The 56,552-nt window shown below is 72.7% G+C and carries 49 protein-coding genes (2 of these 49 only partly in view); 29 read left to right on the top strand and 20 right to left on the bottom strand.

Going from position 1 to position 56,552, the window contains the following annotated elements; genetic code table 11:
• The 6 genes in view from ACZ6C6_RS14535 to ACZ6C6_RS14510 are tightly spaced (at most 40 nt apart) and all read left to right on the top strand, a layout consistent with a single transcriptional unit that may run on beyond the window.
• Nucleotides 1-664 carry the 3' portion of an MFS transporter gene (locus ACZ6C6_RS14535; RefSeq protein ID WP_469202591.1) on the top strand. 599 nt of this gene lie to the left of the window's left edge, so only the last 664 of its 1,263 coding nucleotides appear in the window; its start codon lies off the left edge, out of view; its stop codon occupies nt 662-664.
• Nucleotides 665-674: 10 nt separating this feature from the next.
• Complete coding sequence (locus ACZ6C6_RS14530; RefSeq protein ID WP_469202589.1) at nt 675-1,469, top strand: class I SAM-dependent methyltransferase; 795 nt, start codon at nt 675-677, stop codon at nt 1,467-1,469.
• Between the two features lie 40 nt (nt 1,470-1,509).
• Entirely contained in the window at nt 1,510-3,102 is a 1,593-nt protein-coding gene (locus ACZ6C6_RS14525) for an ABC transporter substrate-binding protein (RefSeq protein ID WP_469202587.1), read from the top strand.
• On the top strand, nt 3,099-4,052 hold the full coding sequence (locus ACZ6C6_RS14520; protein WP_469202585.1) for an ABC transporter permease: 954 nt from the start codon (nt 3,099-3,101) through the stop codon (nt 4,050-4,052). Before ACZ6C6_RS14525 ends, ACZ6C6_RS14520 begins: the two co-directional genes overlap by 4 nt.
• Complete coding sequence (locus ACZ6C6_RS14515; protein WP_469202715.1) at nt 4,052-4,924, top strand: ABC transporter permease subunit; 873 nt, start codon at nt 4,052-4,054, stop codon at nt 4,922-4,924. The genes ACZ6C6_RS14520 and ACZ6C6_RS14515 overlap by 1 nt, the downstream gene beginning before the upstream one ends.
• The gene (locus tag ACZ6C6_RS14510) at nt 4,921-6,465 is read left to right on the top strand and encodes an ABC transporter ATP-binding protein (RefSeq protein ID WP_469202583.1); all 1,545 of its coding nucleotides are present in this window, start codon (nt 4,921-4,923) and stop codon (nt 6,463-6,465) included. The genes ACZ6C6_RS14515 and ACZ6C6_RS14510 overlap by 4 nt, the downstream gene beginning before the upstream one ends.
• Here ACZ6C6_RS14510 and ACZ6C6_RS14505 read toward each other — a convergent pair.
• Both ACZ6C6_RS14505 and ACZ6C6_RS14500 read right to left on the bottom strand, forming a co-directional pair.
• Nucleotides 6,434-8,566: a SpoIIE family protein phosphatase gene (locus tag ACZ6C6_RS14505; protein WP_469202581.1), complete on the bottom strand. Its 2,133-nt coding sequence runs from the start codon at nt 8,564-8,566 to the stop codon at nt 6,434-6,436. The genes ACZ6C6_RS14510 and ACZ6C6_RS14505 overlap by 32 nt on opposite strands.
• Nucleotides 8,567-8,644: 78 nt before the next feature.
• Complete coding sequence (locus ACZ6C6_RS14500) at nt 8,645-9,037, bottom strand: nuclear transport factor 2 family protein (protein ID WP_469202579.1); 393 nt, start codon at nt 9,035-9,037, stop codon at nt 8,645-8,647.
• Nucleotides 9,038-9,107: 70 nt separating this feature from the next.
• On the opposite strand from ACZ6C6_RS14500, the gene ACZ6C6_RS14495 reads away from it, so the two are divergent.
• From ACZ6C6_RS14495 to ACZ6C6_RS14470, 6 genes are all read left to right on the top strand, one after another.
• A complete protein-coding gene (locus ACZ6C6_RS14495) occupies nt 9,108-9,692 on the top strand; it encodes a PadR family transcriptional regulator (RefSeq protein WP_469202577.1) in 585 nt (194 codons plus the stop codon).
• Nucleotides 9,693-9,727: 35 nt separating this feature from the next.
• Nucleotides 9,728-10,426: an alpha/beta fold hydrolase gene (locus ACZ6C6_RS14490; RefSeq protein WP_469202575.1), complete on the top strand. Its 699-nt coding sequence runs from the start codon at nt 9,728-9,730 to the stop codon at nt 10,424-10,426.
• A 76-nt stretch (nt 10,427-10,502) separates the two neighbouring features.
• Complete coding sequence (locus ACZ6C6_RS14485) at nt 10,503-11,180, top strand: ABC transporter permease (RefSeq protein ID WP_469202573.1); 678 nt, start codon at nt 10,503-10,505, stop codon at nt 11,178-11,180.
• Entirely contained in the window at nt 11,177-11,860 is a 684-nt protein-coding gene (locus tag ACZ6C6_RS14480; RefSeq protein WP_469202571.1) for an ABC transporter permease, read from the top strand. Before ACZ6C6_RS14485 ends, ACZ6C6_RS14480 begins: the two co-directional genes overlap by 4 nt.
• Nucleotides 11,857-12,810: an ABC transporter substrate-binding protein gene (locus ACZ6C6_RS14475; protein WP_469202569.1), complete on the top strand. Its 954-nt coding sequence runs from the start codon at nt 11,857-11,859 to the stop codon at nt 12,808-12,810. The genes ACZ6C6_RS14480 and ACZ6C6_RS14475 overlap by 4 nt, the downstream gene beginning before the upstream one ends.
• Before the next feature lie 84 nt (nt 12,811-12,894).
• Nucleotides 12,895-14,043, top strand: a complete 1,149-nt coding sequence (locus ACZ6C6_RS14470) for a serine hydrolase domain-containing protein (protein WP_469202567.1) — start codon at nt 12,895-12,897, stop codon at nt 14,041-14,043.
• A 17-nt stretch (nt 14,044-14,060) separates the two neighbouring features.
• Here the strand turns inward: ACZ6C6_RS14470 and ACZ6C6_RS14465 are convergent, their stop codons facing one another.
• The gene (locus ACZ6C6_RS14465; RefSeq protein WP_469202565.1) at nt 14,061-15,224 is read right to left on the bottom strand and encodes an ABC transporter ATP-binding protein; all 1,164 of its coding nucleotides are present in this window, start codon (nt 15,222-15,224) and stop codon (nt 14,061-14,063) included.
• Nucleotides 15,225-15,329: 105 nt separating this feature from the next.
• Here ACZ6C6_RS14465 and ACZ6C6_RS14460 point away from each other — a divergent pair, with 105 nt between their 5' ends.
• Entirely contained in the window at nt 15,330-16,625 is a 1,296-nt protein-coding gene (locus ACZ6C6_RS14460) for an alpha/beta fold hydrolase (protein ID WP_469202563.1), read from the top strand.
• A gap of 46 nt (nt 16,626-16,671) precedes the next feature.
• On the opposite strand, the gene ACZ6C6_RS14455 is transcribed toward ACZ6C6_RS14460, so the two are convergent.
• A complete protein-coding gene (locus tag ACZ6C6_RS14455) occupies nt 16,672-17,244 on the bottom strand; it encodes a rhodanese-like domain-containing protein (RefSeq protein WP_469202561.1) in 573 nt (190 codons plus the stop codon).
• Nucleotides 17,245-17,384: 140 nt separating this feature from the next.
• Between ACZ6C6_RS14455 and ACZ6C6_RS14450 the strand changes: the two genes are divergently transcribed.
• From ACZ6C6_RS14450 to ACZ6C6_RS14425, 6 genes are all read left to right on the top strand, one after another.
• Nucleotides 17,385-18,116 carry a PIG-L deacetylase family protein gene (locus ACZ6C6_RS14450; protein WP_469202559.1) on the top strand — a complete coding sequence of 244 codons (732 nt, stop codon included), beginning with the start codon at nt 17,385-17,387 and terminating at the stop codon, nt 18,114-18,116.
• A gap of 141 nt (nt 18,117-18,257) precedes the next feature.
• Nucleotides 18,258-20,921, top strand: a complete 2,664-nt coding sequence (locus ACZ6C6_RS14445; RefSeq protein ID WP_469202557.1) for a beta-N-acetylglucosaminidase domain-containing protein — start codon at nt 18,258-18,260, stop codon at nt 20,919-20,921.
• Between the two features lie 166 nt (nt 20,922-21,087).
• Nucleotides 21,088-22,056: an NADPH:quinone oxidoreductase family protein gene (locus tag ACZ6C6_RS14440; RefSeq protein WP_469202555.1), complete on the top strand. Its 969-nt coding sequence runs from the start codon at nt 21,088-21,090 to the stop codon at nt 22,054-22,056.
• Nucleotides 22,053-23,240 (top strand): acyl-CoA dehydrogenase family protein, encoded by a 1,188-nt coding sequence (locus tag ACZ6C6_RS14435; protein WP_469202553.1) that lies wholly within the window; start codon nt 22,053-22,055, stop codon nt 23,238-23,240. Before ACZ6C6_RS14440 ends, ACZ6C6_RS14435 begins: the two co-directional genes overlap by 4 nt.
• Complete coding sequence (locus tag ACZ6C6_RS14430) at nt 23,237-24,370, top strand: acyl-CoA dehydrogenase family protein (protein ID WP_469202551.1); 1,134 nt, start codon at nt 23,237-23,239, stop codon at nt 24,368-24,370. Before ACZ6C6_RS14435 ends, ACZ6C6_RS14430 begins: the two co-directional genes overlap by 4 nt.
• Nucleotides 24,371-24,557: 187 nt before the next feature.
• Nucleotides 24,558-24,752: a hypothetical protein gene (locus tag ACZ6C6_RS14425; RefSeq protein WP_361031078.1), complete on the top strand. Its 195-nt coding sequence runs from the start codon at nt 24,558-24,560 to the stop codon at nt 24,750-24,752.
• 51 nt (nt 24,753-24,803) lie between these two features.
• Here ACZ6C6_RS14425 and ACZ6C6_RS14420 read toward each other — a convergent pair whose 3' ends face one another.
• The gene (locus ACZ6C6_RS14420; protein WP_469202548.1) at nt 24,804-25,112 is read right to left on the bottom strand and encodes a hypothetical protein; all 309 of its coding nucleotides are present in this window, start codon (nt 25,110-25,112) and stop codon (nt 24,804-24,806) included.
• Between the two features lie 201 nt (nt 25,113-25,313).
• Between ACZ6C6_RS14420 and ACZ6C6_RS14415 the strand changes: the two genes are divergently transcribed.
• Nucleotides 25,314-26,135 carry a PepSY domain-containing protein gene (locus tag ACZ6C6_RS14415; protein ID WP_469202546.1) on the top strand — a complete coding sequence of 274 codons (822 nt, stop codon included), beginning with the start codon at nt 25,314-25,316 and terminating at the stop codon, nt 26,133-26,135.
• A gap of 48 nt (nt 26,136-26,183) precedes the next feature.
• On the opposite strand, the gene ACZ6C6_RS14410 is transcribed toward ACZ6C6_RS14415, so the two are convergent.
• Nucleotides 26,184-28,085, bottom strand: a complete 1,902-nt coding sequence (locus ACZ6C6_RS14410; protein ID WP_469202544.1) for an ABC transporter ATP-binding protein — start codon at nt 28,083-28,085, stop codon at nt 26,184-26,186.
• 569 nt (nt 28,086-28,654) lie between these two features.
• Here ACZ6C6_RS14410 and ACZ6C6_RS14405 point away from each other — a divergent pair.
• Entirely contained in the window at nt 28,655-30,490 is a 1,836-nt protein-coding gene (locus ACZ6C6_RS14405; RefSeq protein WP_469202713.1) for an ATP-binding SpoIIE family protein phosphatase, read from the top strand.
• A 22-nt stretch (nt 30,491-30,512) separates the two neighbouring features.
• Here ACZ6C6_RS14405 and ACZ6C6_RS14400 read toward each other — a convergent pair whose 3' ends face one another.
• The 4 genes from ACZ6C6_RS14400 to ACZ6C6_RS14385 are packed head-to-tail and all read right to left on the bottom strand — an operon-like array spanning nt 30,513 to nt 35,016.
• Nucleotides 30,513-31,754: a threonine/serine exporter family protein gene (locus ACZ6C6_RS14400; protein WP_469202542.1), complete on the bottom strand. Its 1,242-nt coding sequence runs from the start codon at nt 31,752-31,754 to the stop codon at nt 30,513-30,515.
• A gap of 6 nt (nt 31,755-31,760) precedes the next feature.
• Complete coding sequence (locus tag ACZ6C6_RS14395) at nt 31,761-33,116, bottom strand: M20/M25/M40 family metallo-hydrolase (protein WP_469202540.1); 1,356 nt, start codon at nt 33,114-33,116, stop codon at nt 31,761-31,763.
• Nucleotides 33,116-33,553, bottom strand: a complete 438-nt coding sequence (locus ACZ6C6_RS14390) for a hypothetical protein (protein WP_469202537.1) — start codon at nt 33,551-33,553, stop codon at nt 33,116-33,118. Before ACZ6C6_RS14390 ends, ACZ6C6_RS14395 begins: the two co-directional genes overlap by 1 nt.
• Nucleotides 33,550-35,016 carry an APC family permease gene (locus ACZ6C6_RS14385; protein WP_469202535.1) on the bottom strand — a complete coding sequence of 489 codons (1,467 nt, stop codon included), beginning with the start codon at nt 35,014-35,016 and terminating at the stop codon, nt 33,550-33,552. Before ACZ6C6_RS14385 ends, ACZ6C6_RS14390 begins: the two co-directional genes overlap by 4 nt.
• A 336-nt stretch (nt 35,017-35,352) precedes the next feature.
• Between ACZ6C6_RS14385 and ACZ6C6_RS14380 the strand changes: the two genes are divergently transcribed.
• A complete protein-coding gene (locus ACZ6C6_RS14380; protein WP_469202533.1) occupies nt 35,353-37,677 on the top strand; it encodes a glycoside hydrolase family 9 protein in 2,325 nt (774 codons plus the stop codon).
• A 40-nt stretch (nt 37,678-37,717) separates the two neighbouring features.
• Here the strand turns inward: ACZ6C6_RS14380 and ACZ6C6_RS14375 are convergent, their stop codons facing one another.
• A complete protein-coding gene (locus ACZ6C6_RS14375; protein ID WP_469202711.1) occupies nt 37,718-38,920 on the bottom strand; it encodes an MFS transporter in 1,203 nt (400 codons plus the stop codon).
• Nucleotides 38,921-39,001: 81 nt separating this feature from the next.
• On the opposite strand from ACZ6C6_RS14375, the gene manD reads away from it, so the two are divergent.
• Nucleotides 39,002-40,216: a D-mannonate dehydratase ManD gene (manD, locus tag ACZ6C6_RS14370; RefSeq protein ID WP_469202531.1), complete on the top strand. Its 1,215-nt coding sequence runs from the start codon at nt 39,002-39,004 to the stop codon at nt 40,214-40,216.
• A 37-nt stretch (nt 40,217-40,253) separates the two neighbouring features.
• Here manD and ACZ6C6_RS14365 read toward each other — a convergent pair whose 3' ends face one another.
• Both ACZ6C6_RS14365 and ACZ6C6_RS14360 read right to left on the bottom strand, forming a co-directional pair.
• Entirely contained in the window at nt 40,254-42,047 is a 1,794-nt protein-coding gene (locus ACZ6C6_RS14365; protein WP_469202529.1) for an ABC transporter ATP-binding protein, read from the bottom strand.
• An 83-nt stretch (nt 42,048-42,130) separates the two neighbouring features.
• Nucleotides 42,131-43,360 (bottom strand): benzoate/H(+) symporter BenE family transporter, encoded by a 1,230-nt coding sequence (locus tag ACZ6C6_RS14360; protein ID WP_469202527.1) that lies wholly within the window; start codon nt 43,358-43,360, stop codon nt 42,131-42,133.
• Nucleotides 43,361-43,476: 116 nt separating this feature from the next.
• Between ACZ6C6_RS14360 and ACZ6C6_RS14355 the strand changes: the two genes are divergently transcribed.
• Nucleotides 43,477-44,034 (top strand): helix-turn-helix domain-containing protein, encoded by a 558-nt coding sequence (locus ACZ6C6_RS14355; RefSeq protein ID WP_469202525.1) that lies wholly within the window; start codon nt 43,477-43,479, stop codon nt 44,032-44,034.
• A 27-nt stretch (nt 44,035-44,061) separates the two neighbouring features.
• Here ACZ6C6_RS14355 and ACZ6C6_RS14350 read toward each other — a convergent pair whose 3' ends face one another.
• The 3 genes from ACZ6C6_RS14350 to ACZ6C6_RS14340 all read right to left on the bottom strand — a co-directional run bounded on the left by ACZ6C6_RS14350 (nt 44,062) and on the right by ACZ6C6_RS14340 (nt 49,089).
• Nucleotides 44,062-44,652, bottom strand: a complete 591-nt coding sequence (locus tag ACZ6C6_RS14350) for an N-acetylmuramoyl-L-alanine amidase (RefSeq protein ID WP_469202524.1) — start codon at nt 44,650-44,652, stop codon at nt 44,062-44,064.
• Nucleotides 44,653-44,866: 214 nt separating this feature from the next.
• Nucleotides 44,867-46,204: an SWIM zinc finger family protein gene (locus tag ACZ6C6_RS14345; RefSeq protein ID WP_469202522.1), complete on the bottom strand. Its 1,338-nt coding sequence runs from the start codon at nt 46,202-46,204 to the stop codon at nt 44,867-44,869.
• Complete coding sequence (locus ACZ6C6_RS14340; protein ID WP_469202520.1) at nt 46,201-49,089, bottom strand: DEAD/DEAH box helicase; 2,889 nt, start codon at nt 49,087-49,089, stop codon at nt 46,201-46,203. Before ACZ6C6_RS14340 ends, ACZ6C6_RS14345 begins: the two co-directional genes overlap by 4 nt.
• A 252-nt stretch (nt 49,090-49,341) precedes the next feature.
• Between ACZ6C6_RS14340 and ACZ6C6_RS14335 the strand changes: the two genes are divergently transcribed.
• From ACZ6C6_RS14335 to ACZ6C6_RS14325, 3 genes are all read left to right on the top strand, one after another.
• Complete coding sequence (locus ACZ6C6_RS14335; RefSeq protein WP_469202518.1) at nt 49,342-50,385, top strand: fatty acid desaturase family protein; 1,044 nt, start codon at nt 49,342-49,344, stop codon at nt 50,383-50,385.
• Nucleotides 50,386-50,489: 104 nt separating this feature from the next.
• The gene (locus ACZ6C6_RS14330; RefSeq protein ID WP_164399881.1) at nt 50,490-50,672 is read left to right on the top strand and encodes a hypothetical protein; all 183 of its coding nucleotides are present in this window, start codon (nt 50,490-50,492) and stop codon (nt 50,670-50,672) included.
• 40 nt (nt 50,673-50,712) lie between these two features.
• Nucleotides 50,713-51,243 (top strand): MOSC domain-containing protein, encoded by a 531-nt coding sequence (locus ACZ6C6_RS14325; protein ID WP_469202515.1) that lies wholly within the window; start codon nt 50,713-50,715, stop codon nt 51,241-51,243.
• A 58-nt stretch (nt 51,244-51,301) separates the two neighbouring features.
• Here ACZ6C6_RS14325 and ACZ6C6_RS14320 read toward each other — a convergent pair whose 3' ends face one another.
• Nucleotides 51,302-52,234 carry a hypothetical protein gene (locus ACZ6C6_RS14320; RefSeq protein WP_469202709.1) on the bottom strand — a complete coding sequence of 311 codons (933 nt, stop codon included), beginning with the start codon at nt 52,232-52,234 and terminating at the stop codon, nt 51,302-51,304.
• A 117-nt stretch (nt 52,235-52,351) separates the two neighbouring features.
• Nucleotides 52,352-52,660 carry a hypothetical protein gene (locus ACZ6C6_RS14315; protein ID WP_469202513.1) on the bottom strand — a complete coding sequence of 103 codons (309 nt, stop codon included), beginning with the start codon at nt 52,658-52,660 and terminating at the stop codon, nt 52,352-52,354.
• Nucleotides 52,661-52,771: 111 nt separating this feature from the next.
• Between ACZ6C6_RS14315 and ACZ6C6_RS14310 the strand changes: the two genes are divergently transcribed.
• The gene (locus tag ACZ6C6_RS14310) at nt 52,772-53,656 is read left to right on the top strand and encodes an oxygenase MpaB family protein (protein WP_469202511.1); all 885 of its coding nucleotides are present in this window, start codon (nt 52,772-52,774) and stop codon (nt 53,654-53,656) included.
• On the opposite strand, the gene ACZ6C6_RS14305 is transcribed toward ACZ6C6_RS14310, so the two are convergent.
• A complete protein-coding gene (locus ACZ6C6_RS14305; protein ID WP_469202509.1) occupies nt 53,653-54,162 on the bottom strand; it encodes a MarR family winged helix-turn-helix transcriptional regulator in 510 nt (169 codons plus the stop codon). The genes ACZ6C6_RS14310 and ACZ6C6_RS14305 overlap by 4 nt on opposite strands.
• Nucleotides 54,163-54,253: 91 nt before the next feature.
• Between ACZ6C6_RS14305 and ACZ6C6_RS14300 the strand changes: the two genes are divergently transcribed.
• Nucleotides 54,254-56,365 (top strand): MMPL family transporter, encoded by a 2,112-nt coding sequence (locus ACZ6C6_RS14300; RefSeq protein ID WP_469202507.1) that lies wholly within the window; start codon nt 54,254-54,256, stop codon nt 56,363-56,365.
• A gap of 66 nt (nt 56,366-56,431) precedes the next feature.
• Here ACZ6C6_RS14300 and ACZ6C6_RS14295 read toward each other — a convergent pair whose 3' ends face one another.
• On the bottom strand, nt 56,432-56,552 hold the end of the coding sequence (locus ACZ6C6_RS14295; RefSeq protein WP_161210401.1) for a TerD family protein. The gene runs 455 nt beyond the window's last position; 121 of the gene's 576 nt are visible here — the last part of the coding sequence; its start codon lies off the right edge, out of view — the gene reads right to left on this strand; its stop codon occupies nt 56,432-56,434.

Raw genomic sequence — 56,552 nt, 5'->3', positions numbered from 1 at the left:
GGACTGGCGCGAGGTGGTGGGGAACCGGCCGTTCATGGCGTTCGCCGTGGCCATGGTGGCCATGATCGCGCTGGAGAGCCAGCTCTATCTGCTGCTGCCCGAGGGCGCGCGCCGGGCCACCGGGTGGGACGGCGCGGCAGGACCGGTCCTCGTCGTGGCGACGCTCGCCGGGCTCGGGCTCCAGCTGCGCATCACCCGGGCGCTGCGACGCCGGGGCGGCCGGGCGGCCTGGATCAGCCGCGGCCTCGCGCTCATGGCCGCGGCCTTCGTGCCGCCCCTGCTCGTGGCCTCCGGACCGGACGCCGACCCGGGAGACGCGGCCGGTGCCGTACTGCGCCTGCTGCCCGTGCTGGCCGGCGTCCTGCTCCTGCAGACCGGCCTCATGGCCGCTCAGCCCTTCGTGATGGAGCTGGTGCCCGGCTTCGGCCGGTCCCGGCTCACCGGCACCTACTTCGGCGTCTTCTACGTGGTCTCCGGCATCGCGGCCGCCCTGGGCAACGCCGCCGTCGGCTGGGCGATGGACACCGGTGCGCGCACGGGCGCCGGGTGGCTGCCGTGGGTGTGCTGCGCCGGACTCGGGCTCGTCTCGGCCGCCGCCGTCGCGCGGCTCCACCGCACCGGGGCCCTGCCCGCCGCGCCGACGCCCCTGCCGGCCCGGGCGTGAGGAGGCCGCGATGAAGGACAGGAACCTGCTCACCGACAACCCGGCCCTGTACGAAGCGCGCTTCCCCGACGAGGAACGGCTCGCCGGACGCTGGACCGAGGAGTGCCTGCGCACCCACGGGGCCGGTTCCCGCGTCCTCGACATCGGCTGCGGCACCGGCCGCGACGCCGCCCACCTGCACACGGCCGGCCGTACGGTGACCGGAGCGGACCTCTCCGACGCGATGCTCCGGTACGCGGCCCGGCACCACCCGGGCCCCCGCTACCTCCGCGCGGACCTGCGCCGCTTCGACCTGGGGGCGGGGCGCTTCGACGCCGTCGTCTGCCTGGACAGCGCGCTGCTCTACTGCCGGACCGACGCGGAACTCGCCGGATGCCTCGCCGCCTGCCACCGGGCGCTCGCCCCCGGCGGCCTGCTCGTCGCGGAGATGCGCAACGGCGCCTACTTCCTGGGCCGCGCCCACCGCGACGGTGCCCCCGCCGCCCACGCGTTCACCCACGGGAGCGTCACCTATCGGTCCGTCACCCGGCTGCGCGTGGACGCCGCCGGACGCCTTCTGCACCGCTCCCGCACCTGGACCACGGACGACGGTTCGCCCCCGGTCGAACAGCGCTCGGCCTGGCGGCTGCTGCTGCCCGGGGAGCTGTGCCGCACCGTCACCGGGGCCGGATTCGAGGTACTGGCCCTGCACGACGGGCCGGGACCGCGCACCGAACCCGCCTGGCGCGAAGGCGCGGTCCCGGCGGGCACGGCGGACGGCGACCGACTCCACCTCATCGCCCGGCGCACGGCCCCGCACGCCTGAGACCGGACCCCCGGAACCCACCGCACAGCAAGGACACCCAGTGACGCACGACGACCACTTCCCCGCCCTCCACCGACGAGGCTTCCTGCGCGTCTCGGGCGCCGCCGGAGCCGCCGGAGCCCTCGCCCTCTCCGGATGCGCGGGCGCCCCCGGTCCCGGCCCCTCCGACGCGAAGGAAGAGGCAGGCCCCCCGAACCGCGGCGGCCGGCTGAGGGCCGCCTTCGCCGGGGGAGGGGCGAGCGAGACCCTGGACCCGCACCTCAGCAACCTGTTCGCCGACGCGGCCCGCGCCAAGGCCCTGTACGACAAGCTCGCCGACTACGGCGCAGACCTCTCCGCACAGCCCCGCCTCGCCGCCTCCTGGGAACCGGACGCCACCCTGAAGCGGTGGAAGGTCGCCCTGCGTCCCGCCGTCTTCCACGACGGGACACCGGTAACGGCCGCCGACGTCCTGCACAGCTACCGGCGTATAGCCGACCCGAAGCGCGCCTTCCGGGCCAGGGCCTCCCTCGAACCGGTCGACCTGGCCGCCAGCCGGGCCCTGGACGAGCGGACCGTGGAGTTCGTCCTCAAGCGCCCGACCGCCGAATTCCCCAACGTCATGGCCGCGTTCGGCGCGTACATCATCCCGGCGTCGGCGCGCGAGGGCGACTTCGACCACGCACCCGTCGGCAGCGGCCCCTTCCGCCTCGTCTCCTTCGCCCCGGGCCGCTCGACCCTCCTGCGCCGCAACGACGACTACTGGGACGGCGCACCGCACCTGGACGAACTAGAATTCGTCGTCGCCGACGAGGAGTCCGCACGCGTCAACGCCCTGCTCGGCGGCCAGGTGGAGTACGCCCACGAGCTGAACCCGGCCACCGCCCGCGCGCACGAGCACGGCGGGCGCGTGACCATCGTGCGACTGCGCAACAGCGCCATGCAGTCCTTCGCCATGAAGACCGACCGGCCGCCCTTCGACGACCGCCGCGTCCGCCAGGCGCTGTTCCTCGTCGCCGACCGCGCGGAGCTGGTACGCAGCGCCCTCTCCGGCGCCGGAGAGACCGGCAACGACCTCTTCGGCAAGGGGTACCAGTACTACGCCGAAGGGCTTCCCCAGCGCGAGCAGGACCTCGGCCGCGCCCGGCGGCTGCTGCGGGAGGCGGGCGCCGACGACCTGCGGATCACCCTGGACACCTCACCGGTCGCCACCGGCTTCACGGAGGCGGCCGCCGTCTTCCGCGACCAGGCCGCGAAGGCGGGCATCACCGTCCGCGTACGGACCGGCAGCAAGGACACGTACTGGAAGGACATCCTCGACGCGGGCACGCTCTGCTGCTACCGCTCCGGCGCGATGCCCATCGAGGCGCACCTGTCCCAGCGCCTGCTCACCGACTCGACCACCAACGCGACCCACTGGCGCCACCAGGACTTCGACGCCCTGTACCGGCAGGCCCAGTCCACGAAGGACCCGGAGCAGCGCGCCGGTGTCTACGCCCGCATGCAGCGCCGCCTGTACACCGAGGGGCCGTTCCTCATCTGGGGCTTCGCCGACTGGATACTCGGCACCGCCCGGAACGTCCGGGGCATCGAGCACCAGGCCCCCGCCAACACTCTCGACTGGGCCCGCTTCGACAAGGTGTGGCTGGCGTGAACGCGCCCGGACGCCGGGCGGCGCGCCGGCTGCTGCTCGGCGGCGCGCAGACCGCCGCCGTGGTCCTGCTCGTCTTCGCCGCCACCGAGGCCCTTCCGGGCGACGCCGCCGTCGCCCTCGCCGGTGACCAGCCCGACCCCGAACGCATCGAAGCCGTCCGTACGGCGATGCGTCTGGACCGCCCGGCCCACGAACGGCTGCTGGACTGGACGGCCGGGCTGCTCCACGGCGACCTCGGCACCTCGCTGACCTCGGGGCGGCCGGTCGCCGCCGCCCTCACCGACGGGATCGGCCCCACCCTGCTGCTCGCCGTGCCCACGGTCCTGCTGCTGGTCCCGGCCGGAATCGGCCTCGGCGTACTGGCGGCCCGGCGCGAGGGAGGAGCGGTGGACCGGGCCGTCAGCGCGCTCCTGCTCACCCTGTACGCCGTTCCCGAATTCGCCCTGGGAGCCCTGCTGGTCAGCGTCTTCGCCCTGCGGCTCGGCTGGTTCCCGCCGACCGCGGTGGGTTACGGCGCCGAGCTCGCCTCCCACCCCGCCGCGCTCGTCCTGCCCGTCCTGGTCCTGCTCGCGCGTCCGGTCTGTTCGCTCGCCCGGCTCGTCCGCGCGGGCATGCTGGACGCGCTGTCCTCCCCGTACGTGGCGCACGCCCGCCGCTGCGGTGTCTCCCGCGCCCGTGTCCGCTACGCCCACGCCCTCCCCAACGCCCTCGCCCCGGCCGCCCAGCAACTGGCCCGCACGGTCGACTGGCTGCTGTGCGGGGTGGTCGTCGTGGAGGCCCTGTTCGTGGTCCCCGGGCTCGGCACCGTCCTGATGAACGCGGTCGCGGAGCGCGATCTGCCCACGGTGCAGGGGCTCGCGGTGGTGTTCGGCCTTGTCACGGTCCTGCTCAACCTGGGCGCCGACCTGGTCACCCACCGCCTCGCCCCCCGGACGGAGGCCGCCGCATGATGGCCGTGGCGGTGGCGCGCTCCCGGCGCGGGCTGAAACGCATCGTCGTCGGCCGTCCGCATCCCCGCACCCCGGGCGCATCGCGGCTCCTCCCCGGCATGCTCATCCTCGGCGTGCCGCTCCTGATCGCTCTGGCCGGCCCGCTGTTCGCCGGTGACGCGGGACCGCGCGGCACCTCGCTGACCGCCGGGGCCGGCCACTCGCTCGGCACCGACTTCACCGGCCGCGACGTGCTGCGCGAGGTCCTGCTCGGCGGCCGGTCCGTGGTCATCGTCGCCGTCGCCGCGACGGCCCTGACCTACGTGGTGGCGCTGCCCGTCGGCTTCGTCTGCGCCCTCACCCGGCGGACCTGGCTGGAGGAGGCCCTGATGCGCCCCCTGGACGTCCTGCTCTCCGTGCCGTCCCTGCTCGCCGTCCTGCTGGTCGCCGCCGTCGTGCGTCCGGGCCCGGCCGGGCTCGCGGCCGTCGTCGCGTTCGTCGGCATGCCGGACGCGGCGAGGATCGTACGGGCCGCCGCGGCGGAGGCCGCCTCGCGCCCCGCCGTCGAGGCGCTGCGCATGCAGGGCGAGACCTGGGCGCGCCTGGCCCTCGGCTACGTCGGGCGGGCCATCGGCCGCACCCTGGCCGCGGACCTGGGAGTCCGCCTCACCGGCGCGGTCTACCTCGTGGCCACCGCCGCCTTCCTCGGCGTGGGCGTCGCCCCGGACGCGGCCGACTGGGCCGTCATGGTGGACCGCAACCGCACCGGGCTGTCCGTGCAGCCGTGGGCGACCGTGGTGCCCGCCCTGCTGATCGTCGCACTCACCATGGGCGGCAACCTGCTCGCCGACGCCGCGCTCATCCGCCCGCACCGCACGGAGAAGCACCGATGACACCTGTACGTACCGCCGTGCCCGAGCCGGTCGCCGTGATCGAGGGGCTGCGGGTGGAGGTCGGCGGGCGCGCCGTGCTCGACGGCGTGGACCTCAGCCTGCGGCCCGGCCGGATCACCGCGCTGACCGGCGGATCGGGCAGCGGCAAGACGACCACCGGGCTCGCCCTGCTCGGCGAGTACCCGCCCGGAGCACGCGTCACCGGCAGCGTAAGGGTCCCGCAGGGGCTGATCGGCTACGTCCCGCAGCACCCGGCAGCCGTGCTCAACCCGGTCCGCCGCGTCGGCGCGCTGCTCATGGACCTGGCCCGCGTCCGGGTCCGGCACCTGCCCCGCCCCGGACGCCGGGCGGCGGCGCGGGAACGCGTACGCGACGCACTCGCCCGCGTCCGGCTGCCGGCCGACGGGCAACTGCTGCGCCGTTTCCCGCACCAGCTCTCCGGGGGCCAGCAGCAGCGCGTGGTGCTCGCCCAGGTCCTGCTCCTGGGCGCGCACGCCGTCGTCGCGGACGAGCCGACCACGGGTCAGGACCCGCTGACGAAGCGCGGGATCGTGGACCTGCTCGCCGATGTGGCCCGGCAGGGGGTCGCCGTACTCCTGCTCAGCCACGACGCGGACGTCGTCCGGGCGCTGGCCGACGAGGTCATCGTCCTGCACGACGGCCGGGTACGGAACGCGGCCCCGGCGGATGCGCGGGACCGGGCTCCGCTGGGCGGTGCGCGGCGGGGAGACGTGGTGCTCGACGTGCGCTCCCTCGTCGCACGTCACGGCCGGACGGCCGCGCTCGACCGTGTGTCGCTCACCGTCCGGGCCGGTGCGTGCCTCGCCGTCGTGGGCCGGTCCGGGAGCGGAAAGACCACCCTGGGCCGCTGCCTGAGCGGTCTGCACCCCCGCCATCACGGGGACGTGCTCCTCGACGGCGCGCCGTTGCCGGCCGGCCTGCGCGACCGGTCCCGGAGTCAGGTGGCCGGTGTGCAGTACGTGTTCCAGGACGCGAAGGCGGCCTTCGACGCGTACCGCCCCGTGCTCGACCAGGTCGCGCGCACGGCGGTACGCCTGCGAGGGGTGGCCCCGGCCGGGGCGAGGCGCGAGGCACTCGCCCTGCTGGCCACCCTCGGGCTTCCTGAGGCGAAGGCGGCGCGCCTGCCCGCCCACCTCTCCGGCGGCGAACTCCAGCGCGCGGCACTGGCCCGCGCGGTCCTCGCCCGACCCCGGGTCCTGGTGTGCGACGAGATCACTTCCGGCCTCGATCCGCTGAGCCGGGACGAGGTGCTTAGCCTGCTCGGCGGGCTGCTGCGCTCGGGGCGCACCGATGCGCTGGTCCTGATCACCCATGACCTGGCGACCGCCGCCCGGGCGGACCTGATCGCGGTGATGGACGGGGGCCGGGTCGTGGAGAAGGGCCCGGCGGGGCGGGTGCTGGGCGCGCCGGAGCACCCGTACACCAGGGGACTCGTCGTGGCGGACCGGTCGTTCGCGGCGCCGGGGGCGAAGCGCCCGCGGCCGCGCCTCAGCCGTCCCCGTCCCGCAGCGCCTCGATGAGGAGCAGCGCGATGTCGTCGCTGCCCGGCGTGACGTCCTTCGCGTACCGGACGAGGCTGTCGGCGACGGCCTCCATCGGGCGGCCGGTGTTCAGGCCGAACTGGTCGGCGAGCGCCGCCGTCGACCGGTCGGGATCGGTGCCGGGCACCTCCACGAGACCGTCCGTGTACAACGCCAGCGCGGCACCCGGCGGCAGCGGGATCTCGGTCGTCGGGTACCGGGCGTCCCGGTCGACGCCGAGCAGCAGACCGGGCGGCAGCCGCAGCACCTCGGTGTCCCCGCCGGGATGGCGCAGCAAGGGCGGCGGGTGGCCCGCCGTGGCCAGCAGGGCGCGGTGGCCCGCCAGGTCCAGGTGGACGTAGAGGCAGCTGGTGAACAGTTCGGCGTCGAGGTCGGCGAGCAGCCGGTTGGTGCGTGCCAGGACCTCGGCGGGCGGTGCGCCGGCCGAGGCGTGCACCGCTGTGCGTACCTGCCCCATCAGGGCGGCGGCCGTCACGTTGTGGCCCTGCACGTCGCCGATGGCCGCGGCCGCCGTGGTGGCGTCGAGCGGGATGACGTCGTAGAAGTCACCGCCGATGCCCATGCCCCGGGTGGCGGGCAGATAGCGGGCGGCCACGTCGAGCCCGTCGATCCGGGGCAGCGTGTGGGGGAGCAGGTGGGCCTGGAGGCTGTGGGCCAGCCGCTCCTTCGTGTCGTACAGCCTGGCCCGGTCCAGGGCCTGGGCGATGAGCCCGGCGATCGAGGTGAGGAGGGCCCGCTCCTCCGGCTCGAAGGGGCGCGTGCGGTCGTATCCGAACACCAGCGTCCCGACCGGGCGCCCGGAGGCGAACAACGGCAGAAAGGCCCACGCGCCCAGGCCCTCCTGGAGCGAGGCGGGCCGGAAGACCCGCCGGAACTCGTCGAAGGTCCGGTAGAAGGCGGGCACGCCGGTGCTCAGCACCTGCGCCACGGGCGTGCCGGACGTCAGGGGCGCGCCCTCGAAACACTCCATCAGCTCGTCACTGAAGCCCCGGTGCCCCTCGATGCGTAGCCGCCCCTCCGCCACGGTCAGCACGGCGAGTGCCTGGATGCGGAAGGCGGGCACCAGCTGTTCGGCGATCAGCTCGACCACGTCCTGGATGCCCACGGCCTCCGTGAGCGTCGCGGCCAGGTGCATCAGGTGGTAGAGCGCGACGGCACGACCGGGGGCGCTGGGCGAGGCGGCCGCACCTGTCGCGGTGGGCAGCGCCGAGGCGTGCGGACCGGCGACCGGCGTGATGTACACGCTGATGCCGGACGCGTCCGGGTAGAGGCGGAACGACAGCCACTGGTCCGGTGGCCGCAGCGCCACGAAGGACATCGGTTCCCGGCTGATCATCGCGCCCCGGTAATTGTCCTCGAACAGCGGGTCGGCCATCCAGCGCAGTGATTCCCAGGGGAGCGTCCCCACCAGGTCGGCCACGCGCCCGCCGACCAGTTCGGCGCCGGTCTCCGTCAGGAAGGTGATCCTGCCGTGCATGTCGAGGGTGCAGCAGCCGCCCGGCAGCCGGCCGAGGAAGTCCGCGGCGGCGACCGCTTCGGTGTGGGCGGGCGGGGGAGCGGTCACCGGTGGCAGCACCCGCGGTCCGGCGCCCGCCTTCACCGGACGGCCCTGCTCCCGCGCCTCGTACAGCACCTGTGCCGCATCGCCGCAGCAGTCGTGGACCGCCGCACGCTCCTGCGGCGTGAGCTGCGCCGGGTGGGAGCCGGGCCACAGCAGTACGAGACCGCCCAGCACCTCCGTGCCGCTGACCAGGGGTGCGGCGGCGAGAGCGAAACGGTAGGGCAGGACGAGCGCGGGGCGCGGATACCGCCGGGCCAGCTCCTCCTGGCTGCCGAGCCACACCAGATGCCGCTCCTTGACCGCGTCGGACACCGGCATGGGGGCGGACAGCGGCACCCGCAGCCAGGGGTCGGCGATCTCCGCCGGAATCCCGGCGAGCACGGCGAGCCGTAGCGTCGATTCACCGGGCGGCAGCAGATAGAGCATCGCCACGGCTGCGCCCGTCTCCCGCACGGCATACGCCACCGCCGCGTCCAGACGCTCCTCCGCCGAGTCCATGGCGGGTGCCACAATGCCCATAAACGGACAATACGCCCGCATTCTCCTCCGGACATTGCGATGGCGTTCGCCGCGGCGTGCTTCCCGGTGCCCGCCCGGTCAGCCCGCAGCGGCCTCCCGGCTGATCTGCTCGAACCGCGCCCCCATCGCCGCGGCCAGCGCCTGAGCGGCCGATAGCGGGCGGACCATGACCATGAGGTCGTCGATCAGGCCCTCTTCGTTCAGGTGCAGGAAGTCGCAACCGGTGATCTCCCGGTCCCCGACCTTCGCGGTGAAGACGAGCGCGTGGTCGCGCCCGTCCGGGCTCGCCATCTCCCGTACGTAGCGGAAGTCCCCGAGCACCGCCGAGACGGCCCGCAGGATCGCGGCCGTGACCGGCTTCCCCGGATACGGCTTGAACGCCACCGGGCTGGTGAAGACGACGTCATCGGCGAGCGCGGCCTCGGCCGCCGCCAGATCGTGCGCCTCGACCGCCTTGCGGAAAGCGAGCATCCCGGCCTCCATAGTCAATTTGTTGAATACGTGCGAACGAGATTAATCACATGGGTGCTAGCGTGTCCAGATGTCCCTCAAGTACGCGGTCCTGGCAGCCCTGCTCGAAGGCGAGGCGTCCGGGTACGACCTGGCGAAGGTCTTCGACGTCTCGGTGGCGAACTTCTGGTCGGCCACCCCCCAGCAGCTCTACCGGGAACTGGACCGGCTCGCCGACGGCGGTCTGATCGAGGCGCGGGTGGTCGAACAGGTGCGCCGGCCGAACAAGCGGCTCTTCACGCTGACACCGGCCGGCCGCGACGCGCTCGGCGCGTTCACCGCCGGTGCGCCCCGGCCCACTGCCATCCGGGACGAACTGCTCGTCATGATCCAGGCCGTGGACATCGGCGACGCCGGGGCGGTGCGCGCGTCGGTCGAGGAGCGCATGGAGTGGGCGCGCGCCAAGCTCGCCCGCTACGAACGGCTGCGCCTGCGCCTGCTCGACGGGCGCGACGAGGCGGCTTTCCTCGCGGAGACCGAACGCGTCGGCCCCTATCTGACCCTGATGCGCGGCCGGTCCTTCGAGGAGGAGAACCTGCGCTGGGGCGGACGCGTCCTGGAGATCCTGGAACTCCGGTCGTCGGCGCGGGCGATGGACGGCGCGGACGCGGTCTGACGGCGTTGTCGGACCCTGCGGCTAGGGTCCCCGGCATGACTGATTTCGTACTGGTGGCAGGCGCCTGGCTGGACGGGACGGCATGGGACGACGTGGTGCCGGGGCTGCGCGCGGCCGGACACGGCGCGCACCCGCTGACCCTGTCCGGGCTCGGCGGGAAACGGGAGCGGCCGGTCGGCCGGCAGACCCATGTGACCGACATCGTCACGGAGGTGGAACGCCTGGGCCTGCGCGACGTCGTCCTGGTCGGCCACAGCTACGCCGGCATCCCCGTGGGCCAGGCGGCCGCGCGCCTGGGCGACCGCCTGGCCCGCGTCGTCTTCGTGGACGCCTGCGTCCCGGCCGACGGCGAGTCGTTCGTCTCCGCGTGGTGGCAGGGGCCGGCCGCCCTCCAGGACCGACTGGACGCGAACGGCGGCCTCTGGGCCGTACCGGAAGCCGCCGAGTTCGAGGGCCAGGAGCTGACCGGCGAGCAGATCGCACGGTTCCGGAAGGACGCGACCCCGCACCCCGGTGCCGCCCTGGCCGACCCGGCCGTCCTGGACCGCCCGCTCGGGGAGCTCCCGGCGACCTACATCAAGTGCCTCCTCGACGGGCCGGAGCCGGGCGAGGACGTGGCCCGGCTGCTGACGAGCGAGCGGTGGGAACTGGTCACCATGGACACCGGCCACTGGCCGATGTTCTCCCGCCCCGGCGAACTGGCCGCGGTCCTCGACAGGGCCGCCGCCTCCTGACGACCGACGGGGGCGCAGCGGCCCGATCGGACGATCAGGGCGCGCGCCCCCGCGCCGCGCGGGCTGCAATGGATGGGTGACCGCGCCCCCCGACGACTGCCTCGCGCGCAACGAGTGGGTCTGCGGCGCCTACCTCAGCAGCCGCCGCCACATCCTCTGGGAAGCTGCGCTGCAACACGTCCAGCTCACAGTGGTCTCCGTGCTCATCGGCCTCGCCCTCGCCCTGCCGCTCGCCCTCGCCGCACGGCGGCTGCGCTGGGCCGCCGGGCCCGTCCTCGGCGCGACGACGATCCTCTACACCATCCCGTCGCTCGCCATGTTCTCCCTGCTGCTGCCGGTGTACGGGCTCTCCGCCTCGCTCGTCGTCGCGGGCCTCGTCCTCTACTCGCTCACCCTGCTCGTGCGCAACATGCTCGCCGGGCTGCGCGCCGTCCCCGAGGAGACCCGGCAGGCGGCGCGGGGCATGGGCTACGGGCCCGTACGGCTGCTCGTCGCCGTGGAACTGCCGCTCGCGCTGCCCGCCGCGATGGCCGGGCTGCGCATCGCCACCGTCTCCGCGGTCTCCCTGGTCACGATCGGCGCGATCGTCGGCTACGGCGGACTCGGCAACCTCATCTACGCCGGGATGAACACCTACTTCAAGGCCCAGGTGCTCACCGCGTCCGTCCTGTGCGTCCTCATCGCCGTCGCCGCCGACCTGCTCCTCCTGCTGCTGCAACGCCTGCTCACCCCGTGGACCAGGAGCCGGTCGTGAACACCCTGACGGATGCCTGGTCCTGGCTCACCACCTCCGCGCACTGGCACGGCCAGGACGGCATCTGGGCCCGGCTCGGCCAGCACCTCTACCTCACCGTCGTCTGCCTTCTGATCAGCTGCCTCATCGCGCTGCCCGTCGCCCTGCTCCTCGGCCACCTCGGCCGGGGCGGTGCGCTCGCCGTCAACATCTCCAACGTGGGGCGCGCCGTGCCCACCTTCGCCGTCCTGGTGCTGCTCCTGCTCACCCCGGTCGGCCGCTGGGGCGAGGGCCCGACGGTCGTGGCGCTCGTCCTGTTCGCCGTGCCCCCGCTGCTCACCAACGCGTACGTGGGCATGCGCGAGGTGGACCGGGACGTCGTCCGGGCCGCCCGGGGCATGGGCATGTCGGGCCGCCAGCTGCTCCTCCAGGTCGAGGTGCCGCTCGCCCTGCCCCTCATCCTCACCGGGGTGCGCATCGCCGCCGTCCAGCTCGTCGCCACGGCCACCATCGCGGCCCTCGCGGGCGGCGGCGGGCTCGGCCGCATCATCACCGCCGGGTTCAACCTCGCCTCGACCCCGCAGGTGGTGGCCGGAGCGGTCCTGGTCGCCGCGTTCGCCCTGCTCGTGGAGGGGGTCTTCGAGGCGGCCCAGCGGTTCGCGCCGCGCCGGTTCGGGCTGCGCGCGCAGGAGACGGCGTGAGGGCCGCCCGCCCGCTCGCCGCGCTCCTGCTGCTGGTGGCCACCGCCTGCACCACCGGGCCCGCGCTGGAGAACCAGGGCGCGGTCACCGCGCCGCCCGGCGACAGCAAGCACCTGACGATCGGCTCCGCGGGATTCACCGAGAGCGACCTCCTCGCCCAGATGTACGCCCTGCTGCTGGAGCACGCCGGATACTCGACCAAGCTCATCTCCGTCACCAACCGGGAGATCTACGAACCGGCCCTCGAAAACGGCCAGATCGACGTCGTCCCCGAATACGCGGCCACCTTCGCCGACTGGCTGGGCGCCAAGGAGCACGGCGCCGACGCCGCGTCCGTCGGCTCGCCGGACCTCGCCGCCACCATGAAGGCGCTGCGCGCCCTGGCCGCACCGCGCGGGCTCACCGTCCTCGACCCCGGCAGGGCCGTCGACCAGAACGCGTTCGCCGTCACCGCCGCCTACGCCCGGCAGCACCACCTGAGGACCCTCAGCGACCTCGGCCGCTCGGGACTGCCCGTACGCCTCGCGGCCGGTGACGAGTGCGTCCAGCGGCCGTACTGCGCGCCCGGGCTGAAGAAGAAGTACGGCATCGACATCACCGCCGTCGACCCCAAGGGCGTCGGCACCACCCAGGCCAAGCAGGCCGTGCAGAGCGGCCGCGACCAGCTGGTGCTGACCACCACCACCGACGCCACCCTGGACGACTTCGGGCTCGTCCTGCTCGCCGACGACCGGCACCTCCAGAACGCCGACTACCTCGTCCCCGTCGTCAACCGGGCCCGCGCGGGCGGCGCGGGAGTGCGCAAGGCCCTCGGCAGGCTGAACACCGTACTGACCACCGCGGACCTGGCCCGGCTCAACGAACAGGTGGACAGCTGGCGACGGCTCCCCGAGGACGTGGCCCGCGCCTACCTGCGCTCCGCACACCTCATCCCCGGCGCGAAGGAGTGAGACCGGGAAAACGTCCCGCGCCGGCCGATGAGTCCGCGTCCCCGGACCGGTCGGTCTTACGAAACCCCAGGACAAGGCGGAGCGATGAACAACTTGCGCGAAGTTTTCGAGAAGCACGTCCACGACGGACCGGTCCCCGGCGCCGTGGGCCTGGTGGCGCGCGACGGACGCGTCGACGTGGTGGCAGTGGGCAGCGCCGGAACGGACGACGGCACCCCGATGGCCCGCGACTCGGTCTGCAGGATCGCCTCCCTCACGAAACCGGTCGTGGCCGCCGCGGCCATGCTGCTGGTCGAGGACGGGCGGATCGCACTGGAGGACCCCGTCGCGCCCTGGCTGCCCGAGCTGGCGGCACCCGTCGTCGTCCGCACTCCGGACGGCCCGGTGGACGACGTGGTCCCGGCAGCACGCCCCATCACCCTGCTCGACCTCATGACGTCGCGCGCGGGGTACGGATTCCCGTCCGACTTCTCGCTGCCCGCCGCCCGTCTCCTGTTCAGCGAGCTGAAGCAGGGCTCACCGCTGCCGCGCCACGTCGTTCCCCCGGACGCCTGGATGGACACGCTCTCGCGCATCCCGCTGCTGGCCCAGCCGGGCAGCGAGTGGCTCTACAACACCTGCTCCGACATCCTGGGCGTGCTCATCGCCCGGGTCGCCGGGCAGCCGCTGCCGGAGTTCCTCGCCGAACGGATCTTCGCGCCGCTCGGCATGAGCGACACCGGCTTCATGGTCCCGGCGGAGAAGCTCGGCCGCTTCACCGCGCTGTACCGGCCGGGCGCGGACGGCGGTGTGGAGCTGGTCGACGAGCCGGCCGGGCAGTGGAGCGGCATGCCGGACTTCCCGTCCGGGGCCGGCGGACTGGTGTCCACCGTGGACGACCTGTACGCCTTCGCCCGCATGCTGCTCGACGGGGGCGCGGTGGGCGGCCGGCGTCTCCTGTCCGCCGAGTCCGTGCGGCAGATGACGACGGACCACCTGACCCCCGCGCAGCGCGAGGCCAGCGGGCTGTTCACCGAGGGGCAGGGCTGGGGCTTCGGCGGCTCGGTGGACGTCGACAGGACCGCCCCGTGGAACGTGCCGGGCCGCTACGGCTGGGTCGGCGGCACCGGCACCACGGCGCACATCGTCCCGGCCACCGGCACCACCGCGATCATGCTCAGCCAGCTGGAGATGACCGGTCCCACCCCGCCGCGGCTGATGCGCGACTTCTGGCAGTACGCCGCGGACGCCTGACGGGCCCTGGATTCCTCTCAGGCGTCCGCCACCGAGTCGAACCGCACCTCGTCGCGCCCCACGCCCTGCGCGTCCGCGTCCACCGAACGCCGCAGCGCCTCGTGGAGCTTCGCCGGGGTCAGTACGCCGAGGAACCGCGCCCCGTCCAGCACCGCGATCCACCCCGCGTCCCGCTGAAGCATCTCGCTGAACGCCCGCTTCAGCGGCGCGCCCACCGGCACCCACGCGTCCATCCGGCGGGCCAGTTCGCCCACCGTGCCCTGGTCCCCGGCGATCCGCAGGGCGTCCGCCGCCACCCAGCCGTGCAGCTCACCCGCCTCGTTCAGCACGACGGCCCAGCGCGCGCCGGCCGCGCCGAGCCGGGCCGCCGCGGCCCCCGCGGGCTCGTCGAGGCGGGCCAGCGGCGGCTGTTCCAGGTCGTCCGGCTCGATCGCGGTGACCGACAGCCGCTTCAGCCCCCGGTCCGCGCCGACGAACTCCGCCACGTACGGGGTCGCGGGCGAGCCGAGCACCGCACCCGGCGTGTCGAACTGCTCGATGCGCCCCTCCCCGTACACCGCGATCCGGTCACCCATCCGCACCGCCTCCTCGATGTCGTGGGTGACCATCAGAACCGTCTTCCTCACCCTCGACTGGAGCTTGAGGAATTCGTTCTGCAGGCGCTCGCGTACCACGGGGTCCACCGCGCCGAACGGCTCGTCCATCAGGAGCACCGGCGGATCGGCCGCGAGGGCCCGCGCCACTCCGACGCGCTGGCGCTGGCCGCCGGAGAGCTGCGCGGGATAGCGGGAGCCGTACACCGACGGGTCGAGGCCCACCAGATCCAGCAGCTCGGCCGCCCGCTCCCGCGCCCTGGACCGCTTCCAGCCCACCAGGGCCGGCACGGTCGCCGTGTTGTCGAGGACGGTCCGGTGCGGGAAGAGCCCCACCTGCTGGATGACGTAGCCGATGCCGCGGCGCAGCTTCACCGGGTCGGTCTTCGCGATGTCCCGGCCGTCCACCAGGATGCGGCCCGAGGTCGGTTCGATCAGCCGGTTCACCATCATCATCGTGGTCGTCTTGCCGCAGCCCGAAGGGCCCACCAGGGTGACCAGTTCTCCCTCGGCGACCTCGAAGGACAGCGCGTCGACCGCGGTCGTGCCGTCCGGATAGACCTTGCCGACCTGTTCGAACCGGATCATGAGAGCACGGTAGGAGCCCGGCGTCCCGGCCGCACACGGGCCGCGACCGTCCGGGGCACACCGGTGTGCTGAACTGTCCGGGAACCGTCCGATCCAGGAGCACCCTTGAACAGCTACCGGCAGCCCGGCCTCGTCCTCACCGACCACCGCTTCACCGTCCCGCTCGACCACGCCGACCCCGGCGGTGAGCAGATCGAGGTCTTCGGGCGGGAGGTCGTGGCCCCGTCCAGGGCCGGCCAGGAGCTGCCCTGGCTGCTGTATCTGGAGGGCGGGCCCGGCTTCGGCGCCCGGCGCTTCACCGGCGCCGAGGCATGGCTCGGGCGGGCGGTGCGGGAATTCCGGGTGCTCCTGCTCGACCAGCGCGGCACCGGCCTGTCCACCCCGGCCAACCGGCAGACCCTCCCGCTGCGGGGCGGGCCGCGGGAGCAGGCCGACTACCTCGCGCACTTCCGCGCGGACAACATCGTGCGCGACTGCGAGTTCATCCGCCCGCGGCTGACCGGCGGCGCGCCCTGGACCGTACTCGGCCAGTCCTTCGGCGGCTTCTGCGCCGTCCGGTACCTCTCGGCCGCCCCCGAGGGGCTGAACACCGTCCTCATCACCGGCGGTCTGCCCTCCCTCGACGCCCACGCGGACGACGTCTACCGGGCCGCGTATCCGCGCATCGAGCGCAAGGTCGCCGCGCACTACGCCCGCTACCCGCAGGACGTCGAACGCGCCCGGGAGATCACCGCTCACCTCGCGGAGCACCGCCCCGAGAGCGCAGGGCACCGGCTGACGCCCGAGAGCTTCCAGTCCCTCGGCATCATGCTCGGCGGCGGCAGCGGCAGCCACCAGCTGCACTACCTCCTGGAGAACGCCTTCGTCCGCACCCCGCACGGCGACGAGCTCTCCGACACGTTCCAGGAGGCCATGCGCGCCGCGACCTCCTTCGCCGGACACCCCTTGTACGCCCTCATGCACGAGGCCATCTACGGTCAGGGCGGGCGCCCCACGGACTGGGCCGCGGAGCGGGTCCGCGCCGAGTTCCCGCAGTTCGAGGCCGCGACGGCCCTCGCGGGCGACGGACCGGTCCTGTTCACGGGCGAGTCCATCCACCCCTGGCACTTCGAGGTGGACCCCGCGCTGCGCCCGCTGCGCGAGACTGCCGCGCTCCTCGCCGCCCGCACCGACTGGGAGCCGCTGTACGACCCCGAGCGCCTGGCCGCCAACGAGGTCCCGGTGGCCGCCGCCGTCTACCACGACGACATGTACGTGGACACCGCCCACGCACTGCGCACCGCAGCCGCGATCCGGGGGCTGCGCACCTGGGTGACCGACGAGTTCGAGCACGACGGGCTGCGCGCGGGCGGTCCCCGCGTGCTGGACCGGCTGCTCGCGCTGGTCCGCGACGAGGTCTGACGCGGGTCCGGGGCCGGCCGCACCACGCGGCCGGCCCCGTGAGGCCTCAGCCCTGGAGGGCGTCCAGCGTCGCGTCCAGGCCCGGCGCCGAGCGCGGCGCGCGGTTGTGCGGGAGCTTCGACAGGACCGCCGCCATCCCGCAGGTGTTGGTGACGGCGGAGAAGACGAGACCGGAGCCGACACCGGCGGACAGCCAGCGCGCGGCGGGGTAGCGGACGCCTGCCAGCAGCCCGGCCACCACGAGCGAGCCGGCCGCCAGCCGGACCTGGCGCTCCATGGGCCAGGTGGCCCGCGCGCCCTCCGGGCGCTCCAGGCCACGGCCTTCGCTCTCCCAGGCGGAGGTGCCGCCGGTGAGCGTCGCCGCCTCGATGTCGGCCCGCGAGAGGAGGTCGCAGGCGCGGGTCGAGCGGTTGCCCGAGGCGCACACCATGAGCAGCGCGCCGCGGGCGGACGCGGACTTGAGCGCGGGCAGCGCCTCGTCGAGCCGGTCGAGCGGTATGTTCACCGCCCCCGGCACGTGCCCCGCGGCGTACTCGCCGGGGGCGCGTACGTCGATCACGGTGAACTCCGTGAGGCGGGCGGCCGCCTGGGCGGGGGAGAGGGATACGGGGCTGGTCACGAGCTGTGTTCCTTTCGTTCACCGGGGTACGGGACAGGTCTCGCTCTCTCCTGCCCCGGACGGCCAAGGATACCCCCCTGGGTATCCTTGGTCGCCGTGTCACGCGTCTCACCCCCCGCCTTGCCCGTTAGCCTGCGGATATGACCGAGCAGCTGAAGCCCATGCCCGAGGACTGGCGGCGCGCGCTCGCCGTGGTCGCGCACCCCGACGACCTGGAGTACGGCTGCGCGGCAGCGGTGGCCGGCTGGACCGACGCCGGACGCGAGGTCACGTATCTGCTCGCGACCAGGGGCGAGGCCGGGATCGACACCCTCGACCCGGAGGAGTGCGGGCCGTTGCGCGAGCGGGAACAGCGCGCGAGCGCGGCTGCCGTCGGTGTCTCCCGCGTGGAGTTTTTGGACCACCGCGACGGGGTGATCGAGTACGGCATCCCGCTCCGCCGGGACATCGCGGCGGCCATCCGCCGGTACCGCCCCGAGCTGGTGATCACGCTCAACCATCGTGACACCTGGGGCGGTGTCGCGTGGAACACGCCGGACCACCGGGCCGTCGGCCGCGCCACGCTCGACGCGGCGGCCGACGCGGGCAACCGCTGGATCTTCCCGGAGTTGCGGGAGCAGGGGCTCGAACCGTGGGACGGTGTGCGCTGGGTGGCCGTGGCGGGATCGTCCGCGCCCACCCACGCGGTGGACGCGACGGCCGGTCTGGAGCGGTCGGTGCGGTCCCTCCTGGCCCACCGCACGTACATCGAAGTCCTCACGGACGAGGACCCGGAGACCTACTGCCGTACCTTCCTCACCGGCAACGCCGAAGCCGCCGCCGACCGCTTCGGGGGGCGTCCGGCCGTTCCGTTCGAACTCTTCGCCCGGTAGTCGTACAGGGGCAGTCGGACGCAAAACCGCAGGTCCGTGCATTGATGTTGTCCAGACCATTGACATGTCAGCGCCAGGATGTTGAATTCAGTCACGTTGTGTTGCGCGACTTTGGTGTCTTGAGTGACCAATGGAGGACCTGTGACGCCTCGCCCGCCCCGCATCACCGCTCTCACCGCCGCCGCGGCCCTGCTCGCAGGCGGCATGCTGGCCGCCGGACCGTCCGCCCGGGCGGCCGGAGCCCCGCCCGCCCCGGCCACCGCCCAGGACACACCCACGATCACCCCGACCCCGCAGTCCGCCGAGCCCCGAACCGACCGGGTGACCGTCACCCCCACGGTCACCCTGATCGCCGGCGGGACCGCCGACGCGCCCACGCTCGACGTGGTGGAGGCGGCCCTGCGCAAGGCGGGCGCCCGGCACGTCGTCCGCGCGCAGCGCCCCGCCCCCGGCAGGCTCACCGTGTACGCCGGAGATTCCGCCGCCCTCGCCGCGCAGAAGCTCGACGGGCCCGCCGGACTGCCCGCCGAGGGCTACGTCCTGGGGATAGGTGCCGGACGCATCGTCCTCGCCGGCAAGGACGCCACCGGCACCTACTACGCCGCGCAGACCCTCCGCCAGGTCCTGCCGCACCGGGGGCAGCCGGGCGGCAAGGTCGCCGGACTCGCCGTGCGCGACTGGCCCGGCACCGCGCTGCGCGGGGTCATCGAGGGCTTCTACGGCACGCCGTGGTCGCACGAGGCCCGCCTCGACCAGCTCGACTACTACGGCGAGCACAAGATGAACATCTACGTGTACTCGCCCAAGGACGACGACTACCTCCGCGCCAAGTGGCGCGACCCGTATCCCGCCGACCGGCTGGTGCAGATCAAGGACCTCGCCGACCGGGCGGCGCTGCGGCACGTCGAGTTCACCTACGCCCTCTCACCCGGTCTCTCGGTCTGCTACAGCTCCGACGCGGACGTGCGGGCGCTCATGGACAAGTTCCAGACGATGTGGGACATCGGCGTCCGCACCTTCGCCGTCCCGCTGGACGACATCAGTTACACCGACTGGAACTGCGACGCCGACAAGGCGAAGTGGGGGACCGGCGGCGGTGCGGCGGGTGCCGCCCAGGCGCATCTGCTCAACCGGGTCAACCAGGAGTTCATCGCCACCCACCCCGGCGCCCAGCCGCTCCAGATGGTCCCCACCGAGTACTACAACGTCAGCTCGTCGGCGTACAAGACGGCCCTGTCCGAACAGCTCGATCCCGATGTGCTGGTCGAGTGGACCGGTGTCGGGGTCGTCGCCCCGACCATGACGGTCGCTCAGGCGGACGCCGCCCGGAAGGTGTTCGGCCACCCGATCCTGACCTGGGACAACTACCCGGTCAACGACTACGCCACCAACCGCCTCCTGCTCGGCCCGTTCAACGGGCGCGAGAAGGGTCTGCCCGGACGGCTCGCCGGCATCACCGCCAACCCGATGATCCAGTCCTACGCGTCGAAGCTCTCCCTGTACACCGTCGCGGACTACGCCTGGAACGACGCGGCCTACGACCCGCGCGAGTCCTGGGGCAAGGGCATCGAGGAATACGCGGGCGGCGACGCCAGGACGGCGAAAGCGCTGCGGGCCTTCGCCGACGTCAACTACAGCTCCGCGCTCAACACTTCCAAGGCGCCCGAGCTCTCCGCCGCCTTCGCCCGCTACTGGGAGTCCGGGGACGCGGGGCGGCTCGACTCCGTCCTGGCCTCGCTCGGCGCGGCCCCCGCCCGGCTGCGTGCGGCTCTGCCCGACCGGGGCTTCATCGCGGACTCCGGCCCCTGGCTGGACGCCACCGAGTCCTGGGCGACCGCCACGCGCACCGCCCTGCGCATGGTCGAGGCCGCCCGCGCCGGGAAGGGCGCCGAGGCGTGGGAGCTCCGGCAGCAGCTGCCCGCACAGACGGAGCGCGCCGCCTCGTTCACGTACACCGGGCTCGACGGGCGCAAGGTGCCGGTGCTGGTCGGCGACGGGCAGCTGGACGGGTTCGCCGCCGCGGCCACCGCCGAGTACGACCGGCTGCTCGGTGTGAGCGGCAGGCCGACGGCCTCGACGAGCCTGGGCACCTACCAGAGCAACACCGTCGCCCGGATGCTCGACGGCGACGACTCCACGTACTTCTGGAGCGACGGGGCGCCCGCGGCCGGGGACCAGGTGACCGTCGACCTGGGCGAGTCCCGGGCCATCGGCCCCGTCACGCTCGCCATGGCCAAACCGGGCAGCGCCGACGACTACCTCCACCAGGGCGTTCTTGAGTACTCGGCGGACGGCCGGGGCTGGCAGAAGCTCGCGGACCTCTCCGGGAAGCCCGACATCACGGCAGCCCCTCCCGCCGGGACGAAGGCGCGCTATGTGCGGGCCCGGGCCACCGCGGGGCAGAGCAGCTGGGTCGTGGTCCGCGAATTCCAGGTCACGACCACGGACGGCGCGGTCACCGGCAATCCGCCCGCCGCCGCCGGTTCCTCGCTGCGCGCGGCGGCCGACGGAGACCCGGGCACCGTGTACCGGGGCGCGCGGGCGGCCGGGCAGGGTGAAGCGCTGGAGGTGGACCTCGGTGCCGTGCGGCCGGTCGGCTCGGTGACGGTGCTGCGGCCGTCCGGCTCCGAGGGTGACGCCGACGTCCAGCTGCGCACGGCGGACGGCACCTGGCACACCGTGGGCGCGCTGCACGGCGCCTACACCGCCATCGACACCGACGGGCGCGCCGCCGACGCGGTACGACTGGCCTGGCGGGACGGAACGGCCGCGCCGCAGGTCGCCGAGGTGGTGGTGGGCAAGTAGCCCTCTCGTACGGTCGTGCGCCCGGCGCCCCCGCGTTCCGCGCGGGAGGGGCCGGGCGCACGGGCGTCCGGGGGCCGTTGTTCCGCGGGCTGTTCCCAGGAAGGCAAGCGACCGCTTAGTATGCGCCGGAGCAGTGGTAATGCCGACAGTGTTGTGGAGGCCCCTCATGCAGGCATGGCGAGTGCACCGGAACGGCGAGCCGAGCGAGGTGATGCGGCTGGAGGAGACGGACCGGCCGGTGCCCGGCGACGGGCAGGTGCTGGTCGAGGTGCTCGCGGCGAACATCAACTTCCCCGACGCGCTGCTCTGCCGCGGTCAGTACCAGGTACGGCCCCCGCTGCCGTTCACCCCGGGCGTCGAGATCTGCGGCCGCACCGAGGACGGACGCCGGGTGCTCGCCACCCCCGCCCTGCCGCACGGCGGCCTCGCCCAGTACGTCGTCGCCGACGAGGCGGCCCTGTTGGACGCCCCGGAATCCCTGGACGACGCGGAGGCCGCGGCCCTGCACATCGGCTACCAGACCGGCTGGTTCGGGCTGCACCGGCGCGCCCGCCTGCAGGCGGGGGAGACGCTGCTCGTGCACGCCGCCGCGGGCGGGGTCGGGAGCGCCGCCGTCCAGCTCGGCAAGGCCGCCGGTGCCACGGTCATCGGCGTCGCCGGCGGACCGGAGAAGGCGAAGACCGCCGCCGCTCTCGGCTGCGACCTGGTCATCGACCGACGCGGCGAGGACATCGTCGCGGCGGTCAAGGAGTTCACCGGGGGCCGGGGCGCCGACGTCGTCTACGACCCGGTCGGCGGGGACGCGTACGCCAAGTCCGTGAAGTGCATCGCCTTCGAGGGGCGCATCGTCGTCGTCGGCTTCGCGTCCGGCACCATTCCCACCCCGGGGCTCAACCACGCCCTCGTGAAGAACTACTCCGTCCTCGGCCTCCACTGGGGCCTCTACAACACCAAGGACCCGCAGGCCGTGCGCGACTGCCACCGCGAGCTCACCCGGCTCGCCGCAGAAGGCGTCATCAAGCCGCTGATCAGCGAGCGGGTCGCGATGGACGGGGCGGCGGCCGCCGTCCAGCGCGTCGCCGACGGCACGAGCACCGGCCGCATCGTCGTCCTCCCGTCAGGAGCCGCCCGATGACCGCACCCGACGCCGCCGAACTGCGCCGCCGCACCCGCGAACTGCTCGCCGCGCACCCCCCGGCGACGACCGAGCGCACCGACTTCCTCAAGGCACGCTTCGACGCCGGACTCGCCTGGGTGCACTACCCGGCCGGGCTGGGCGGCCTGGACGCCCCGCGCTCCCTCCAGCCCGTGGTCGACGCCGAACTCGCTGCCGCGAACGCCCCCGACAACGATCCGCGCCGCATCGGCATCGGCCTCGGCATGGCCGCCCCGACCATCCTCGGCTTCGGCACCGACGAGCAGAAGAAGCGGTTCCTGCGGCCCCTGTGGGTGGGCGAAGAAGTCTGGTGCCAGCTCTTCAGCGAACCGGGCGCGGGCTCCGACCTCGCCGCCCTCGGCACGCGCGCCGTGCGCGACGGCGAGGACTGGGTGGTGGACGGGCAGAAGGTGTGGACCTCCAGCGCCCACTTGGCGCGCTGGGCGATCCTCATCGCCCGCACCGACCCCGACCTGCCCAAGCACCGCGGCATCAGCTACTTCATCTGCGACATGACCGACCCCGGCGTCGAGGTCCGGCCGCTCCGTCAGATCACCGGCGAAGCCGAGTTCAACGAGGTCTTCCTCACCGGAGTGCGCATCCCCGACAGCCACCGGCTCGGGCCCGTCGGCGAGGGATGGAAGGTCGCCCAGACCACCCTCATGAACGAGCGCGTCTCGATCGGAGGCTCCCGCATCCCCCGTGAGGGCGGCATGATCGGCCCGGTCGCCAGGACCTGGCGCGAACGGCCCGAACTGCGCACCCACGACCTGCATCAGCGCCTGCTCGGCCTGTGGGTCGAGGCCGAGGTCGCCCGTCTCACCGGTGAGCGCCTGCGCCAGCAGCTCGTCGCCGGGCAGCCCGGCCCCGAGGGCTCCGGCATGAAGCTCGCCTTCGCCCGGCTCAACCAGGAGATCAGCGGCCTCGAAGTGGAGCTCCTCGGCGACGAGGGCCTGCTGTACAGCGACTGGACCATGCGGCGGCCCGAACTGGTCGACTTCACCGGACGCGACGCCGGCTACCGCTACCTCCGCTCCAAGGGCAACTCCATCGAGGGCGGTACGAGCGAGGTACTGCTCAACATCGTCGCCGAGCGCGTACTCGGTCTGCCCTCCGAGCCCCGCAACGACAAGGACGTCGCCTGGAAGGACCTCTCCCGATGACCGCACAGACCGAAGCCGGCCAGGCGCCCGACCTCCTCTACTCCGAGACCGAGGAGGACCTGCGCGCCGCTGTCCGCTCCCTGCTGGCGGACCGGGCCGACGCGCCGTCGGTGATCGCCCGCACCGAGTCCGACACGCCGTACGACCCGGAGTTGTGGAAGGCGCTCGCCACCGGCATCGGCGCTGCCGGACTCCTCGTGCCCGAGGCGCTGGGCGGCCAGGGCGCCACACATCGCGAGGCCGCCGTCGTCCTGGAGGAGCTGGGCCGCAGCGTCGCGCCCGCTCCGTTCCTGACCAGCTCCGTCGTCGCCACCGAGACGCTGCTGGCACTCGGTGCGCAGGAAGGACCGGCCGCGGAACTCCTCGCCGCGCTCGCCGAGGGCCGCCGGGTCGCGGTGGTGGCCGTGCCGTTCGCCGCCGCTTCGGCGGACGCGGCGGGCGCGCGGGCCACGGTGGTGACCGGCTCCCTGGAAGGGACACTCGGCCCGGTCGCCGACGCGGCCGCGGCCGACGTGCTCCTCGTGCTCACCGCCGACGGTCTGTACGCCGTCGCCACGGACGCGCCGGGCGTACGCGTCGAACCGCTCGTCGCGCTCGACCTCACCCGCCCCCTCGCCACCGTCACGCTCGACGGCGCCGCCGGCACCCGCCTCGCGGACCCCGGAGCCGGAAGGCGCGCGGTGGACCGGGGGCTGCGGGCCGGCGCCGGACTGCTCGCCTCCGAGCAGCTGGGACTCGCCGAGTGGTGCCTCACCGAGACGGTGCGACACACCCGGGAGCGCCACCAGTTCAACCGGCCCATCGGCTCCTTCCAGGCGCTCAAACACCGCATGGCGCAGCTCTGGCTGGAGGTCGTCTCTGCCCGGGCCGCCGCGCGAAACGCCGCCGACGCCCTCGCCGCGGGCAGCCCCGACACGCCGTTGGCCGTGGCCGTGGCGCAGGCGTACTGCTCGAAGGTCGCGGTCCATGCCGCCGAGGAGTGCGTGCAGTTGCACGGCGGGATCGGGATGACCTGGGAGCACCCCGCGCACCTCTATCTGAAGCGGGCCAAGGCCGATGCCACCGCGTACGGCACGGCGGGACGCCACCGGGACACGGTCGCCGCGCTCATGGAGCTGCCCGCGCCCTGAGGTTTCGCCGCAGGGGGCGCGGGAACACCCCCGCGTTCCCTGCGGCGGTCGACCCCTCTTCCCCGGTTCGGCGGCCGCGACTCAAGCCCTACCCGTTTGGCGGACACGCCGGTGCGCCGGACGGCCCGCGCCCTGCGCCACACTGACGCCGAATGCCGCAAATCAGGCGCGGCGGAGGAGGTTGGCCATGGCAATTTCGATCTCAGTGGTGCTGCTTCTGCTGATTCTCGCGGTGATCTTCCTCCGCAGCGGCGGAATGAAGCTCTCGCACGCGCTGGTGTGCGGGATGCTCGGATTCCTCCTCGCGGGCACCAGCATGGCCCCCACGATCCAGGACGGCATCACCGCCACCGCCGACGTGGTCAGCGGCATCAGGCCCTGACCGTTCGCGCGGCACACCCCGGCGGCCGGTCCCGTACGCGTACGGGACCGGTCATTCCGGGCCCGCCGCGTGCTCGGGGCCGAGCTCCAGCACGGGGACCGTCGCCGCCGAGCCCTGCCGGACAGCCTCCACGGCGGCCGCGTGCAGCGCGCGGCTCGCCTCTTCCGACGGACAGGGCACGGGGCTGCCCGCCATGGTGAACCAGTCGGCCGCGTCGGTGTACTGCACGGTGATCTGCGCCGTGCCCTCGGCCCAAGTGGTGTGGATGGTCAGGTCACCGGACAGCGGCCCGACCTCATCGGTGAGCACGCCGCCGTGCCCCGAATACACTCCGCGTGTTGTCCAGGACGCCCAGGTCATGTTTTCAGGCTCGCACCAAAGCGGCCGGATCGCGACCCGCGTGACCAGGGAATTCGGACCGTCGTCACATCTTCGCCCACCGTGCACGAAATCCCCTCGAACCCCGGCGACACGCGGAGCCGGAGCGGGATGGCCGTCGATCGGGTGACACTGCCGCGTCATCCCACATGCCGGAGCCGCGCGGGGGTTAAGCATGCGGGCATGACATGTGACTCCCCCTCCAAGAACACCGGATTCCTCCGTGCCCACCGCGTGCGCGTCGCCGGCGTCGCCTGTGTCGTGGCCACCGCAGCCCTGCTGACCGGCTGCGGCCAGGACAGCGGCAGCACCTCCGCGAGCACGAAGACCTCGGAGGCGGCCCGCGCCGTGCCCGAGGCCACGAAGAGTCCGTCTCCCACCGGGACCGAGAGCGCCTCGCCGGGCCAGATGACCGAGGACCAGAAGGAACGCAAGGAGCTGATCTCCGCCACCAAGGTCACCTACGGCAAGGCCATCACCACGGCCGAGGGCGAGGTCAAGGGCGGCAAGCTCGTCGAGCTCGAACTCATGACCGCCAAGGAGGCGGCCGAGGACGACGAGAGCCCCAGCCCCTCTCCGACGGGCAGCCCTTCGCCCACCGGCAGCCCCTCTCCCACCGGCAGCCCGTCGCCGACGGGCAGCGCCGCAGCCGGTGCCCCGCAGTGGGTCGCGACCGTCGCCGCCAAGACCGGGACCAAGCACAAGGTTCACATCGACGCCGTCTCCGGCAAGGTCCTCAGCTCCTCCGAGGAGACCGGCCAGAGCACCTCGGACAAGGCCAAGACGGCCAAGCGGATCACCCAGGCCAAGCAGACCCCGCAGCAGGCGGCGAAGGCCGCCACCGCCAAGCAGCAGGGGACGGTGACCGCGCTCGACCTGGACGACGACGACCAGGGCACGCTCGTCTGGAAGACCGACGTCGTGTCGAAGGACTGGAAGAAGACGACCTTCGACATCGACGCGTCCAACGGCTCGGTCACCCATCAGGAGACCGACAACGACTGACCCCGCGCCCGGAGCGCCCCCGGTCCGCACGGACCGGGGGCGCTCGCGTCAGGCCGACCCCACCGGCTCCTGCCGGCCGCCCGCCGCGTCCGGTGAGGCGAACTGCGTCCGGTACAGCTCCTCGTACCGGCCGCCCGCCGCCAGCAGTTCGGTGTGCGTCCCCCGCTCCACCACCCGGCCCTCCTCCACGACCAGGATCAGATCGGCGGCCCGCACCGTCGACAGGCGGTGCGCGATCACCACCGCCGTGCGCCCTTCCAGCGCCTCGGCCAGGGCCTCCTGCACCACCGCCTCGGACGTGGAGTCGAGGTGCGCGGTCGCCTCGTCCAGGATGACCACCCGCTGACGGGCCAGCAGCAGCCGGGCGATCGTCAGCCGCTGGCGCTCACCGCCGGAGAGCCGGTAGCCGCGCTCTCCCACGACCGTGTCGAGCCCGTCGGGCAGCGAGGCCACCAGACCGTCGAGCCGTGAGCGCCGCAGCGCGTCCCAGATCTCCTCCTCGGTGGCATCGGGCCTGGCCAGCAGGAGGTTGGCGCGCACCGAGTCGTGGAAGAGGTGCCCGTCCTGGGTGACCATGCCGAGCGTTTCCCGGATCGACTCGGCGGAAAGGTCGCGTACGTCGACGCCGTTCAGCCGTACCGCTCCCTCATCGGTGTCGTACAGCCGGGGCAGCAGCTGGGCGATGGTCGACTTGCCGGCGCCCGACGAGCCGACCAGGGCGACCATCCGGCCGGGCTCGGCCCGGAACGAGACGTCGTGCAGGACCCGCGTGCCGCCCCGGGAGTCCAGGGTCGCGACCTCCTCCAGCGAGGCCAGCGAGACCTTGTCGGCGGACGGGTAGCCGAAGGAGACCCCGTCGAACTCCACGGACACCGGTCCCTCGGGCACCGCACGGGCGTCCGGCTTCTCGGCGATCAGTGGCTTCAGGTCCAGGATCTCGAAGACCCGCTCGAAGCTCACCAGCGCGCTCATCACCTCGACCCGGGCGCCCGCCAGCGCCGTCAGCGGGGCGTAGAGCCGGGTGAGGAGCAGCGCCAGTGTCACGACCGCGCCCGGCTCCAGGCTGCCGTGCAGCGCGTAGTAACCGCCGAGCCCGTAGACGAGTGCCAGGGCCAGCGCGGACACCAGGGTCAGCGCCGTGATGAACGTCGACTGCGCCATGGCCGTACGGATGCCGATGTCCCGCACGCGCCCCGCCCGTGCCGCGAACTCGGCGGACTCGTCGGCCGGCCGGCCGAAGAGCTTCACCAGGGTCGCGCCCGGCGCCGAGAACCGCTCGGTCATCTGCGTGCTCATCGCCGCATTGTGCGCGGCCGCCTCGCGCTGCATGCGCGCCATCCGCGAGCCCATCCGCCGGGCCGGCACGACGAACACCGGCAGCAGCACGAGCGCGAGCAGGGTGATCTGCCAGGAGATCGTCAGCATCACCGCGAGCGTCAGCACCAACGTCACCACGTTGGAGACCACCCCGGACAGGGTGTTGCTGAACGCGCGCTGCGCGCCGATGACGTCGTTGTTGAGCCGGCTCACCAGCGCCCCGGTCCGGGTGCGGGTGAAGAACGCGACGGGCATCCGCTGGACATGGTCGAAGACCGCCGACCGCAGGTCCAGGATCAGCCCCTCGCCCAGCGTGGCCGAGAGCAGCCGGGTGAGAAGCCCGAGCCCCGCCTCCGCCACGGCGATCACCGCGATCAGCAGGGCGAGACGCACGACGGCGCCGCTCTCCTTGCCCTGCACGATCGCGTCGATCACCCGGCCCGCCAGCATCGGCGTCGCCACGGCCAGTAGGGCGGTGACCATGCTGAGCAGCAGGAATCGGTAGAGCTGCCGGCGGCGCGGCCGGGCGAACGAGGCGATCCGGCTCACCGTGGCCCGCGAGAAGGGGCGGCGGTCCGCTTGCGCGTTGATCGTGCTGTGCAGCGACGACCACGCGGTCACTTCCATGCTCATACGGGTGCCTCCGGGGCAGAACGGATCGGTATGGCCCCGGCAGCCGGTGCGGGCCGGGGTGTGAGGAGAATGAGAGAAACTCAAGTGAACTTGAGGTCAAACGTTCGGTGCCCGGTGCGGACCCGGCACCGGACCTGCGTAGAATCGGCCCCTGTTTCCGGCCGGACCACGGCAGACACGACCGATTGAGGCAGTTCGACGTGAGTTTCACAGACAGTTCCGACGCACCGATCTACGCCGGGCTCGTGGAGGAGCACGGGGATGTGATGGCAGAGGTGCGCCGGGTGGCTGAAGAGACTATGCGGGAGGCCGACCGGGCCATTGACTTCAGCGATATTCGCAGGTCACCGGCGTACCGCTAGCCCCACGAACCGTCCCGGTCAGGGCTTGCGCCCGCGCGTTTCCCGATCCTCCGGTGATTCCGTCCGGCTCGCTCGGCCGGCCCCCTCGCACCACCCGTCCGGCACGTTCCGGGGGCGGTACGGGAATGTCTCGCACTGCGGACCAGGCTCTCCCGTCGGAGCATGGAACGAACAGTCGGCGACGACATCGGGACGAAGGGAAGCCGGATGGGTGGTGAACGGCATGAGCCACCGACCGACGCGTTCGAGGCCGAGCTGGAGCAGATCGAGGCACTGAACCGGATGCAGGCGCCCGGCCACGACCCGGCGCTCCCTCCGGGGCCCGACCACGCCACCCGGGCCGCCGGTACGCCTGAAGAGGCCAGGCGCCGCGACTCCCTGCTGCTCGCGGCCGGACACGCGGTCGCCGCCGCCGACACCCTCGACGAGGCCCTGCGACTCGCCGCCGGACTGTACGCCCCCGATTTCCCGCTGGACGGCCAGTGCGTCTTCGGCGTCGCAGAGGGCAACCTCACCGCTCTCGGCCAGTACGGATTCCGGCCCGGCGGGGCGGGCCGGGGCTTCCGCATGCCCATGAACACCGGCTACCCGGCCGCCGAGGTGGCCAGGACCGGGCGCGCCGTCTACCTGCCGTCCGCGGAGGACTACCGCCGCCGCTTCCCGGCGACCTGGCACATGTCCGCGCGCAAGGGCCGCGAGGCGTGGGCCTTCCTGCCCCTGGTGACCGCGGGCCGGGTCGTCGGGGTCTGGCTGGCCGCCTTCCGCACCCCGCTGGACTTCACCGCCAGCGAGCGCGCCCTGCTCACCGTCACCGGACGCATGATCGCCCAGGTCCTCGAACGGGCCCGGGCCAGCCGCGCCGAACTCGAACTCTCCCGGGGCCTGCGCCGCAGCATGCACACGGCAGGCCCGGCCCTGACCGGGCTCAGCGTCGCCACCCGCTACGTGCCGACCGGCGGCGGCCTCATGGTCGGCGGGGACTGGTACGACAGCATCGACCTGCCCAACGGCCGGATGGCCGTCGTCATGGGCGACGTCCAGGGGCACGACGTGCACGCCGCGGGGCTCATGGCCCAGCTGCGCACCGCCGTACACGCGTACGCGGCGGAGGGACACGGCCCCGACGCCGTCCTGGCCCGCGCTTCCCGCTTCCTGACCACCCTGGACGAGGACCGCTTCGCCACCTGCCTCTACATCGAGGCCGACCCGTCGACCGGCGACCTGCACATCGCCCGCGCCGGCCACCCCCACCCCGTCCTGCGCATGCCGGACGGCACCTGCGTCCTCAAACACGTCAGCGGCGGGCTGCCGCTCGGACTGATGCCCGGCGAGGAGGACTACCCCGTCGACACCGTGCGGCTGCACGAGGGGGAGATCCTCATGCTGTGCACCGACGGGTTCATCGAGAACGGCGGCCACGACATGTACACCGGCTGGGTGCGGGTGCGCGACGCGTTCTCGCCCGGCCCCACCGACGACCTGGAGGGCATGGCCGACCGGCTCATGGCGGCCGTCCTCGACCCCGGCCCCGGCGCCCGGGAGGACGCCGTCGCCCGTGACGGTGACGACATCGCCCTCCTGCTGCTGCGCCGCGACGCCATCCACGCCCGCGCCGAGGTCAGCCAGCGCCGCCTGATGCTCACCGTCGGCCAGGACCAGGGCGAGGGGCTGGCCGAGGCCCGCGCGGAGCTCAAGGCGCTGCTGCACGACTGGGCGCGCCCGGACCAGGTGGACACCGCGGTGCTCCTGGCGACCGAACTCCTCGGCAACGTCCTCGTGCACACCGACCAGGACGGCGCCCTCAACGCCACCCTCTCCGGTGAGACCGGTACCCGCCGGCTGCTCGTCGAGGTCATGGACCGCGGCGACGAACTGCCCCACCAGCGCACCCCGGGCGAGCTCGCCTCCTCGGGCCGCGGTCTGCTCCTGCTGGACATCCTCGCCGACCAGTGGGGCGTACGGCCCGAACCGGAGGGGAAGACCGCCTGGTTCGCGCTGAACGAGGCCGCCCCGGCCGACGGCGGGGACCTGCCGGACATCTGAGACAGGGACGAGCGGCTCGCGGTCAGGCGCTCTCCGCCGGCCGGCGCGCCAGCACCGCGCCCAGGAGCAGCCCGGTGCCGATCGCGGTCACCAGGGTGACCAGCTCCGTGAGGTCGCGGAAGCCCTCGATCACGTACCCGCCCGCCAGGGCCGTCAGTCCCCGCATCCCCAGCGAGCCCACCGTCAGGGTGAAGAAGCCCGGCAGCAGGAGGACCAGGCGGGGCGGGCGGCCGGGCCGCCCCGCCAGCCAGGTCGCCGCCGCGCCGAGCACGACCGCCGCCGTGAACGTGCCGCCCAGGTCGCCGAGCAGCCGCGTGAAGCCCGTCTGCACGCCCACCGTCAGATACACGAGCACCAGGAGCATGCCCAGCAGCCGGGCGGGAACGGCGAAGGCGAGCAGGGCGCCCACGGTGAAGACGACCCAGCTCGCGAAGAGCGCCCAGCGCGGCAGGTCCGCCGCGGCGGCCACGTCGAACAGGTCCTGACGCGGGCGGCCCGTGATGACCAGCCCCAGGATCACGCCCACGTAGAGCTGGACCAGGAGTGCCACCGCGTACACCAGGCGTACGGCGCCCGTCGTGAGGTACCCGGCGGCGATCTCGGCCGCCGCCGCACTGAGGTAGTCACCGGGCACGAAGAAGAACAGCGCCGGGAGCATCAGCAGCACCGGCCCGCCGTCCGCGGGGGAGCGGGCGAACAGCTCCAGGGCGAGCAGCGAGACGGCCACCGACGCGACCAGCGGCAGCACCTTCGCCAGCCGGGGCAGCCGGTCCGCCGCGACGGCCAGGCACGCGGCGACCGTGGCGAGGACCGCCGTGCTGCCGACCTCGTACCAGGTCGGCTGCATCAGTGGCGCGAAGCCCACCGAGAACAGCACCACCCCCAGCAGCTTCGCCCACCAGGGGTACGGGGGAGCGGCGCGGGTGATCGCGGCGAGCCGGTCGTCTGCCCTCCGGGTGTCCAGCCGGCCCGCCGCCACGTCGTCCAGGAGCGGTTTGAGCGCCACCACCCGGTCCATTCGGAAGACCTCCGGGAAGGCACGCACGACGATGGCCGTGCTGCGGCCGTGCGAGGTCACGGCGATCGTGGCGGCGTCGGGCAGCACCGCCACCGATGCGGTGCCGCCCAGGCCGCGGGCCGCCGAGGTGACGGAGCGCTCGACCTGCTCGGCCCCCTCGCCGCTGGTCCCGAGCAGGAGCCGGGTCAGCCGGTCGAGGAAGCCGACGAGGGCGTCGTGCTCGTCCTCGCGGACTTCTCCCGCCACCGCGGTTCAGCGCGGCGCGCGGGCGAAGGCGTGGAGGAAGAGAGCCTCCACATGGGCCATGTGCTCGATCTCCGTCGGGTCCACGCTCTCGTTGGGCGCGTGGATGAGGCACCGCGGCTCCTCGACGCCCATCAGGATGATCTCGGCCGACGGGCAGGCGTCCGCGAGGACGTTGCAGAGCGGGATGGACCCGCCCTGGCCGAGGTACGTCATCGGCTTGCCGTACACCGTCCGCATCGCCTCGCCCAGGGCCCGGTACGCCGGACCGTCCGTGGCCGCGCGGAACGGCGCGCCGGCCTGCTCCGGCTCCACCTTGATCCGTACGCCCCAGGGAGCGGCCCCGGTCAGATGGTCCGTCAGCGCGCGCCGGGCAGCCTCCGCACCGGTGCCCGGCGGGATGCGCAGGCTCACCCGGGCCCGGGCGGTGGGCGGGACCGACGCGGAGGAGCCCACCACGGGCGGGCAGTCGATGCCGAGGACCGTGACGGCTGGGCGGGCCCACAGCAGGTCGGAGACCGAGCCCGCGCCGATGAGGGGCACACCGTCGAGGACGCCCGCGTCCTTGCGGAACTGCTCCTCCTCGTAGCGTGCCCCCTCCCAGGTGCCGGAGGTGTCGAGACCGCGTACGCGGGTGGCCCCGGTCTCGGGGTCGCGCAGGGTGGAGAGCAGCTGGATCAACGCGGCCAGCGCGTCGGGGGCCGGGCCGCCGAACATCCCGGAGTGCACCTCGCCGGCCAGGGTGTCGACGGTGACCACGACGTTCACCACGCCGCGCAGGGACGTGGTGGCGGTGCCGACGCCGACGGCCGCGTTCCCCGTGTCGCAGACCAGCAGGGCATCGGCGGCGAACTCCTCGGGGTGCGCGGCCACGTATTCCTCAAGGCCGCCGGTGCCCTGTTCCTCCGAGCCCTCGGCCACAAACCTCAGCCCGACGGGGATGTCGTCACCGAGCGCGCGCAGGGCGGTGAGGTGCATGACGATGTTGCCCTTGCAGTCGGCCGTGCCCCTCCCGTACCAGCGGCCGTCGCGCTCGGTCAGCGTGAAGGGCGGCGTGGTCCACGCGTCGTCGTCCAGCGGGGGCTGCACGTCGTAGTGGCAGTAGAGCAGCACGGTCGGGGCGCCGGGCGGGGGCGGGCGGTGCCCCATGACCGCGTTGCTGCCGTCCGGGGTCTCCACGAGGCGTACGTCCTGCAGACCGGCCTCGGTGAAGGCGTCGGCCACCCACTGCGCGGCCCGCACGCACTCCTCGGGCGGGTACTGACGGGGGTCGGCCACGGAGGGGATGGAGACCAGTTCGGTCAGGTCCGTCCGCGCGCGGGCCATCAGGCCGGAGATGCGTCCGGAGAGTTCGTCGGTGGCCATCAGCGCCTCACTGTGTTCTCGGTCTTGAGGTCGGCGATCCTGTCCTCGATCTTGTCCAGTTTGTCCGGGCAGTAGATCTCCAGGATCTTCGCCTCCGCCCGGACCGCCTCGGTGTCCCCGATCACGGGGCGCATGCCGGGGCCGGTGGCGCCGTTGGAAATGCTGATCTTCCACAGCGCGGACTTGAGCGAGGAGCCCGGTTTCTCGCAGACCTGGCCGCCGTCGTCGCCCAGGGTGCGCTTGATGGTGCCCACGTCGGGCCGGGGGTAGCCGGCCGCCTCGGCGGCGTCGGCCAGCTGTTCGGCCTTCTCCGTCGCCTTGTTGTTCGTCCTGACCTTCTCGTACCGGATGATGCCGACGACGACGAGCGCCACCAGGAGGACGATCGCGCCGATGTAGAGCCAGCGGTGCTCGGAGGCGAAGCGGGTCGGGCTCATGACGCGGCCTCCTCACCGGCCGCTGCCGTGCGCCAGCCGGGCTTGCGCAGTTTCAGGAACAGCCAGGGGATCAGCAGGCCGAGGACGACGAGTCCGCCACCGACGATGGCCACGTACACGCCGACGCTGCCGCCGCCGAACTGGGACGGTGGTACGAAACCGATGGCCAGGGCGGCGATCGACGCCAGCAGGCCGACCGCGCACAGCAGCCCGAGCGCCGGGACGCGGTAGCCGCGCGGATGGTCCGGCTGGGTCTTCCGCAGCCGCACGGCCGCCACGAACATCAGCAGGTAGACGATGAGGTACACCTGTGTCGTGATGGTGGAGAAGATCCAGTAGACGCTGGACACGTTCGGGATCAGCGCGTACAGCAGCGCGATGACGGTGGTGACGATGCCCTGCGTGACCAGGATGTTCTGCTGGATGCCGTTCTTGTTGAGCCGCTGGAGATAGGGCGGCAGGTAGCCCTCGCTGCGGGAGATCTCCAGCAGGCCCTTGGACGGCCCGGCCAGCCACGTCAGCATCCCGCCGAGCGCCGCCGACACCAGCATCACCGCGGCGATCGGTGTCATCCAGCCGACATGGAAGTGGGCGAAGAACGCGTCGAACGCCTGCATCACACCGGCCGTCAGGCTCAGCTGACTGGAGGGCACCACCCAGCTGATCGCGAGCGCCGGCAGGATGAAGATCAGCAGCACCAGGCCCATCGCCAGGAACATCGACTTCGGATACTCCTTCGCCGGATCGCGCAGCGAGGAGACGTGCACGGCGTTCATCTCCATGCCGGAGTACGACAGGAAGTTGTTGACGATGAGCACCAGGCTGGCGAGCCCCGTCCACTGGGGCAGCAGATGAGCCGAGGTCATCGGCGCGGCGGAGGCGTTGCCCTGTCCGAGGAAGACGATGCCGAGCACGACCAGCACCGTGCCGGGGACCAGCGTGCCGATGACGAGCCCCCAGGAGGACAGGCCCGCCAGAGCCTTGGTGCCCCGGGACGAGACCCAGACGCCGGTCCAGTAGAGCACCATGATCACGATCGCGGTGTACAGGCCGTTGGACGCGAGCGAGGGATCGATCACGTAGGCGATCGTGGACGCCACGAACGCCAGGAGGCTCGGGTAGTAGAAGATCGTCATCGCGAACTGGCACCACACGGCAAGGAATCCGAGCGGTTTGGACAGTCCCTCGCTCACCCAGCGGTAGACGCCGCCGGGCCAGCCCGAGGCCAGTTCGGCGGAGACCAGTGCGGTCGGCAGCAGGAACACGACGGCCGGCAGGAGATAGAGGAAGACACAGGCCAGCCCGTAGACCGCCATCGTCGGCGCGGCCCGCAGGCTCGCCACCGACGCCGTCGTCATCAGGGCGAGCGTCAGCCAGCTGATCCTCGGTGTTGCCGGCCGGTCCCTGGCGGCCGTGCGGGCCGAATCCTTCGGCAGATCCGCCGGCATGTCCATCGCGCTCATCCGTACCTCCTGGTCGCGACGCCGCGGGTGGGTGCAGAACGCCAGCCTTGGGCGGTTCACGCCCGTCCGCGCGCCGGGTCACCTGAACGGGTGACCAATGCCGTGTTCATGGGTGGTCTTCGCGTGGAAAAGGGCGTGCCGCAACCGTTGACAGTTCTTCGCGGAACTGGCTTCATGAGCAACGCCCTTGGGAGCGCTCCCACGCCCCGTCGGGCACGCACGTACCCCCGCACACACCCGGTACGCCCACCGACGTGACGAAGGGAAAGACCGTTGCGCCCGCTCACCCTCCCCGCCCTGCGAAGGCGGTCCCGAAGACCAGGCCCTCTCGGAGCCGTGGCCCTGGCGCTCGCCGTCGGCGCCGGCCTGCTGCTCCCGCTCTCCCTGCCGGCCGGCGCGGCGGCCGCCCCTGCCTTCGACTACGGCGAGGCGCTGCAGAAGTCCGTCCTCTTCTACGAGGCCCAGCAGTCCGGAAAGCTGCCCGACACCAACCGCGTCTCCTGGCGCGGCGACTCCGGGCTGGACGACGGCAAGGACGCCGGCCTGGACCTGACGGGCGGCTGGTACGACGCGGGGGACCATGTGAAGTTCGGCCTCCCCATGGCCTACTCGGCCACCATGCTCGCCTGGGGCGGCACGGAGCAGAGGGCGGCGTACGAGGCGTCGGGCCAGCTGCCCTTCCTGCGGAACAACCTGCGCTTCGTGGACGACTACCTCCTGAAGGCCCACCCCGCGCCCAATGTGCTGTACGGGCAGGTCGGCAACGGCGGCGACGACCACAAGTGGTGGGGCCCCGCCGAGGTGATGCCGATGAAGCGCCCGGCGTACAAGATCGACGCCTCCTGCCCCGGAAGCGACCTGGCCGGCCAGACGGCCGCGGCCCTGGCGTCCTCCTCGATGGTGTTCTCCGACAGCGACCCGGCGTACGCGGCGAAGCTGGTCACCCACGCGAAGCAGCTGTACACCTTCGCCGACACCTACCGGGGCAAGTACAGCGACTGCATCACCGACGCGAAGAACTACTACAACTCCTGGAGCGGGTACAACGACGAACTGGTCTGGGGCGCCATCTGGCTGTACAAGGCGACCGGCGACACCGCGTACCTCGCCAAGGCAGAGTCGTACTACGACAACCTCTCCACGGAGCCGCAGACCACCACCCGGTCCTACCGCTGGACGCTCTCCTGGGACGACACCTCCTACGGGGCCTATGTGCTGCTCGCCCAGCTGACGGGCAAGCAGAAGTACATCGACGACGCGAACCGCTGGCTGGACTGGTGGACGGTCGGCGTCAACGGGCAGCGGGTGCCCTACTCACCCGGCGGCCAGGCCGTGCTGGACAGCTGGGGCTCCCTCAGATACGCCGCGAACACCGCTTTCGCCGCGCTGAGCTATTCCGACTGGCTGACCGGGGACGCCACCCGCAAGGCCCGCTACCACGACTTCGCGGTCCGCCAGATCGACTACGCCCTCGGCGACAATCCGCGCGGGTCGAGCTACGTCGTCGGCTTCGGCGAGAACCCGCCGACCAAGCCGCACCACCGCACGGCCCACGGCTCGTGGACCGACCAGATGACCAACCCGGTGGAGAGCCGGCACACGTTGTACGGGGCGCTGGTGGGCGGTCCGAGCGCTCCCGACGACTCGTACACGGACGACCGCGGCAACTACGTCAACAACGAGGTCGCCACCGACTACAACGCCGCCTTCACCGGGGCGCTGGCCCGGCTCTACGCGGAGTACGGCGGGTCCCCGCTCACCGGCTTCCCGCAGCCGGAGGAGCCGGACGGGCCCGAGATGTCCGTGCAGGCGTCGGTGAACGCGGCCGGAGCGAACTTCACGGAGATCAAGGCGTACCTGATCAACCGGTCCGCGTGGCCCGCCCGCGCGCTCACCGACGCCTCGGTGCGCTACTACTTCACGCTGGAACCAGGCGTCGAACCCGGCGACATCAGCTTCACCACCAACTACAACCAGTGCGGCGATGTGACGGGCCCGACCCACCTGGCGGGTGACGTCTACTACGCGACGGTGGACTGCTCGGGCACGGACATCGCGCCGGCCGGCCAGTCCGCGTACCGGAAGGAGGTGCAGTTCCGGATCAGCTCGGCCGGTGCCTGGGACCCGTCGAACGACTGGTCCTACCCGTCATCGGCGACGACCCCGGGCGGCACGCCGGTCGACGCCCCGCACATGGTGCTCCTGGAGGGCTCGGCACCCCAGTGGGGGAGCGCGCCGGACGGCACGGACCCCGGGCCGGACCCCGATCCGACGACCACCCCCGACCCGACGACCACCCCCGACCCGTCCCCGACGCCCGACCCGACGGACACGCCCGACCCCGAACCGGGGGCGTGTGACGTCACGTACCGGGTCAGCCAGGCATGGGGCACGGGTTTCACCGCCGATGTGACGGTGAAGAACACCGGATCGACGCCGCTCGACGGCTGGCAGCTGGCCTTCGACTTCCAGGGCGCCGAGAGCGTCAGCAACGCCTGGAACGCGACCGCCACGCAGAGCGGCACGCGGGTCACCGTCAAGAACGCCGGCCACAACGGCTCCGTTCCGGCGGGCGGCAGCGCCTCGTTCGGCTTCCAGGCGAACGGCGCGCCGGCCGCCGACCCGGACTCCTTCACACTCAACGGGAAGGAGTGCGGCTGACCGGCGCGGGCGGAGGGGCTCCGCCGACGAGCGGAGCCCGTCACGTCTCGGACGGCGTCCTCAGTGCCGCGTACGTCCCCGACACCGCGGCCAGCAGCATCACGCAGCCCGTGAAGACCAGCCCGGCGTCGCGCAGCCCCACCGCGGTCGCCAGCGCGCCCACGCCCACCACCGGCAGGGAGATCCCCGTGTAGGCGACGACGAAGAACGCCGAGATGGTGCCGCCCCGGTGCTCGGCCGGGGCGGCCTCGCTCACGAGCGTCAGTGCGGCCCGGAAGGCGAGCCCCTGCCCGATGCCCCCGCAGACGGCCCCCAGGACGAGCAGCACCAGAGACTTCGCCAGCAACGAGGACGCGACCAGCAGCAGCCCCGCGATCAGTACGGCACACCCCAGGGGCAGCGCGCGGCGGGCACCGATGCGCGGGGCCAGCGACTGCCCGACCGTCGAGGCGCAGAACACCGAGAACACCACCGCGCCCGTCACGGCCAGGTTGTGCACATCCAGCGTCTCGGCCGCGAAGCTGGGCGCGACCGCCGTGAACAGGCCGAGCAGCGCGAAACCGGCGAAGGCTGCCAGTGAGGCGGGCACGAACACGCCCTTCACCTCGGCGGGCACCCTGACGCCCTGCGGTTCGAGCCGGGGCCACCGCCGCGGCTCGGACACCGTCTCCGCCAGCCGCCAGGTGATGAGGCACGCCACGGCGACCAGCCCCAGGTGCACCCAGAACGGCAGGGACAACGGCCAGGGCGTGTACTCGGCCAGCACCCCGGAGAGCAGCGGGCCGCAGCCCAGACCGCCCATGTTCGCGGCCGTCGCGGCGAACCCGGCGCGCGCCTTCTGCCCCGGGCTCGCGAGCTCGATGACCGCCGCCGTCGCCGCACCGCTCAGCAGCCCCGCCGCGCCGCCGGACAGCACCCGGCCCGCGAAGAGCATCGGCAGCCCGCTCTCCAGCAGGAAGCACCCCGCACTCGCGGCGGACAGTGCCATGGCGGCCAGCAGCACCGGCTTCCGGCCCACCTTGTCCGAGTAGTTGCCCGCCACCAGGAGTACGGAGATCACCGCGACCGCGTACACGGCGAAGACCACGGTCACCATCAGCTCGGAGAACCCGATCTCCTTCTGGTAGAGCCCGTACAGCGGGGTCGGCAGCGTGGTGCCGGCCATGCCGATGGCGAAGACCACCGCCGCAGCCAGGTAGCCCGCGCGGTGCCCGCCCGTCCGTCCCGTATCCTCACGCACCATCACGCACGCCACTCTATGCAGCGGACGGCCCCCGGTCAGGGTGACGGGCGGCGGCCCGCCGCAGCCCGAAAGAGAGCCACCATGAGGATCGCCGACGCGCAGGTAGTCGTCACCAGCCCCGGCCGTAACTTCGTGACGCTGAAACTGACGACGGACGAAGGTCTGACCGGTCTCGGCGACGCCACGCTCAACGGCCGCGAGCTCGCCGTCGTCAGCTACCTCACCGACCATGTGGTGCCCCTGCTCACCGGCCTGGACCCGCACCGGATCGAGGACACCTGGCAGTACCTCTACCGGGGTGCATACTGGCGGCGCGGCCCGGTCACCATGGCCGCCATCGCCGCCGTCGACGTCGCCCTGTGGGACCTCAAGGCGAAGGCGGCGGGGCTGCCGCTCTACCAGCTCCTCGGCGGCGCATCCCGCGACCGCCTCGCCACCTACGGGCACGCCAACGGCCGCGACATCCCCGAACTCCTCGACTCCGTGCGGCAGCGGCTGGCCGAGGGCTACCCCGCCGTCCGCATCCAGACGGGCATCCCGGGCCTCAAGGCCGTCTACGGGGTGCACACCACCGACGAGCGGGGCGAACGCGTCCTCCACCAGCAGATCCGGCCCCTGGTCGAGGACTGGGACACGGACGCCTACCTGCGCCACACCCCCGCCGTGTTCGAAGCGGTGCGCGCGGAGTTCGGCGCCGAGGTCCCGCTCCTCCACGACGCGCACCACCGCCTCACGCCCATTCAGGCGGCCCGGCTCGGCAAGGACCTGGAGCCGTACCGCCCGTTCTGGCTGGAGGACTGCACCCCTGCCGAGAACCAGGAGGCCCTGCGGCTCGTACGCCGGCACACGACCACACCCCTCGCGCTCGGCGAGGTCTTCAACACGGTGTACGACTACCAGACGCTGATCACCGAGCAGCTGATCGACTACGTGCGCAGCGCGGTCACCCACTTCGGCGGGGTCACTCCGCTGCGCAAGCTCTTCGACTTCGCCGCCCAGTACCAGATCAAGAGCGCGGTCCACGGGCCCGAGGACATCTCCCCGGTCGGGACGGCCGCCGCCGTCCACCTCGGCTACGCCGTGCACAACTTCGGCATCCAGGAGTACTCGGGCCACAACGCCCTCACGGAGGAGGTGTTCCGGCACGCGTACACCTTCACCGACGGCTTCCTGCACCCCGGCGAGGCGCCCGGAATCGGTGTGGAACTGGACGAGGAGCTCGCGGCCGCCCACCCGTACGAGCAGACCTATCTGCCCGTCAACCGGCTCCGCGACGGCACCGTCCACGACTGGTGAAAGGGGGGCCCGGGAAGCGCCCGGGCCCCGTCCGCCGCTACGGGAACGCCGGCTGGAGGCCCGCGTACACCCCGTGGCGGTCCAGCAGTTCCTCGTGCGTGCCGACCTCCGCGACCCGGCCGCCCTCCATGACCACGATGCGGTCGGCGCCCTGGATGGTGGAGAGGCGGTGCGCGACGACGAAGACGGTCCGGCCGTGCACGAGCCGGGACAGCGCCTCCTGCACCAGCGCCTCGGAGCGGTTGTCCAGCGCCGAGGTGGCCTCGTCGAGCACCAGGACCCTCGGATCGCGGATCAGCGCCCGGGCGATCGCGAGCCGCTGCTTCTGGCCGCCCGAGAGCCGGGCGCCGCGCTCGCCGACCACCGTGTCCAGGCCTTGGGGCAGCCGGCGGACGAACTCCATCGCGTTGGCGTCCTCCAGGGCGCTCAGCAGCGTCGCGTCGTCGGTGTGCCCGAGGCCGTACGTGACGTTGTCGCGGATGCTGCCCTCGAACAGGATCGACTCCTGCGGCACGACCGACAGGAAGCGCCGGTAGCTGCGCAGGTCGAGCCCGGCCATGTCGGTGCCGTCCAGCAGGATGCGCCCCGCGGTGGGCCGGATGAACCCGATGAGCAGATTGAGGACCGTCGACTTGCCCGCCCCCGACGCGCCGACCAGGGCGATCGTCTCGCCGGGCCGCGCGGAGAGCGTGAACCCGTCGACGGCCGGCCGCTCGTCCTCGTACGCGAACGAGACGTCCTCGAAGTCGATGCGTCCGGTGACCTGCTCCACCTGCGCCTTGCCCGCGTTGTGCTCCAGGTCGGGTGCCTGGAGCACCTCGCCCGCCGAACGCACCGACTCGAGGCCCTTGGTGAGGATGGGGGCGAGCCCGAGCAGCGTGGTCACCGAGCCGGTCAGGACGGTGAAGAACGCGCTCAGCATGACGACGTCGCCGGCCGTGACAGCCAGCCAGCCGTGGTACGCCACCAGCGCGGACCCGGTCAGGCAGAGGACGCCCAGCGTGTTGAGGAGCACCCAGGCGAGCGAGCCGAAGCGGCCGTTGAGCATGTCCAGGCGCAGACCGGCGGCGAACACCTGGCGCAGGGAGCCGTCCACACGCCCCAGCGCGGTCCGTTCCAGGCCGTGCGCGCGCGTGATCGGGATGAGGGTGGTCATCTCGCCGACGCGGGACGACAACTGCTCGACCTCGCGCCGGAAGGACTCGTTGTGGCTGCGCAGCCTGCCCCTCAGCTTCATCACGAGGAACCCGGCGGCGGGGACGACGACCAGGAAGACGGGCAGGAACGAAGGGACCCGGAGGCCGATGACGACGAGCCCGCCGACCAGCGTCACGACGGCCCCGAGCCCCATGTCGGCGCTCTGCTGAACCATCTGTTCCACGGCTTCGACGTCGCGGACCACCTTGGCCTGCAGCACGCTTGAGCTGACCCGGGCGTGATAGCCGACGGACAGCTGCTGCATCCGGCGGCAGAGGGCGGAGCGCAGCGTGATGCCCATGCGGCGGATGCTGCCGCCGAGGCACCGTACGTACCACTGATGGAGCGGGTAGTTGAGGACGAGGATGAACAGCAAAAGGCCGGTGGCCTGCCAGAGCTCGGACTCCGGGCCGTGCTGGACCACCACGTCCAGCACGGTGGCGGTGATCAGGGGCAGCAGCCATATGGGGCTGTGCTTCACGGTGAAGAGGACGACGGCGAGCGCCAGCCGCCCCCGGTCCGGGCGGAGGAGGAGTGCGAGGGTGCGGACCGGGTGTTCGCCGCGGTAGCGGTGGTCCAGGTGGTCGAAGGGTGCCAGGGATTCGGCGGAGGGTTGGGATACCGCTTTCTGCATGGCACCATCCCAACCCGCGACCGATGCCCGGGGCAACTGTGTTCCACGTACGGGACAGGGCGCCCGCCGCGCTAAGGGAACGGTCAGCGTACGGGGAGTCCGGCCGGCCGAGGCTCCGCTGCCGGTTCCTCGCGGCGGGGGCGCCCCACCGTGGCGATCGCGCTGGTGACGAGGCCGGCCAGCAGGCCCCAGAACGCCGAGCCGATTCCCAGCAGCGACACGCCCGAGGCGGTGGCCAGGAAGGTGACGACCGCCGCCTCGCGCGACGCCTTGTCGGCGAGCGCGGTGGCCAGTGAGGACTCGATCGTCGCGACGAGCCCGATCCCCGCGATCGCCATGACGAGTTCGTGCGGCATGGCCGTCAGCAGTGAGGCGACGGTCGCGCCGAGGAGCCCCACGCACAGGTAGAAGAACCCCGCCCACACCGCGGCCAGATAGCGCTTGTCGCGGTCCGGGTGCGCCTCGTCGCCCGTGCAGATGGCGGCCGTGATGGCGGCGAGATTGAGCCCGAAGGCCCCGAAGGGCGCCAGCACCGCGTTGACCGCGCCCGTCCACGTCATCAGCGGGGACACCGGCACGTCGTATCCGGAACCACGCAGCACGGCGACACCGGGCAGGTTCTGCGAGGCCATGGTCACGACGAACAGCGGCGCGCCGACGCTGATCAGCACCTTCCAGTCGAACTCGGGCGCGGTGAAGACCGGGGTGGCCAGCGAGAGCCGCACCTCGCCGGTCCGCCAGCCCCCGGTGAAGAGGGTGGCCACCACGCCCGCGGCCAGTGCCAGCAGCACCGCGTAACGCGGCAGCAGCCGGCGGCCCAGCAGGTAGACCACGAACATCGGGAACGCGACCGCGAAGCTCTGGTGCATCGTGCTGAACAGGCCCGTGCCGAACCTCAGCAGCACCCCGGCGAGCAGCGCGGCGGCCAGCGGTACGGGGATGCGGTTCATGACCCGGGCGAACCATCCCGTGACCCCGCTCACCACGATGAGCAGCGCCGAGAAGATGAACGCGCCGACGGCCTGCGCCATGGACACCCCGCTCAGACCGGTCGTCAGCAGGGCCGCGCCGGGCGTCGACCAGGCGGTCACGACCGGTGCCCGGTGACGCAGCGACAGGCCGGCACAGGTGCAGGCCAGTCCGACACCGAGCGCCAGCATCCAGGAGGAGATCTCGCGCGCGTCGGCCCCCGCCGCCTTCGCGGCGGTGAAGACCAGCGCGGCGGAGCTGGTGACCCCGACCATGACGGCGATCAGCCCGGCCACCACGGCGGAGGGAGGCGCGGCCGAACGTATGCGGGTCAACGCGGACATGAGTGAGCCACTTCCGGGATACCGAGGAGTGTTCCATATACGGAACGTTCTGTTTGTGGAACACTAGAGACGCGGGCCGGTGCCCGTCAACCGGACGGACGAGCGGGTGGACGGCGATGGGGCTGAACGAAGACGTGGGGCGCAGGCTGCGGGCTCTGCGGCACGGCATGGACGTGTCGCTTTCGGAGCTCTCGCGCCGCTCCGGGGTCGGCAAGGGCACGCTCTCGGAGCTGGAGAGCGGCAGGCGCAACCCCACGCTGGAGACCCTGTACGCCCTCACCACCGCCCTCGGCCGCCCCCTCAGCGCGGTACTGAGCGACCCGCTGCCGGACGGTGCCCCCTCCGGACAGCCGGCGGGCGTCTCGGGCAGCGCCGTCACCGCCGTGCTGATCGAGCGGTACGAGGACGGGGAAGCGGTCACCGACGTGTTCCGGGTGACCATTCGTGCCGGGGCGGTCCAGGAGTCGGAGGCCCATGTGCCGGGCACGTCCGAGAGCCTGATGGTGCTCGCCGGAACCGCCGTCGTCGGCCGGCCGGACGATCTCGGCACCGTCGGGCCCGGGGCCTCCGCCCGATGGCGGGCCGACGTGCCCCATGTCTACAGCGCGCCCGACGGCGATGTGCAGGGAATCCTCTTCGTGCGCAGCCCGGTCACGGGGCAGGCGCGGGGCTGAGCTCCGCACCTGCCGCCGGAATGCCGCTCAGCCCGCGCCGAGGAGATTGACCAGGCGGATGTAGCGCACCCAGTCCCAGTGAGGACCGGGGTCGGTGTGGTCGGTGCCCGGGACCTCGACGTGTCCGAGGATGTGGGCCCGGTCCTTCGGAATGTTGTACCGGTCGCAGATATTGGCCGTGAGCAGCGCCGACTGCTCGTACATGGAGTCGGTGAAGTACGAGGGCTGGTCCACCCAGCCCTCGTGCTCGATGCCGATGCTGCGGGTGTTGTAGTCCCAGTTCCCCGCGTGCCAGGCGACGTCCTTCTCCCGGACCATCTGGTTGACGTAACCGTCCCCCGAGCGCACCACGTAGTGCGCGGAGACCTGTTTCGCCGGGTTCTGGAAGATGGACACCGTCTCGGAGAACGTCTCCTGGGTGACATGGATGATGACGTACTGGACGGGGTACGCCGAAGGGCGCGAAGAAGCCGTGTAGTTGGACGCCGAAGCGGGAACCCAGTGCGCCGCCGGATAGTCCGTGGCACCCGTGGTCGCGGCGGCGGCGCGGACGGAGGCGGGAATCAGCACTCCCGCCGCCGCCACCGCGGCGCCCTGAAGGATTCTTCTGCGTTCCATGCGAACTCCTGTGGGGGTGAGACGTGCAGGGATACGGAAGGTGCGACGCCGGGCGCGGGAACCGGCCGGCCCGTCCGCTGACCGGAGCGGGCTGTCCGATGTGCGGCCGAGCCGAGTGCGGGCCCCACCGTACGGGCGCCGCGCAGGTCGCGGAAGACGGCAGGACACCAAATCCTGTCCATGCAAGGGGTGTTCAGGCAGGGCCGACCCGTCGTCAGGCGCCTTGCGCCTCCGCCCAGGCGGCCGCCGGATCGTCGTCGGACGGCCCCGCCGGGAACCACTGACCGTTCTCCTTCCGGTACGGATACCAGCGCCCGTCCGGTCCGTAGCGGAGCTGGAGGCCACCGTCCGCCGACGTCCAGCGGTTGCGCTCGGCCCGCAGCCGGGGCGCCTCGTCCTCCTCCCACGCCTCGGCCAGCCGGGTCCTGGCCCGGGCCAGCGCCTCGCCGTCCAGGGGCCGGTCCTCGTCGAGCACGGCGAGCGCGGTCGCCCCACCGTACCGCCAGGCCGCGGCCGCGGCGGGGAGCCCGGCGCGCGTCCTTCCCGCGCCGCTCGCCAATCGGTGGAGGATCCACGGCTCCGGGCCTGCGTCGGCGGACAGCCTGACCGCGTCCTGGCGCACCGTCAGCCCCTCGGGCACCGGCCGCCCTTCATGACCGGGCGTCAGCGCGTCGGCCAGCATCCGGTGCGCCCGGGCCGCCGCGTCCCGCGCCAGCATCTCCAGCGCCGTGGGGTCGACCCCCGCCTCGGGGTCCGTCTCCGTGTCCAGCGAGGGGGCGGCGCCGGGCTCCCCGGGAAGCTCGGGCGGCGCCGGCAGCGCGGGCAGGATGGAGCCCGTGGCGTACGCCAGCTCCGCCGGTACCCCGGACTCGCCCGGGTCCGGCGCCGGTTCCTCGGCCTCGGCCGTCACATCCGGGGCGCCGGCCGTCGCCGCGATCCGTTCCTGGAGCGCGTCCAGCAGCATCCGCTCACCGCGCCCCCGCATCAGCAGCAGCACGAACGGGTCCTGGTCCAGGAGCCGCGCCACTTGGTAGCAGAGGGCGGCGGTGTGCGGGCAGTGGTCCCACGCCTCGCACGTGCACCGCGGTTCCAGGTCACCGATCCCCGGCAGCAGGTCCATGCCGGCCGCCGCGGCGTCCTCGACCAGATGCGGCGGCATCTCCCGGTCGAGCAGCGCTGCGATGTGCCCCGTCCGCTCGGTCGCCATGCCCAGGAAACGGTCCCACTCCTGCTCGTCCAGCTCCTGGAGCAGCACGTCACTGCGGTACGTGCTCCCGTCCCGCTCGCGCACCAAGGCCGTGATCCGGCCGGGGCGCACGGACACCGCGCCGACCCCGCCCTCTCGGGCCACGCGCCGCCCCGCCTTCAGCTGCCGGAGTTCCAGAGCGCTGTCCTCCAGCGCCTTGAGCCACGCCTTTCCCCACCAGGACGCGGCGAAACCGCGTCCCGGTGCAGGGGGCAGGGCGGCGAACGTGCGTTCCTGCGCTTCCGCCGCGTCCTCCCGGTCGGCGTCGCCGTCCATGAACCCCTCGGCCTCGTATCCGCCCCTCATCGCGTCCCCCCTCGGAGCTCCACCAGATCGGCCAGTTCCGCGTCGCTGAGCTCGGTGAGCGCGCTCTCACCGGACCCCAGCACCGCGTCGGCCAGTCCCTGCTTGCGGGCCAGCATGTCCGCGATCCGGTCCTCGATCGTCCCCTCGGCGATCAGCCGGTGGACCTGAACCGGCTGCGTCTGCCCGATCCGGTACGCGCGGTCGGTGGCCTGCGCCTCGACCGCCGGATTCCACCAGCGGTCGAAGTGCACCACATGACCGGCCCTCGTCAGGTTGAGCCCCGTGCCCGCCGCCTTCAGCGACAGCAGGAACACCGGTGCCTCACCCGCCTGGAACCGGTTCACCATCTCCTCCCGCGCCGCGACCGGTGTGCCGCCGTGCAGGAACTGCGTGCCGATGCCGCGGGCCGCCAGATGCCGTTCGAGGAGCCGGGCCATTCCGACGTACTGCGTGAACACCAGCACCCCGGTGCCCTCCGCCACCATGGTGTCCAGGAGTTCGTCCAGCAGTTCCAGCTTCCCCGAGCGGCCGGCGATGCGCGGCTCGCCCTCCTTGAGGTACTGCGCCGGGTGGTTGCAGATCTGCTTGAGCGAGGTCAGCAGCTTGACCACGAGACCGCGTCTGGCCATACCGTCGGCCTCCGCGATCGCCGCCAGCGTCTCCCTCACCACCGCTTCGTACAGTCCCGCCTGTTCGGGCGTCAGCGAGACCGCCCGGTCCGTCTCCGTCTTCGGCGGCAGTTCCGGGGCGATGCCGGGGTCCGACTTGCGCCGCCGCAGCAGGAACGGCCGCACCAGCGCGCCCAGTCGCTCCGCCGCCGCCGGGTCCCCGCCCTCCACCGCCCGCGCGTACCGGGTGCGGAACGTGCCGAGCCGCCCCAGCAGCCCCGGTGTCGTCCAGTCCAGGATCGCCCACAGTTCGGAGAGGTTGTTCTCCACCGGCGTGCCGGTCAGTGCCACGCGCGCCCCGGCGCCGATGGTGCGCAATGCGCGGGCCGTCGCCGAGTACGGGTTCTTCACATGCTGAGCCTCGTCCGCGACGACCATGCCCCACCGCGCCGAGGCGAGCCTCGGCGCGTCCAGCCGCATCGTCCCGTACGTGGTGAGCACGAACCCGTCCTCCGCCAGGTCGTCCAGGGTGCGGGACGCGCCGTGGAAGCGGCGGACCGGGGTGCCGGGCGCGAACTTCTCGATCTCGCGCTGCCAGTTGCCCATCAGCGAGGTCGGGCAGACCACGAGCGTGGGCCCGGCGCCTCCTTCCAGGGTCTGGCGGTGCAGGTGCAGCGCGATCAGGGTGATGGTCTTGCCGAGCCCCATGTCGTCGGCGAGGCATCCGCCGAGCCCGAGCGAGGTCATGGTGTGGAGCCAGTTCAGGCCCCGGAGCTGATAGTCCCGCAGGGTCGCGGCGAGCTTGGCCGGCTGACCGACCGCCGGCTCCCCGTCCCCGTCCTGCCGGGCCGGGTCGGCGACGCGCTCGCGCAGCCGCTCCAGCCAGCCGGTGGCCCGGACCTCGACCCGCCGGCCGTCCACCTCGGCGGAACCGGTCAGCGCAGCGCCCAGCGCGTCGATCGGGCTGACCTTGCGGTCCTGCGTCTCCCGGGCCCGCCGCGCCTCGTCGGGGTCGATGAGCACCCACTGGTCGCGCAGTCGCACGAGCGGCCGGCCCGCCTCGGCCAGCCGGTCCAGCTCCGCACGGCTCAGCTGCTGGTCGCCCAGGGCGAACCACCAGTTGAAGGTCAGCAGGGCGTCGGACGACAGCAGCGGCGCGGCGTCCGACGCGGTGCGCGCGAGACCCCGGGGCGCGCCGCCGTCCGCCTCGTCGCCGTCCGGTCCGATCACCGCGCGCGCCGTGAGACTGCGGGCGGTCAGCTCCCTCGGCCAGTGGACCTGGACGCCCGTCGCGGCGAGCGCCCGCGCGGCGGGTCCGAGGAGTTCGGTGATCTCCTCGTCGGCCGGCTCCACCGCGTCCGGCACGGCCGCCGAGAGCAGCGGCGTGAGCGTCGGCCAGGCGCGGGCGGCTCGGCGGAGCATCAGCAGGGTGTCCATCCGGGCGCGCGGCCCGAACGCCTCCGCGGCCGGCCCTCCGCCCGCCCACACCTCGGCGGCATCGGCGACCACGGCCGGATCGCTGACGCTGTGGATCTGCGGCACCACGCGGAACGCCGGCCCGGATCCCGGTCCGTCGCCCCCGTCGAGCCCCGTCACCTCCACGCGCAGCGAGAGCCGGACCCCCGCGTCGTGACCGGCCGCCACATCGGCCGCCCAGGCCCGGTGACCGGGCAGGCGCTGCGGCTCCCACGCGGCGAACGCCGGCCCGCCCGCGGCGAGCGGGGCGGCAGGAGTGCGGGGCAGGGAGTCGGCGACCGCGTCGAGGAAAGCCCGTACCAGGCGCTCCGGTTCGGGAAGCAGCAGCGGCCGGGCCGCCGCGTCGACGGGCGCGGCGTGGGCGGTGGGCGGCATGGAGGCGGCCAGGGTGCGGACGCGCATCAGGTCGTCGGCGGTCAGTGGCCCGGACCGCCAGCTGTCGTGGTCCGTCGCGGTCAGCCCCGGGAGGAGCAGTCCCCGTGCGGCGAACTGCAGGGCCAGCAGCCCCGCCGCGCCCCAGAACGCCACGGCCGCGGAGGCGTGCGCCGCCGACCGCGCGCGCGTCAGCACGGGGAGCCCGTCGATGACGGACAGGAGGCGCGCCGGAACCTCGTACGGCAGGGCGTCGGGGCCCGCGACCGTCAGTGTGCCGGGCTCGCCGGGCCCCTGGGGCGGGCTGCTGCCGTCGACGTGCCAGAAGGCGAGGCGGCCGGTGCGGGAGGGGTCCGAGGGCAGGAAGACCACGGAACAACCGGCGAGTGCGGAGATTGCGGAGAGCGAAGCGGATGAGGGGCTGTGCACAGCGATGTCAGATTCCTCAAATTTGACTAGCCGACCGAGGTCGCCGAGGGTACCTCAACTGCCTCGCCCGGGGGTCGCCGGCGAGTGTGAGGTGCGCCACGCGGTGGTAGGGGCCCGGCTCTCCGGTGCAGTCGGCCCCCCACTCCGGGAGGGGCTGGCACCACCATGCCTCGGGTGGTGGCGCCATGGTTCCGAGTACCCCGTGAACCGTACGTTTCCTGAGGTCGGAGCGGATTCGAGACCGGAGACACCATGCCCCAGGCCATTCTTGCCGCAGCGGAACGCACGCGGGACGGCGCCCGAAGCCCAGGAAGCGACTTCGCGCCACTGCTGCGTGACGTCAAGGCGCAAGGACTTCTCGAACGGCGCACCGGCTGGTACGCCGTCAGTATCACCGTCAACCTCCTTGCCCTGGCGGCCGTGGTCACCGGCATCGTCCTCCTGGGCAACACCTGGTGGGTGCTGGCGCTCGCCCTGCCCCTGGCGGTTCTCTGGGCCCGCACCGCATTCGTGGGACACGACGCGGGGCACGCCCAGATCACCGGGAACCGCAAGGTGAGCCGTGTGATCGGTCTCGTCCACGGCAACCTGCTTCTCGGCATGAACGAGGCGTGGTGGAACGACAAGCACGTACGCCACCACGCCAATCCCAACCACATCGACAAGGACCCCGATGTCGGTGTGGGCGCCCTCGTCTGGACCCAGAAGCAGGCGGCCCAGCGCGAGGGATTCGCCCGCTGGCTCACCCGCAACCAGGCCCGGCTGTTCTTCCCGATGCTGCTCCTCGAAGGCATCGCGCTCAAGGTCTCCGGATTCCAGTACCTGAAGCGGCAGTCCCCGCGCGAGCGAGTCCTGTCCGCCTTCCTGCTCACCGCGCACCTCGGCCTCTACGCCGCCCTGCTGCTCACCATCATGTCCCCGGGGAAGGCGCTCGTCTTCGCGCTCGTGCACCACGCGCTCTTCGGACTCCACCTCGGTATGTCCTTCGCCCCGAACCACAAGGGCATGGAGATGCCCGACCCCGACGGTGACCGCTGGGACCACCTGCGGCGCCAGGTCCTCACCTCGCGCAACGTGCGCGGAGCGGCCCTCACCGACTGGCTCCTCGGCGGCCTCAACTACCAGATCGAGCACCATCTCTTCCCGAGCATGCCCCGGCCGCACCTGCGCCTCGTCCAGCCCATGGTCAGGGCCCACTGCGAGGCCGTCGGCCTGCCGTACGCGGAGACCGGGCCGGTCGAGTCCTACCGGCAGGCGCTCACCCACATGCACGAGGTCGGTGCGCCGCTGCGGTGACCGGTGCGCTCCGCGCACCGGTCACCGGGAACCAGGAACCGATGAGGGCGCGCGGACGTTCTCACCATCAGAGGCGGCCTCGGGTCGCGGAGGAGGTACGGACGATGTCGAACAGCGCCAAGATCGCCATCGGGGGAGTCGTCGTCGCGGTCGTCCTGATGCCCTTCATCGGGTTCTGGCTGTCCCTGCTCGTGCTGGTCGGAGTGCCCACGCTCGCGTATCTCGCCCTGGACCCCGGCCAACGCCGACGGCTCCGTAGGATCACGCGCAAGGAGATCGGCCGTTGAGGGCCGCCCGCCGAGAGGGGTATCCATTGTGAGTGGCACCGTGACAGCCGTCAGCAGGAACGAGACCTACAGCTTCACCAAGCCGAACCGCGACAGCGTCACCCTGCTCGCCGGCCTCGGCGTGGAGGGCGATGTGCACGCGGGGGCCACGGTCAGGCACCGCTCCCGCGTCGCCCAGGACCCCACCCAGCCGAACCTGCGCCAGGTCCACCTCATTCATGAGGAACTGTTCGATGAGGTCCGTGCGCTGGGCTTCCAGGTGTCGCCGGGCGACATCGGGGAGAACATAACGACCCGCGGGATCGATCTGCTGGCTCTGCCCGTCGGCACCCTGCTGCATCTCGGTGAGGAGGCGGTCGTCGAGGTGACCGGGCTGCGCAATCCGTGCATGCAGATCGACGACTTCCAGGGCGGCCTCCTCAAGCAGTGCGTCGGCCGCGACGAAGCGGGCAACATCGTCCGCAAGGCCGGCATCATGAGCGTCGTCACTGTCGGTGGCGTGGTCAGGCCCGGAGACCCGGTCAGGATCGAGCTCCCGGCCGAGCCGCACCGGCCGCTCGAACGCGTCTGACACCCTCCGGATCCGGTGCTTCCCCCCTCCGGCCCTGTCGGCGGGCGTCCCGCAGCGGTCAGAGGGGGCGTACGGCCATCGCGTCCAGGGCCGTGAGGAGACCGGGCAGCTCGGGCCCGCGCCGCACGGGCAGGATCTCGCCCGGGACCTCATCCAGGAGCAGGAAGGCGATGTCGTCGGTCCTGGCCACCATGGACCAGCCGGGGCCGTCGGCCCGGATCATCCGGGCATCCCCGGGCGCGAAGGAGGACCGGACGCGGCCCGGGGGCGGCGGATCGTCCAGATAGCCGCGTGCCTGGGCCAGAGCCCGCCGGATGCCGGGGTGCGGGCCGTTGGGCGATGCCTGCGGTGCGTCGTCCGGGGCGGGGGTGGAGCCGGTGGCTCCGGCGCCGGGAGCCGTGGCCTCTTCCGCAGCCACCGCGTCTTCGCCGGCGGCCTCCGCGTCGTCCCCCTCCGCGGCCGTCCCGCTCTCCGGGGCGGAGTCCGTCGCCTCGTCCATCTGTTCACGCCAGGCGGCCCACTGCGAGGCGATGGCGTCCGCGCCCAGGCGGCGCTGGGCGGGCCCCCACACGTCGGTGTCGGGAGGCGACAGGGGCGCCGGGCCCTCGCCGTCCGCCTCCGGATCGGGCTCCGGATCGTGCGGGGCGGGAACCCCCGGCGCGGCGACGGCCACGGCGAGCGGCCAGCCGGGGAGCGCGCAGACCACCGAGCCGTCGTCCGGCGACAGGTCGTACTCCATGCCGCAGTCCCACGACGCGATGGCCACCGCCACCAGGGACACGTCGTCCACGACGACGGTCCACCGGGCGCCGTCGGAGTCCTGGCCCAGGACCAGCCCGTACCCCTCGGCGTACGGCTCAAGGCCCAGCGCGGCGCACGCCGCCGGATAGTCGTCGCCGAGCACGCTGGGGAACTGCGCGGGCGTCAGCAGGATCGCGGTCAGCACATACAGCGCGTCGTCGTCGGCGACCGCGTCGTCCGTCCCGGTCACTGCGTTCTCCTCGTCCGTCATGGATTCCGTCGGCGCACCCTAACCAGCGGGTAACCCCGCCGTCGAGGCCCTGACAAGGACGGATGTCCCACAGACGTGTTCCCGGACCCGCCCGGATCAGGCGTCGGACAGGCCGAGCAGTTGCCGCGCCACCACCTGCGGCGATTCGTTCCGTTCACGGGCCAGCGCGATCACCGCCCGGCACGCCAGCTCGCTGACGCCGAAGGAGAGCTGCTCCGGCGACACCCAGGCGCTCGCCTCGTCCATCCGCTCCTCGTCGTCCTCGGCCGACGCCGCGACGAACACGGCCGCAGCCTCGAACAGGTTGTGCTGCCTGCGGCCGGCCGGTGCGGGAGCCGCCGCCGGGCGGCCTCCCCCGCGTCCCGTGGTCACGGCTCTGCGCAGGACACCGAATATCGCGGTCATGGGGGAACCCCGCCTTCCGTCAACACGTCGCCGCGCGTGCGTCGCGCGTACTCAGCGTCTTGCCCCCGGACGTAGGCTGGGACACTCGACTCGGACAAGCGGGGCGGTGCGGTGAAGCGTTACGACCGGCTGAAGGAGATCCAACGCCTCGATCCGGAGCGGGACTTCCTGGAGATCTACCGGATCACCGTCACCCGTGAGTTTCCGTGGGACATCACCCGCGCTCTCGAACTCGCCCTCTACCGCACCTATGCCGTCCCCAGCATCGGCCGTCTCCTCGCTGAGACAGCGGAACTGACGGACCGTACGCAGAAGCGGTACGACGACACCGCGCTCCTCCTGGACACCGTGGTGGAGCACGGCTTCGACAGCGACCCGGGGCGCACCGCCGTCCGCCGGATCAACCGGATGCACGCCGCCTACGACATCAGCAACGACGACATGCGCTACGTCCTGTGCACCTTCGTCGTCACCCCGAAGCGGTGGCTCGACGCCTACGGCTGGCGCCGGCTCTGCGACCACGAGCTGCGCGCGTTCGCCGCGTACTACAGGACGCTCGGCGCCCGCATGGGCATCAAGGACCTGCCGGAGACGTACGAGGACTTCGAGCGCACCCTCGACACCTACGAGGACGCGCACTTCGGCTGGGACGAGGGCGCGCGCTCGGTCTCCGACGCCACGCTGGACCTGATGGCGTCCTGGTACCCCCGCCCTCTCGCACCGCTGGTACGCGGCGCGAGCCTCGCGCTCCTGGACGACTCGCTGTTGCGTGCTTTCCGTTACGAGCGCCCGGCGCCCCTGGCCCGGAGTCTGACCCGGGGCGCGCTGCGACTGCGCGCCCGCGCCGTACGCCTGCTGCCGCCGCGCACCACACCGCACTACGCACGGCAGAACCCCGAGATCAAGGGCTACCCGGACGGGTACGAGGTGGCGGCCCTGGGCACGTTCCCCACCCCAGGGGTGCGCGGCTGCCCGGTCCGGGATCTCGCGCCCTAAGCCCCTGGGCCGGTGCGGCGCAGCTGGGCCAGCTCCTCGTTCATCGCCTGCAGAAAGCGGATCACGACACGCAGCTCGTCTTCTGCGAACTGCGTGCGCGCCGCTTCCGTGCCCGTCGCCAGCGGCTTGAAGAAGTCTCGGGCCACGTGTTTCGCGGCGGCCGCGTAGTGAAGATGCACCACTCGCCGGTCGCTGCTGTCCCGCACCCGTCGGATGTGTCCCGCGCGTTCCAGCCGGTCCAGACACGCGGTCACCGCCCCGGAGGTGAGATTCAGCTGTTCACGCAGCCGCCCCGGCGTCATGGCCAGGCCGCCGTCGCCCCGGTCCGCGTCGAGGATGGCGACCAGGGCCTGCATATCCGTCGGGTGCAGGCCCTGGGCCTGGGCGAATTCATGTGCGATGCGGTTGAACTCACTGTTCATGCGGCGCAGCAGTACAGCGAACGACTGGAGGCTCGTGGGCCCGGCGTCCGTACCTCTGTCCGGGCTCTCGTCTGCGATGCGCATGCCTCTACAGTAATATCTCTTGATCATTGAGATAATGAATGACCGAGAGACTTCGGGTCATGAGTGTCATGTGTCGATCCCTGAGGAAGCAATGAAGCCCCCACCGAGGCACCGCATCGCCCGCTGGCTCGTTCCCGTAGCACTGCTCGTCGTCTGGCTCGGAATCGGCGGGGCACTCGGCCCGTACGCCGGAAAGCTCGGCGAGGTGGCGACCAACGACCGGGCGGCGTTCCTGCCGCGCAGCGCCGAGTCGACCCAGGTCGCGGACGAACAGAAGGCGTTCCAGCGGTCCGGGACCGTGCCCGCGATCGTCGTCTGGACCGGCGACGGCGGGGCGCTCCCGGACGGCGCCCGCGCGTCCGCGACCCGCGCGCTGGCGTCCCTGGCCGGGAAGCCCGGCGTGGTCGGCACACCGTCACCCGCGCTGCCGTCCGAGGACGGCGAAGCCCTGTCGGGCGTCGTGCAACTGCGCTCCGACCTCGGAGACGAGCTGCCGGACACGCTGGACGCGGTGCGCGAAGCGGCCGGTTCGGTGGCGGGCACGAGCGCCGAGATCGCCGGACCCGCGGCCACCCAGGCCGACCTCAAGGACGCGTTCGCCGGGATCGACGGGCTCCTCCTGGGGGTGGCGCTCGCCGCCGTCCTCGTGATCCTGCTGCTGGTCTACCGCAGTGTGCTGCTGCCCTTCCTCATCATCATCAGTGCCGTCTTCGCCCTCGCGCTGGCCTGCGCCATCGTCTACGTCCTCGCGGACCACGACGTCGTCCTCGTGGACGGCCAGGTCCAGGGCATCCTGTCGATCCTGGTGATCGGCGCGGCCACCGACTACGCGCTCCTGCTGACCGCGCGCTTCCGGGAGGAACTCGCGGTCCACGGCGACCGGACGACAGCCGCCCGTGCGGCCCTCCGCCGCTCCTTCGGCGCTATCGTCGCGAGTGCCGCCACCGTGGCGCTCGGGCTGCTCGCGCTGCTGCTCAGCGACCTGACGAACAACCGGGCGCTGGGACCCGTCGGCGCGATCGGCATCGTCTGCGCGGTGCTGAGCACGATGACCTTCCTGCCCGCCGTGCTGGTGCTGTGCGGGCGGGCGGCTTACTGGCCGGCCAAGCCGCGCCCCGTGGACGAGGCGACCGGCGGCCACGGCATCTGGCGCCGGGTCGCCGCGCGCGTCGACGGGGCGCCGCGCAAGGTGTGGCTCTCCTGCGCGGTCCTCCTGGTCGCCTGCGCCGCGTTCGCCCCCACCCTGAAGTCCCACGGCGTCCCGCTGGACGAGATCTTCGTGAACGACGCTCCCTCGGTCTCCGCCCAGGCCACGCTGAGCAAGCACTTTCCGGGCGGCTCAGGGAACCCGGCCGTCGTCATCGCCGCCGCCGACAGGGCCGACGAGGTGACCGAGGCCGCCGAGGGGACCCCCGGGGTGGCCTCCGCCGCGCCCGTCACGGCTTCGGGCCGGCCCGGCGGGGGCGAGCCGCTCGTGGTCGACGGCCGGGTGCGCGTCGACGTCACCCTGAAGGACGCCGCGGACAGCGAGGCGGCGACGGAGACCGTCAAGCGTCTGCGTACCGCCGTCCATGCCGTACCCGGGGCGGACGCGCTCGTCGGCGGCTACACGGCACAGCAGTACGACACCCAGCGCACGGCCGAGCGCGACCGGAACATCATCGTTCCCGTGGTGCTCGTCATCATCCTGCTGATTCTGATCGGCCTGCTGCGGTCGGTCCTGGTGCCGGTGCTGCTGGTGGCCACCGTCGGCCTCAACTTCCTGGCGACCCTCGGCGTCTCGGCCCTGGTCTTCGAGCACGCCTTCGGCTTCAGCGGTACGGATGCCTCGGTGCCCCTGTACGGATTCGTGTTCCTGGTGGCCCTCGGCGTCGACTACAACATCTTCCTGATGTCGCGGGTCCGTGAGGAGGCGCTGGAACACGGAGCGCGTCAGGGCATGCTGCGGGGCCTGGTGAGCACCGGCGGCGTCATCACGTCGGCGGGCGTGGTGCTGGCGGCCACCTTCGCCGCGCTCATCGTGATCCCGCTCGCCTTCCTCGCGCAGATCGCGTTCATCGTGGCCTTCGGCGTCCTGATGGACACGCTGGTGGTGCGGTCGCTGCTGGCGCCCGCGCTGGTCGTGGACATCGGTCCCAGGGCATGGTGGCCGAGCGCCATCAGTCGTACCGCGCGCGAAGGTGAGCCGTCGCGCTCCGGCTGACGGCCGCCCGGACGTCGCCGGCCCGGCCACCGCGGACGCGGAGCCGGGCCGGTGGGGCGGTCGCCCTCAGACGTTCACGCCGAAGTCCTTCGCGATACCCGCCAGGCCGGAGGCGTATCCCTGGCCGACCGCACGGAACTTCCACTCGCCGCCGTGCCGGTACAGCTCGCCGAACACCATCGCGGTC

This window comes from Streptomyces sp. NPDC041814 (assembly GCF_055590565.1).
This window is presented reverse-complemented; position numbering and strand designations above follow the sequence as displayed.

Excerpts from the sequence above, each read along its gene's own strand:
- ACZ6C6_RS14440 (WP_469202555.1), top strand. The coding sequence starts at position 21,088 with ATGCAGGCATGGCGAGTGCACCGGAACGGCGAGCCGAGCGAGGTGATG.
- ACZ6C6_RS14465 (WP_469202565.1), bottom strand. The coding sequence starts at position 15,224 with ATGATCCGGTTCGAACAGGTCGGCAAGGTCTATCCGGACGGCACGACC.
- ACZ6C6_RS14430 (WP_469202551.1), top strand. The coding sequence starts at position 23,237 with ATGACCGCACAGACCGAAGCCGGCCAGGCGCCCGACCTCCTCTACTCC.
- ACZ6C6_RS14435 (WP_469202553.1), top strand. The coding sequence starts at position 22,053 with ATGACCGCACCCGACGCCGCCGAACTGCGCCGCCGCACCCGCGAACTG.
- ACZ6C6_RS14350 (WP_469202524.1), bottom strand. The coding sequence starts at position 44,652 with ATGGAACGCAGAAGAATCCTTCAGGGCGCCGCGGTGGCGGCGGCGGGA.
- ACZ6C6_RS14415 (WP_469202546.1), top strand. The coding sequence starts at position 25,314 with ATGACATGTGACTCCCCCTCCAAGAACACCGGATTCCTCCGTGCCCAC.
- ACZ6C6_RS14425 (WP_361031078.1), top strand. The coding sequence starts at position 24,558 with ATGGCAATTTCGATCTCAGTGGTGCTGCTTCTGCTGATTCTCGCGGTG.
- ACZ6C6_RS14330 (WP_164399881.1), top strand. The coding sequence starts at position 50,490 with ATGTCGAACAGCGCCAAGATCGCCATCGGGGGAGTCGTCGTCGCGGTC.
- ACZ6C6_RS14450 (WP_469202559.1), top strand. The coding sequence starts at position 17,385 with ATGACCGAGCAGCTGAAGCCCATGCCCGAGGACTGGCGGCGCGCGCTC.
- ACZ6C6_RS14495 (WP_469202577.1), top strand. The coding sequence starts at position 9,108 with ATGTCCCTCAAGTACGCGGTCCTGGCAGCCCTGCTCGAAGGCGAGGCG.
- ACZ6C6_RS14395 (WP_469202540.1), bottom strand. The coding sequence starts at position 33,116 with ATGGCCACCGACGAACTCTCCGGACGCATCTCCGGCCTGATGGCCCGC.
- ACZ6C6_RS14305 (WP_469202509.1), bottom strand. The coding sequence starts at position 54,162 with ATGCGCATCGCAGACGAGAGCCCGGACAGAGGTACGGACGCCGGGCCC.
- ACZ6C6_RS14385 (WP_469202535.1), bottom strand. The coding sequence starts at position 35,016 with ATGAGCGCGATGGACATGCCGGCGGATCTGCCGAAGGATTCGGCCCGC.
- ACZ6C6_RS14500 (WP_469202579.1), bottom strand. The coding sequence starts at position 9,037 with ATGCTCGCTTTCCGCAAGGCGGTCGAGGCGCACGATCTGGCGGCGGCC.
- ACZ6C6_RS14505 (WP_469202581.1), bottom strand. The coding sequence starts at position 8,566 with ATGGGCATTGTGGCACCCGCCATGGACTCGGCGGAGGAGCGTCTGGAC.
- ACZ6C6_RS14470 (WP_469202567.1), top strand. The coding sequence starts at position 12,895 with ATGAACAACTTGCGCGAAGTTTTCGAGAAGCACGTCCACGACGGACCG.
- ACZ6C6_RS14355 (WP_469202525.1), top strand. The coding sequence starts at position 43,477 with ATGGGGCTGAACGAAGACGTGGGGCGCAGGCTGCGGGCTCTGCGGCAC.
- ACZ6C6_RS14420 (WP_469202548.1), bottom strand. The coding sequence starts at position 25,112 with ATGACCTGGGCGTCCTGGACAACACGCGGAGTGTATTCGGGGCACGGC.
- ACZ6C6_RS14405 (WP_469202713.1), top strand. The coding sequence starts at position 28,655 with ATGGGTGGTGAACGGCATGAGCCACCGACCGACGCGTTCGAGGCCGAG.
- ACZ6C6_RS14375 (WP_469202711.1), bottom strand. The coding sequence starts at position 38,920 with ATGGTGCGTGAGGATACGGGACGGACGGGCGGGCACCGCGCGGGCTAC.
- ACZ6C6_RS14410 (WP_469202544.1), bottom strand. The coding sequence starts at position 28,085 with ATGAGCATGGAAGTGACCGCGTGGTCGTCGCTGCACAGCACGATCAAC.
- ACZ6C6_RS14300 (WP_469202507.1), top strand. The coding sequence starts at position 54,254 with ATGAAGCCCCCACCGAGGCACCGCATCGCCCGCTGGCTCGTTCCCGTA.
- ACZ6C6_RS14530 (WP_469202589.1), top strand. The coding sequence starts at position 675 with ATGAAGGACAGGAACCTGCTCACCGACAACCCGGCCCTGTACGAAGCG.
- ACZ6C6_RS14515 (WP_469202715.1), top strand. The coding sequence starts at position 4,052 with ATGGCCGTGGCGGTGGCGCGCTCCCGGCGCGGGCTGAAACGCATCGTC.
- ACZ6C6_RS14360 (WP_469202527.1), bottom strand. The coding sequence starts at position 43,360 with ATGTCCGCGTTGACCCGCATACGTTCGGCCGCGCCTCCCTCCGCCGTG.
- ACZ6C6_RS14490 (WP_469202575.1), top strand. The coding sequence starts at position 9,728 with ATGACTGATTTCGTACTGGTGGCAGGCGCCTGGCTGGACGGGACGGCA.
- ACZ6C6_RS14345 (WP_469202522.1), bottom strand. The coding sequence starts at position 46,204 with ATGAGGGGCGGATACGAGGCCGAGGGGTTCATGGACGGCGACGCCGAC.
- ACZ6C6_RS14365 (WP_469202529.1), bottom strand. The coding sequence starts at position 42,047 with ATGCAGAAAGCGGTATCCCAACCCTCCGCCGAATCCCTGGCACCCTTC.
- ACZ6C6_RS14335 (WP_469202518.1), top strand. The coding sequence starts at position 49,342 with ATGCCCCAGGCCATTCTTGCCGCAGCGGAACGCACGCGGGACGGCGCC.
- ACZ6C6_RS14390 (WP_469202537.1), bottom strand. The coding sequence starts at position 33,553 with ATGAGCCCGACCCGCTTCGCCTCCGAGCACCGCTGGCTCTACATCGGC.
- manD (WP_469202531.1), top strand. The coding sequence starts at position 39,002 with ATGAGGATCGCCGACGCGCAGGTAGTCGTCACCAGCCCCGGCCGTAAC.
- ACZ6C6_RS14510 (WP_469202583.1), top strand. The coding sequence starts at position 4,921 with ATGACACCTGTACGTACCGCCGTGCCCGAGCCGGTCGCCGTGATCGAG.
- ACZ6C6_RS14315 (WP_469202513.1), bottom strand. The coding sequence starts at position 52,660 with ATGACCGCGATATTCGGTGTCCTGCGCAGAGCCGTGACCACGGGACGC.